The organism is Botrimarina sp., from assembly GCF_040219535.1.
In the GTDB taxonomy this organism is placed as follows: Bacteria; Planctomycetota; Planctomycetia; order Pirellulales; family Lacipirellulaceae; genus Botrimarina.
Genome location: NZ_JAVJSH010000020.1, coordinates 343,000 through 400,670 on the forward strand (window position 1 = coordinate 343,000; position 57,671 = coordinate 400,670).

Here is a 57,671-nt window from a genome sequence, read left to right on the forward strand (position 1 = left end):
AGCTCCGAGCGCGACGCCTTGCCGCTCAAGGCTCCGAGGGCTTATGCCCTCGGCACTGGCGCGATTGCCGGGGCGCGATCGGTGCGGCTTGGTCCGACGGCCATCGGGGTCTCGTCGCGCTTCCATAGCGTCGACGACACTACCCGCGCACGCCGCTCAATAGCCGCCGCACGTGCGCCACCGCATCAGGTCGCCGTGGTACGCGCGGTGCCACTTGGGCGTGTCGGGGTACTGCTCGGCGCCGAACCAGCCCCAGCGGAAGACCGGGGCCGCGTGCGCGTGGTTGTAGTAGCCCGCGTACGGCGCGTCTTGCGCCGGGTGGTAAGCCGGCGCGGCGTGCGGCGGCGGAGCGGCAGAAACTGCCGGGGTGAACGAAAGCAGGGCGGCTGCCGCCCCACCCACGAGGAGTGCGGCGGTCGAGCGTCGTTGGCGTCGCATCGCGTCTCGCATAGTGGGTGGCGCCCCCCTTGGCGGCAAACCCTGCCGGTAACTTCGGCCGATCCGGCCCCGCGACTTTTGCCGACTTTGCCGATTGGACCGACGGCGCCTTGCCCACCGGCGGGCGATCGCCGAAGGTCGAACGGCGATGAACTACCTAGCGCACGCTTTGCCCTTCCTCGAGAAGGCCCGGATCGATCCCTACGAGTTGGCCGGCGCCGCGGTGCCCGACTGGCTCGGCGTCGCGGCGCGGCGAACCAAGTGCCGCTCGCGCGACGCGAGGCCCCACCTCGAGGCCGACGACCCACGCGCGGCCGCGCTCGCCCGGGGCGTGTGCCGGCACCACGCGGACGACGCGTGGTTCCACGACTCGCCGGCCTTCGGGCGCCTGTCGCTGGCGTTCGCCAAAGAGCTCCGAGAGTCGCTCGGCGAGTCGACCAGCCTACGCCCCTGGTTCCTCGGCCACGTGCTCGTCGAGCTGCTTCTGGACGACGCGCTCAGCGCCCGCCAGCCCGACCTCCTCGACCGCTACTATGCGGCGATAGCGCAGGCGGACCCCGCCTGGGTGGCGGCCACGGTCGAGCGGTTCTCGCGCCGCGATGTGGGGCGGCTGGCGGAGTTCGTCGAGCGGTTTGTCGAGGTCCGCTTCCTCGAAGACTACGCCCACGACGAGCGGCTCACCTACCGCCTGAACCAGGTGATGAGTCGGGTGCGGCTCGACCCGCTGCCGGCCGAGTTTCCAGCACTGCTGCCGCCGATGCGGGGCGCCGTCAACGCCAGCGTCGACGAGTTGCTCGCCGAACCGACCGGCATCGACAAAAAAGCGGCCGAACTTGAAACCGACCCGCCGGGTCCCGCGTAGCACCGACGAAGGACGCCTTTTCCCTCGCGACGGAGCGACACGGGATGCTCAGCAATTCACTCTTGCGCGCCCACTCGGGCCTCGCGCCGCTGCTCGCCACGGCGCTCGCTATCACGGCGCCGGCCGGCGCGGTCGAACTGCCGGACCTTTCGCTCGACACGTTCAAGACCCGCACGCCGGAGGTCGGCTTCGACGTGCCGCAGCGGCTGGTCTGCCGCGACGTGACGACCGACGCGTTCCTCGCGGAGCGGCCGGGCGAGCGGCTCGTGGAGATCGTCGCGCCGGTCACCCTGCTGCTGTACCACGGCGAGGCGCGGCGTGTGCAGGACGTGGTCGTGGAGATCGACGGCGCGTCGGCGGGCCTGGCCGTTTACGACTACGCGCCGCGCACCGAGCTGGTCGCGGAGCACGCGCAGCCGATCGAGGTGAAGAAGACCGAGTCGGTCGACAAGACGATCGGTGGGTCACTCGGCGGCAAGATCGCCGGCGACGTGGCCCTCGCGCCGACCATCTCCGGCGGCGCGACCAAGAGCGAGGCCGTGACCACCACCCAGAACCGCCTGCCGCCCAAACGGCCCTTGGTGGTGAGCGGCACGACGGGCCGGCGGACGGGCGTGTACTACAAGCTCCGCAAGTCGAGCCAGTCGACCCTCGAGGGGGAGCAAGAGTTCCGCGTCACGTTCGCCGCGCCGGCCGACTGGTCGGGCGGGTCGATCGAGGTCCGCTGCGTGGCCCGCGGAGAGCAGAAGTGGCTGCTCGTCGAGCAGCGCCGCGTGTGGAACGAGACCGCCAAGCCGGTCGAGCTGCGGCTGGTGAGCCACACGGTCGCGAAGCCGGCGATCGAGGAGGCCGAGGTTGCCGAGTTGGTCGAGTTGGGGAGTGACCCATCAGGCGGTCGCCCTACTCAGTTCGCGCCAGCTTGCGAGAAACTGCCAACACAATCGCCCACGCCATGCAGTGCATTGCGATGCCTAAACCCATGAATATCAGGATGCCGATGCCCGAAATGAAGTAGACGTCGCCCAGCGCGGCGGGCGGCACAACCAAGAGCCGCATGGCCGTCAACCAGGCAGGGGTCGGCGCGTCACCTGTGGCGGGAGTTTGGTAGTGCAGCAAAACAGCCATGACCGCAAAGCTGACGCTCCATGACCCGATGCCGAACAAGAGGCTCTTCAACAAAAGACTACGATTTCGTTTGGCGTCCGCCTTCATAGCCGGGTCTGCGCTGGGATTGTGCGATGCGTTAACGATGCGCTTCACCACGTCAGCTTCCCGTTGGTCCGCTGCAGCATATCCTACATTCTGCCGTCCAGCGCGCCGCGTAGCCACTCGCTCGTCGGCCCAGGGCCGTGCTCGGCCACGTGTTCCGGTGTGCCGGCGGCGATGATCTGGCCGCCGGCCGCCCCGCCGTCGGGGCCGAGGTCGACGAGCCAGTCGGCGGTGCGCATCACGTCGAGGTGGTGCTCGATCACCACCACCGTGCCGCCCGCATCGACCAGTCGGCCCAGCACGCGGAGCAAGCGGCGCACGTCGTCGGTGTGGAGGCCGGTGGTCGGCTCGTCGAGCAAGTAGAGCGTCTGTGCGCGGCGGTCGGGCCCCGAGGCGCCGAGCTCCGCGGCCAGTTTGACGCGCTGCGCCTCGCCGCCGGAGAGCGTGTTAGCGGGCTGGCCGAGCGACAGGTACCCCAGGCCGACGGCGGTCAGCGCTTCCAGCGGGCCGTGGATGGCCGGCGCGTCGGCGAACAGTTCGAGCGCGTCGGCGATCGGCATGCCGAGCACGTCGGCGACCGTGTGGCCGCGGTACCGCACGGCGAGCGTCGCGCGGTTGAACCGTGCTCCGGAGCACGCGTCGCAGTCGACATACAGGTCGGGCAAGAAGTTCATCTCGATCTTCTTCTGCCCCTGCCCCTGGCACTCCTCGCAGCGGCCCCCCTTCACGTTGAAGCTGAAGCGGCTCGGCTTGTAGCCGCGTTGCCGCGCGAGCTTGGTCTTCGCGAGCAGCTTGCGGATCTCGTCGAACACGCCGGTGTACGTGCCCGCGTTGCTGCGGGGCGAGCGGCCGATGGGGGACTGGTCGACCTCGACGAAGCGCCCGATCGCGTCGGCGCCGGAGAGGGTGTCGTACGGACCGGGCTTGGCCGCCGCGCCATTGATCTTCCTTGCCAGCGCCCTGGCGAGCGTGCCGACGACGAGCGATGTCTTGCCGCTGCCGGACACGCCGGTCACGCCCACGAGCTTGCCCAGCGGCAACTCGAAGGCGTCCCCCCGTAGGTTGTGCAGCCGCGCGCCGGTGAGCGACAGCTTTGGCGTGGGGCACTCGGCGACGGGCTTCGTCGATTTTGGCTGTGGGGTCCGGCGCTCGGCTGGGGTGGGGGTTTTTTCGGCGCCCGACAGGTATCGGCCGGTGACCGAATCGGCCCGCGCGCCGATCGCCGAGGGGGGCCCTTCGGCCACCAGCCGCCCACCGCCCCGCCCCGCGCCCGGGCCGATGTCGACGACCCAGTCGGCCGCGCGGATGAGGGCCTCGTCGTGCTCGACGACGATCACCGTGTTGCCTTGGCCGCGGAGTTCCCGGATCGACTCGAGCAGACGCTGGTTGTCGCGGGGGTGCAGGCCGATCGACGGCTCGTCGAGCAGGTACATGACGCCGACCAGCCCGCTGCCGATGCCGGTCGCCAGGCGCACGCGTTGCAGCTCGCCGCCGGAGAGCGTGCTCGCGGAGCGGTCGAGCGTCAGGTATCCCACGCCCGACTTCACAAGGAACGCCAGCCGGCGGCGGATCTCGCGCAGCAGGGGCTGGGCGATGGCGAGCCGCTCGGGCTCGAAGTCGGCGTCGCCGAGCGAGTCGAACCACGCGCTCGCGTCGGCGATCGCCTGCGCCCCTACCTCGTGGATCGGGCGGCCGGCCACGCGGCAGGCGCGGCCCTCGGGGCGCAGGCGTGTGCCGTCGCAGTCGGGGCAGACGACCTCCGCGCGGAATGCGTCGAGGCGGTCGCGGGTCGCTTCGCGCTTGGTCGCCAGCCGCTCCTCCTCGAGCAACAGCAGCAGCCCGCCGAAGCCGCGGCCGTCGCCGGTCAAGAGCTTCTGCACGCCGCCGCGGGGCCAGTCGGCGAGCGGCGTTTCGGCGTCGACTTTCAGCGACGCGAGCAGCGGCTCGAGCGTCGCCAGGCGCTTCTTCTTTCCCGAGGCCGACGCGGTCCGCCACGGCGCCACGGCGCCCCCCTGCAGCGAACGCGACAGGTCGGGCAGCACGAGCTCCGGGTCGAACGCCTCGACGGCGCCCATGCCGTGGCACCCGGGGCAAGCGCCGTAGGGGCTGTTGAAGCTGAAAGTGCGGGGCTCGACCTCCGCGACGCCGACCTTGCAGGTCGGGCACGCGTAGCGCGTGTTGTACACGCGCTGCTCCCATTCGCCGCCGGCGGCCTTGGCTTCGGGCGTCTGGAACACGGCCAGAACGACGCCCTCGCCGTGCTTCAGTGCGAGGCGCACCGACTCGGCGATCCGCGCTTCGAGGCCTTCGCGCAGCACGATGCGGTCGACGACCGCTTCGATGTCGTGCACCTTCTGCGGGGTCAGCTCGGGCGCGTCCTCGATCGGGTAGGTCTCGCCGTCGACCCGCAGCCGCACGAAGCCCGCTTTGCGCGCCGCGTCGACGACGTCCGCGTGCTTGCCCTTGCGTCCGCGCACGAGCGGCGCGAGGAGCATCGCGCGCGACCCCAGCGGCAGCGCGGCCAGCGCGTCCTCGATCTCGCCGGGGGATTGCTGCGTGATCGGTTCGCCGCACTCGGGGCAGGCCATCGCGCCGGCCCGCGCGTAGAGCAGGCGCAGGTAGTCGTGCACCTCGGTGACGGTGCCGACGGTGCTCCGCGGGCTGTGCGAGCCCTGGCTCTGGTCGATCGCCACCGCCGGCTGCAGGCCCTCGATGCGGTCCACGTCGGGCCGCTGGCGTTGCTGGAAGAACTGCCGCGCGTACACGCTCAACGAGTCGATGTACTGCCGCTGCCCTTCGGCGAGGAGCGTGTCGAACGCGAGCGAGCTCTTGCCGCTGCCCGACACGCCGGTGATCACCACCAGCTTGCTGCGGGGGATGTCGACGTCCAGGTCGCGCAGGTTGTGGACCCGCGCGCCGCGGATGCGGATCGCGTCGATCGGCGAGCCCTCTGCGTCCGTGGTCGGTGCGTTCTTGGTCGCGGTATCGGCCACGGCGCCACGGCTGCTAGCGGGCTGCGATCCCCTGCCGGCCCCGTCGGCCGGCGGCGAATCGGTCTAGCCTAGCCGCGGTGAGGGGTTGGGGGAACTCACCGCGGAGTGCGCGGAGAAGGAAGAAGGAAAGCGACCGCCGCTCGTTGGTCCTCGGGCTTGCTCATTGCTCATTCCACCCTCCGCGTGCTCCGCGCCCTCCGCGGTGACCCACGCCCTCATTCGGTCGCCAGATCGACCCGCACGATTTCCTTGTCGTTCCGCGCGAAGACCGCCCCTTCGGCAAAGGCCGGGTGGCTCCACCACACGGGGCGGCCGAACGCGTCGCCGGTCGGCTCGACGATCTTGAAGCGGCTCAGCTCCTGGTACTTGTCGGGCGTGAGGCTGGCGAGGATCAGGTCGCCCGATTCGCTCGCGATCCAGAAGCGGTCGGTGTTGGCTTGGCGGACGAGGAAGCACGTGCCGTGGCGAGCGCGGCGGCCCGCGTCGGCCGCGAGCGTGGGCTCGCGCGTCTGCCAGAGCCGCTCGCCGCTCGCCATATCGACCGCCGCGAGCACGCTGTCGTTCGCGTCGACGCCGTAGATCACGTCGGCCTCCGCGGCGGGGACCGGCGTCGAATTCGCGGCCGAGATCGACCGCTTCGGCCCGCCCGACCAGACGACCTCCGGCTCGCCGCCGCCGGTGGGGAGCTTCAGCAGCACGGACGCGCCGCCGTCGCCGGTGTAGCCAGTCACGAAGAGCAGGTCTTTCACCTGCACCGGCTGCGCGATCGACATGCCGTAGGAAGAATCGATCGGAACGCTCCAGAGGACCTTCCCCTCGTCCCGGGTCAACGCGGTCACGCCTTCGGGGTGAAAGGCCGCGAGCACACGCTCGCCGTCTTGCTCGATCATCGTGGGCGGGCAGTAGCCGCACTCGTTGTTGATCGATGGCGTCGAGAGGGCCTTCCACTTCTCTTCGCCGGTGCGTTTGTCGAACGCCACGACCACGCTCCCCTCGCCGCCGACGAGGCAGTAGAGGAAGTCGCCATCGACCAGCGGGTGGGCCGAGTGGCCCCACTGCGGCGTGGGGGCCGCGTAGGCCTCCTTGAAGTTCTTCTTCCACACGACCGTGCCCTCGGCCGTGTCGAGGCACGTGAGGTCTCCCTCGGCGCCCAGCGCGTAGACCCGGTCGCCGTCGACGGTCGGCGTGCAGCGGGGCCCGCTTGGGTAGGAGATAAAGTAGGGCCGCTCGTACTCGTACCGCCACAGCTCGCGGCCGGTCGCCGAGTCGAGGCAACGAAGCCGCTCCACGCCCTCGAGGTTGTCACGTGCGCCGGGGTTGTCGGTGATCGAGCCCTCGCTCCGCTCGTACTCGAACAGGTAGACCTTGCCGTCGGCGACCGCCGGCCCCGCGTAGCCGAGATTGGCGGGCGTCGACCAAGTCGGCTGCACATCGCCCGAGGGCGCCTCCTTGGGCATGCCGGCCTCGCGCCAGATGGCGTCGCGGTTGGAGCCGCGCCACTCGGGCCAGTCGTCGGCGATCGCCGGGGCGGCGGCGGCTATCAGTACGGCGGCGAAGAGTCGGCGCATCGGGGCGGTCTCCGAAGGGGCGGATCCAGGGGCGGCGCCGCACCGGCGGCGACGCTCCGCGAATCCTACCCGTTTCGGGCGGCGCCGGGCACAGTCTGGCCCAGAGATCGCGTGGTAGCGGTCAGTCCACGCGGCGCGCCAGCCGCGTGTAGCCGATCGCCAAGAAGGCGGCGACCGCCACGTCGGCCGCCAGCCAGTAGCGGACCGGCGTGGCCGCCTCGCTGTCGCCCGCCAGGTGCAGCAGCGACGCCCACGCAAACACGATCAGCCCCGCGTACATCGCCGCGTGGACACGCCGGACGACGCCGGCCACGACCGCCGGGTCGACGCCGTGCGGCTCGCCGACGCTGGCCGCCTGGGCCTCGCGCAGCCGGCGGGCGATGTCCGCGTCAGACCCGATGCCCACCAGGGCGAGGCTCGACAGCAGCGGCGATTCCCCGCCGGCCAGCGTGACCGCCACGCCGGTCAGCCCCAAGCCGATCCACCAAGGGGCGGCGGAGCTGAGGCGGTGGTTCAGGGTCTCGGCGGTGGGCAAGTGCATAAGGCCCCATCGTAATCGAAAGGACGCGCCGCGAGCAAAACTCCCGGCGCAATCCACCCGCTCGGGGGATCCGGTGACACAAGTTATGCCGACCCCCAACGGCGGCGGGCGCCGCGGGTCGTATGGCCGGGGAGTTGGGGAGTTGCTAGCGGAATCGACGCCGACACGCTCCCCGGCATTGCGGCCTGGGCTCCCGCACAAGGGCTAGGAGAACAACCGGGGCGTCACCAAACGAAAAGGGCCCGGCGCTGGCGCGTCGGGCCCGTTCGGGTTGGGTCGTTTGTTCGCCTTCGGGTCAGGCCGCGTTGCCGGCTTCTTTGCGGCGGGCTTCGACGATCTCTTCTTGGATGTTCGAGGGGACGGGCGCGTACTTCTCGAACTCCATGCTGAAGGTGCCTTGGCCCTGGGTCTGGCTCCGCAGGTCGTTGGAGTAGCCGAAGGTCTCGGCGAGCGGGACCTCGGCGATGATCTTCGTGATGCCGTTGTTGGTCTCGGTCTCGACGATCATCCCCCGCTTGCTGCTGACCTGGCCGACCACCGAGCCCTGGAAGTCTTCGGGGCACTCGATCTCCATCTTCATGATCGGCTCGAGCAACACCGGCTTCATGCGGCTGAAGTACTCGCGGAAGCACTCCCGCGCGGTGAGCTTGAACGCCATGTCGGACGAGTCGACGTCGTGGTAGGAGCCGTCGAGCAGCTCGACCGTGAGGCCCACAACCGGGTAACCGGCCACCGGGCCTTTCTCCATCATCTCCTCGAAGCCCTTCTTGACCGCCGGGATGTACTCCTTGGGGATGCGGCCACCGGTGACCTTGTCCTCGAAGTAGAACTCGCCGACCTCGCCGCCGGCCTCCTCGATCGCCGCGCGGTCCGCCTCGGACATCGGACGCATGGTGCCGACGATGTGGCCGTACTGGCCGGAGCCGCCGGTCTGCTTCTTCCGCTTGTGGTCGAAGTCGTACGGCTGCTGGCCGCTCTCGCGGTAGCTGACCTTGGGCGCGCCGACGGTGACCTCGACGCCGTACTCGCGGCGGATCCGCTCGACGTAGACCTCCAGGTGCAGCTCGCCCATGCCGGCGATAATCGTCTCGTTGGTCTCCTCGTCGGTGAACACGTGGAACGTCGGGTCTTCCTTGCGGAACCGCTGCAGGGCCTTGGAGAGCTTGTCCGAATTGTCGCGGCTCTTCGGCTCGATCGACATCTTGATCACCGGGTCAGCGACGTAGATGTTCTCCAGCGTGCAGTAGTTGAGCCCGTCGCAGTAGGTGTCGCCCGACGCGCAGTCGATGCCCATCACCGCGATGATGTCGCCCGCCGACGCCGAGTCGATCTCCTCGCGCTTGTTGGAGTGCATCCGCACCAGGCGGCTGAAGCGTTCCTTCTTGCCGGAGCGTTGGTTGAAGTAGGCGCCGCCCTTCTCGACCTTGCCCTGGTAGATGCGGGTGTAGGTGAGCTGGCCGTACTCGTCGTCGGTGATCTTGAAGCCCATCGCCACGAGCGGCTTCTTGGCGTTCGCCTCGAGCTTCATCCGCTCTTGCGACTCGGGGTTCATGCCGTAGTTGCTGACCTCGGTCGGCGAGGGCAGGTAGTGGATGACCGCGTCGAGCAGCGGCTGCACGGCCTTGTTCTTGAAGGCCGAGCCCATGAAGACCGGCGTGAACGCCTGGTTGATGACCGCGTCGCGGGTGGTCTTGTGGATCTCCTCGTCGGTGATCTCTTCCTCGCCGAGCATCTTCTCCATGAGGCCGTCGTCGTACATCGACAGGGCCTCGAGCATCTGGTGGCGGTAGTCCTCGGCCGGGCCCTTGAGGTCCTCGGGGATCTCGTCGACGCGGACGACCTCGCCCTTCTCGCCGTCGTTGTAGTAGGCCTTCATCGAGACCAGGTCGACAACGCCCTTGAAGTTGTCTTCTTTGCCGATCGGGATCTGGAACAGCACCGCGTCGGCGCCGAGCTTGTCGCGCACCTGCTTGACGACCTTGAACGGGTCGGCGCCGGTGCGGTCCATCTTGTTGACGAACGCCAGCCGCGGCACGTTGTACCGCTTCATCTGGCGGTCGACCGTCATCGACTGCGACTGCACGCCGCCCACGCTGCACAGGACCAGGATCGCGCCGTCGAGCACGCGGAGCGACCGCTCGACCTCGACCGTGAAGTCGACGTGGCCCGGCGTGTCGATCAGGTTGATGTTGTGCTCTTTCCACGACAGGTACGTGGCGGCCGACGTGATCGTGATGCCACGCTCCTTCTCCAGCTCCATGTGGTCCATGGTGGCGCCGTCGCCCCCGCCACGCACGTCCTCGATCTTGTGGATCCGACCGGCATAAAACAGGATCCGCTCGCTGAGGGTCGTCTTGCCCGAGTCGATGTGGGCCGAGATGCCGATGTTGCGAACTTTCGCGAGGTTCATGGTGGGAGGGTCCTGGGGCGAGCGGGCCGCGGCGCCGTCGACCCCCCGTCGACGGGGGGCGGGAGCCGGGACGCGCCCGAGAGCTTGCGGAAAGGGGGCTGGGTGGGCTGGCCGGGGCGGGCGGTTTAGGCGTTCCGCCGGTTCGGCCGGGCAGGGGTTGTTGCTACGGCGTCGTTGCTATGGCGCGGGCAGCGGTTTTACGCGGCCGAGCCATCGGTGCTACGCAGTCGGGCCACGTGCCGCCCGGCGGGATCGGGTCGCCTGCTTCGGCGCACCGGTACCGCTGGGCCGCTGGGGTGGTTAGAAGCCTGCATTTTTACCCACATACGCTCCCGAGAACAGGCCGGTTTTTTACGAAATCCGCTATCCGCCCGCGGCGTGGCGCCCCCCCAGCGGCCGTGTGGGGTACGCTCTGGGGCTCGCCGTCCCGACCGCCCCGACGCCCACGATGACCGAAGACGCCCCTCCGAACGCCGCCCAAGCGTCCGACCGGCCGGCCCCGCTAGGGCTCGACGCCGACAACCCGGTCACCTACCTGCTGCCGATGGCCGTGTACATGGTGCTCGGCACGTTCGAGCCGTCCGCTCCCCGGCCGGGGATCGACCCCGAGCCGGGCCTGTTCGGCCTGACCTACGACCACTACCCGGCGATCTACGCGGTGAAGCTCGCGATCACCGCCGCCGCGCTGTGGTTGTGTCGCGCGGCGTGGGGGCAGTGGCGGCTGCGGGTGTCGCCGCTGGCGGTCGTGGTCGGCATGGTCGGCGTGGTGCTGTGGATCGCTTGCAGCAAAGTGGGGCTCGAGGCCCGCATCGTCGAAGCGGTTGGCGGGCCGGAGAGCCCCGCGATGAGCTTGCTGGGCCTGCTCGGCTTCGGCGCGGAGCGCCCCGCGTTTAACCCGCTAGAGCGGATCGACAGCCCGGCCGTGCGGTACGGTTTCCTGGTGGTCCGCTTCATCGGCCTCGCGCTGATGGTGCCGCTCTTCGAGGAGCTGATGCTCCGCGGCTGGCTGATGCGGACGGTGGTCAGCCCCGACCTGTCGCGTGTGCCCTTCGGCCGGGTGACCACGATGGCGGTCGTGGTCGGCACCGCCTTCCCGATGCTCTACCACCCGGAAAAGCTTGCGTCGCTGGTGTGGTTCAGCCTGGTCACGTGGCTGATGGTCCGCACGAAGAACTTCTGGGACTGCGTGACCGCCCACGCCGTGACGAACTTCCTGCTCGGCGTGTGGGTGCTGTGGCAAGAAGACTGGGCCCTGTGGTGAGCGAAGCGTGCGACGCTCCCGACGCCCCCCGCCCCCCGCCCCTCGTCCCTCGTCCCTCGTCCCTCACGCCATCACGGCGTCGCCTCCTCGTACCACTTCACGAGGTCCTTCCGCAGCTCCTTCAGCGACGGCTCGTACACGTACATCATGTGGCCGCCGAAGTAGTGGCGGATGTCGAAGCGGTCGAGCAGGTCTTGGCGGTCCAGCGCGTGGTCGCGCGTGTGCTCCATCGCGAACGCCGGCGTGGCCAGGTCGTGGTAGCCGCACGCGGCGAAGACCCGCAGCGCCGGGTTCTCGGTCATCGCTCGCCGGAGGTCCTCGGCCGTGGTGACGTAGCTGTTCACGTACGGCTTGTAGTTCCACGGCCGGACCGAGCCGAACACCTCGTAGACCCGCTCGTCCTCGTACTCGAGCCCCTCGCGCAGGTAAGCGTGCATCGCGCCGCTAAAGATGCCGGTGAGCGACACGCCGGACGGGTCGTATTCCATTGAGTCGCCGCCGGGCTGGCGGCCGGGCATCGCGTAGCGGCTGTCGTAGCGGCCGATCATCAGGTTGCGGTCCCGCAGCAGCTCCTTCGAGAACCGCCACATCGGGATGCGCAGGCGGTTGTCCTCGACGTAGCCCTTCGACAGGCCGGTCAGCTCCGCGAAGCGCTCCGCGACCTCTTCGCGTTTCTCCTCGGGCATCGAGGCGCCTTGCAGCAGCGCGTCGGCGTAGTCGCCGTAGGCGAACTCCTCGGCCAACTTGTTGATCTCTTCGATCGACTTGCCGAGCAGCTCGTCGTCGAGCGCCTTCTGTTCCCACGCGGCGACCGCGTAGCCGGGCAGGAAGAGGATGTACGGCAGGTCGTTGTTCGCGGCGAAGTCGAGCGTCGAGAAGTCGAGCACGGCCGACACCAGGACCACGCCGTTGAGGTACATGCGGTAGCGGTCCTGCAACAGGTGCGACAGGCCGCCGGAGCGGATGCCGCCGTAGCTCTCGCCGAGGAGGAACTTGGGCGAACGCCAGCGGCCGAAGCGGGTCGTGTAGTCGTGGATGAACCGGCCGACGCTCTCGATGTCTTCTTCCAGCCCGTGGAACTGGGCCTTCTCTTCTCCCTCGGCGGCGCGGCTATAGCCGGTGCTCACCGGGTCGATAAACACCAGGTCGGTCACGTCGAGCAGCGAGTACGGGTTGTCCGTCACCTCGTACGGCGGCGGCGGGAACGACGCGTCGTCCGGCAGCTTCACCCGCTTCGGGCCGAGCATGCCCAGGTGCAGCCACAGGCTCGCCGAGCCGGGGCCGCCGTTGAAGCAGAAGGTGATCGGGCGCGACGCGTCCGGGCCGCCGTCCTCGGCGTGCTTGTCCGAGTCTTTCGGCGGCTTGCCCTTCGTGTAGGCGACGAAGAACAGCTGCGCCTTCTCGTCGAGCGAGTCGTCCTTCTGCGGCAGCTTGCCGGCCGTCGCGTAGTACTCGACCTCTTCGCCGTCGATCGTGACCGAGCCGGTGGTGATCGACAGCTCGGGCTGCTCGTCGTCGGTGTCTTCGTTCTTGTCGCTCTTGTCTTTGCCCCCGTCGCCCGACTCGTCGCCCTGTTTGGACGCTTTCGCTTTGGAGTCGGAAGCCGCTCGATCGTGGTGGTCGGCGGCGGCCGGCAGGCCTAAACAGGCGAGGGCTAGGAGCAGGAGCAGAGGGCGAGAGAGCGCGGGCATGACGATGGCGTATCCGTGGTGGGCATAAGCTGCGGAAAACAAGCGTACCTCACCCTAGCCGTACCGCTTCCCGCGTGCGACCCGCGGCCAGGGGGCGCTTGGTGGCTCAGGCTGGCGTAGGTGAGCGAGGTCCGATCTTGTTTGAAGAAAGGGGGAAGGGCGGAGGGCGGAAGCTGGCTTGTCAGAAGCCGAGTCGAGGCCGCCCCCACTCCGCTTTCCGCCTTCCGCCTTCGGCAGATCGCCTAGCTCGGCTATTCGCCCGGGCTTGGAGAATCGAACGGCCCTCGACCCGCGGCTCACTTCTTCTTCGCCCACGCCCGCCACCCGGAGGGGGTCGGCATCGGCGCGCCGAGCAGCCAGTTCGACTCGCCCAGCTGGTCGATCGCGTAGAGCAGGTCGGGGTCGATCTCCAGCGCGCTCTCGATGAGGCGCCGCACGCGGCGGCGGCGCGTGGCGATGTACAACAGCGTGAGCGGCTCGCCCCGGTCGCTCCCCTGGAAGGTCAGCACCCTCGGGCCGTGCGTCCTCAACCGCTCGGCCAACGCGCCGGCGTCGCCGCGCGAGACGATCCGCACGATCACGCTCCCGAGCGCCAGGCGGCGGTCGACCCAGATGCCCGCCGCGTTGCCGGCCGAGAAGCCGCCCGCGTAGGCCAGCAGCAACCAGCCGTTGTCCGATGCGCGCTGGATGACGTGCGTCACCGTGGTGACCCAGACCAGCACCTCGAAGAACCCCAACGCGACCGACGTGGCCACCCGCCCACGCACGACGGCGATCGTGCGGAAGGTGCCGATCGACACGTCGACAACACGCAGGGCGAAGATCAATGCCGCCAGGGCGGGCAGCGGGAGGGCGTCGAGAAAATGCATAGAAGGCGCGGCGCACGGGCGGGGCGGTTGAACTCGTGGGCGAGGCAGATTAACCGCTCGTGCCGCCGCCCGGCGCCCCACTTGCGCCGGCGGCGGCTCCCCACATCGGCCGATCGGTCGACCCGCCCGGCGTGGCCGCGTATGCTGCGGGGCTTCGGCAAGACCCCCCGGCCGCGGCCCCTTGGCTGCGTTCGATTGAAGACTCGGACTCGGAGACACCGCAGTTGCATCACGCTGTATTGAAGGGGCTGGCGATCGCCGCGGTGGCGTTCGCCGCGTCGGCGGCTTCGGCCCAGCTGCGGATCGCCACTTACAACACGCTGCACGGGCCCAACCCGGGGACGCCGACCGTCCTCCAGGCGATCGGCCTGGAGCGGGTCAACGGCTTCGCGAAGCCGGTCGACGTGCTCCTCTTGCAAGAGCAAGACGAGCCCTTCACGTCGACGCAAGAAATCGTCAACCAGCTCAACGCGCTCTACGGTGCCGGCACGTACCGCCGCGGCTTGGTCGCGACCGGGCCGAGCTATTCCGACATCCGCCAGACGGTGATCTACCGCGCCGAGTCGGTTCAGCTGATCGACGAACGCGCGATCGGCGCGGCAGGCGGCAACCCGTTGCCGGCCCGGCAGGCGCTCCGCGCACGGTTCCGGCCGGTCGGCTACGGCGAGGAGGCCGACTTCTACGTCTACAACAACCACTACAAGGCCGGCGGCGCGCCGAGCGACTTCGACCGCCGCGCGGCCGCGTCGCGGGTGATCCGCACCGACGCCGACTCCCTCGGCGGCGACGCCCACGTCATCTTCGGCGGCGACTTCAACCTCCGCTCGAGTTTTGACGACGCGTTCGTCGAGCTGACCCGCGCCGGCGACTCGCAGGCCTTCGACCCGGCCGCGTTCCCGGGCCAGTGGAAGAACAATTTCGGCGCCCGCACCGTGCACACGCACGGCAACACCGACGTCGACGACCGCTTCGACTTCTTGCTGCCGACCACCGAGTGGCGCGACGGCGAGGGGCTCGACCTCATCGACGGCTCTTATCACGTGCTGGGCAACAACGGCTCGACCTACAACCTGCCGGTCAACTCGCTCGCAAACACGTACGAGTTCGACTTCGGCGAGGGGGCGTCGCTCACTCGGGCCGACGTGCTCAACGCGCTCTTCACGGCCAGCGACCACCTGCCGGTCGTGGCCGACTTCCAACTGCCCGCCGTGCTGACCGCGTGGCTCGGCGACCACCCGCTCACCGCGCTCGCCGGCCAGCCGCTGGGGGTCGACGTGTTCGTCGAGAATGTCGCCGACGTGCTCACCCCGCTGGGCGCCGACGAGCTCGACTTCGCGATCGAGTGGTCCGGCGCCACGGCTTCCACAGCGGGCCAGCTAACGGGCGTCGACCTGGCCGACGGGCTCCCCGCCATGCGCACCGTGCAGCTCGACACGTCGGTCGTCGGCCAGCAAACCGCGACCCTCTTGGTCACGACCGACAGCCAAGGGGCGGCCGGCGGGCCCTTCCGGTTCGACCTGACCTACGAGGTCTTCGCCGCTCTAGCGGGCGACTACAACACCGATGGCCGTGTCGACGCGGCCGACTACACCCTGTGGCGCGACGGGCTCGGCGCCGCTTACGAGCCGGGCGACTACACCGTGTGGGCCGACGCGTACGGCGCCACAACCCCCACAACCGGCGTGCCGGAGCCGGCCGCCGGGGCGATGCTGGTGGTGGCCGTCAGCCTGCTGTCGACTCGTCGTCTGCCGACTCATCTGTCGACTCATCTGTCGACTCGTCGTCGGGGTGCGCGGCGCTAGGCGGGAAGGCCTCGGCCGGCGGGTCGGGCTTCTCGGCGCCCTGGAACCCCGGCGGGACCTCGCCGTTGGCCTTGCTGAGGATCGGGTCGGTCGCCGCGATGAACGTCTTGGCGAAGTCTAGCGCGACGCTGTCCTCGGGCGGCTTGTTGGCTTCTTCGCCGGAGACCGTGAAGTACAGCTTGTACAGCGCCGGCGCGGCGCCGATCTCGTAGCGGACGTTCTTCGGCGCGAACCAAGTGACCGGCTCGCCGGAGCCCTCGGCCGGCTTGAACCAGGTCCAGAAGACCCGCTGCCGCTCCATTCCGCCGGCGGGGGTCTGCCGCTCGAACAAGTTCGTGAAGAACGAGACCTCGCGTCCGTCGTCGAGCGTCAGGTACTGCCGGTCTTGCGATTCGGCAGGCTTGTAGCCGCTCGCTCGGTAGCACACGTCGGGCGTGTGGCGGGCCGTGTCACGCGCGTGGCCGACGATCAGCCACACGCCGACGCTCTTCCCGCTGGAGGGGTTCGTGTAGCCGCGCGACACGTAGCCATCGGCGCCGGCGGTCTCGAGCGTGTCGTCGTCGACCTCGCTCTCCGTGCCCTCCCACTCGCCGATCTGCTTCGGGACCTTGTTGAGCAACGAAGCGCTGTAAGCCGCGTGCTCGCTCGAGACCCACCGCTCGGTGTAAAACCCTTGTACGACGGTCAGCGTGGCGATCGCGAGGACGGCGAGGACGACAGGCAGGACGCGGAGCATGGTCGGCGGTTTCCGAGCGTGAGCGGCGCCCCGATGGGGCCGCGGAGGCAGACGAGCGGTCGCCCCACGGGCGATCCGACCTCAGCCTGCAACGCTACGGCCGCCGACGGCTACCGTCAAGCAACTCACCTCCGCGGCCGCCGCGTGCGCGACTCAACGCACCGGTTCTGCCGCCGACACCGGTTGCACGGCCGCGTCGTACCGGGGCGCCGCGTCGCGCTTCTGGTCGAACCCGGGCAGCCGTCGGAGCAACGCGCCGGGCAGGACCCGCGTGAAGCCCTCGGGCAGCGGCGGCGGGGCGTCGTCGCTCGGCGTGGTTTTCACGGCGGCGGCGGGCCGCGACGAGAACGGCAACCGCGGGGGCGCCCCGTCGGCGACCGACCCGCGTCGCGGGGCGCCGCCAAACTCGAACGGCGGCAGCGGCGGCGCGTTCGGCTGTGCTCCGGGCGCCGGCTGCGTCGCCCCGGGCCGGGCCGGCTGATCGCGGAAGCCCGGCGCCACCGGACGCGGCGGCTGGAACGGCCCGTTGGCCCCGCCCGGCGCGGCCGGCAGGTCGAACTCGAATCGGCCGCCGGGCTCACCCGGCGCGCCCGGCTCGAACGGGAACTCGCCGCCCCCCGGCCCGACGCCCTCCTCGCCCTCTTCCCCAGGCGCGTTGGCCGTGTCGATCGGCGGCGGCGCTTGGCGGTCTTCTTCGGTCGGAGCGGGTTCGTCGACGTCGTCCAGCAGGCCGCCGTCCTCTTCGAGCTCGGCGGGGCGGGGCTCGCGGCCGTCGTCGTAGACCACGCCCGGCCACTTCCGCCAGCGGGTCGCCGTGTAGCCGAACGAATCGCGGTTCGGCACGCAGGCGCCCTCGGGCATGCACGGCGTCACGCCGATGTGTTTCATGCAGGCGAAGCCGTGGCGGCCGCATTCTACGCAGCCCGGCACGGGGGGCCCGGCCATCGCGGGGTGGCTGGCCGTCGCGGGGTGGCTGGCCGGCGCGGCGTGGCTGGCCGGCTTGACCTTCGGGTCGGCCTTGCGGGCCGTCACGTAGATCGAAGCCCCCACGCCAGACGCCAACGATTGGTCCGCGGATGGCCCGAGCGACACCAGGGCAGCGGCCGCTAGGCGGAACGTGGTAACGCGAAGCATATTCCGATCCCTCGTCTCGAAAGCGCCCCCCTGGTGGGGCGGCCGCTGGGCCGCCGCCCTAGGCCGGGGGCGTGGAATCCTTGGTTGCCGCGGTGGGTGGCCCGGCGTCACTTGCCCGGGGCGGCGGGCCCACGACCCGCCCCCCGGGGGCGACGCCCTAGCTCAGGCGATTACAGCTGTCCGAAGCGTTCGATCCGGTTGAGTGTTCCGGCGCCCAGCGAGGTGAAGCCGAACAGCCGTTCCAGCGGCCGGGTCAGCTTCGACACGACCGAGTCGAGCCGCAGCAGCGGGTCCTCGGCGATGAACACCCGGTCGCCGGGCAGCAGTTGGTAGTTGGTCGCGGTCGATGCGCCGCGGCTGATGTCGTCCCAGTCGACCGGCAAGATCTGCTCGCAGTGGTCGCCGTTGCGGGCCGGGCGAGCGATCCAGATCCGGCGCGAGGAGACCTGGCTGAGGCCGCCGATCGCGGCGACCGCGTCGAGGACCGTCTCGTTGCCGGTGATCGGCACCTGGACCACGTTGTCGCCGAAGCCGGCGCCTTGGGTGATGATGTAGTAGCGTTTGCTGTTGTAGGAGAAGATGTCGACGATCACCTCGGGGTCCTCGAGGGTGTCCGAAAGCTGCTCCTCGATGGCGGCCTTGGCCTCGGCGATCGTCATGCCGGTCACGTAGACCGAGCCGTACGTGCCCAGGTTGACGCGGCCGTCGGGCCCCACCAGGTGCTCGCCGACGATCTGCTGGGCGCCCGAAGACACGGCCAGCGACACGCTCACCTCAGGCTCGGCCAGCAGGTCGCCCAGCTGGCGGCGGATGGCGTCTTTCGCTTCGTCGATCGTGAGGCCGACGACCTTCACCTTCCCGTACGACGGGCCCAGGTCGATCATGCCCTCGGGGTCGACGAAGAACGCGTCGGCGATCGGCTGGTCGGGCAACGCCCCCGCGGCGCGGATCAGCAGGCCGTCGAACGGCTCGATGATGTGCGGCGGCTTGGGCACGACCTTGATCGCGTTGATCAGCAAGATATCCGGCGGCTCGATCCGGTACGGTGGCAGCGACATCATCTCCAGCTCGCGCGGCACCGGCGAATCGGCCGGCGGCGGAGCCGGCGCGGCCGGGATCGGCGACCGCGGCGCGTAGAACGCCGTGCAGCCGCTGCTAGCCACGGCCGCCGCACAGCAAACCAGGCCCAGGCGCCGGCCCCAAAAGGCCCGTGACCCCCGGGATGCCCGTGACCCCCGAGAGGCCGGTGATGTGTCGCAGTGGGTTTCGCCGGTCATCGCTTGTCTCGCCTGTTCGAAGGGCGCAGCAGTTCACTTGGCGGCCCAGGGGGGGCCCGGCGTGCGGGGAGCGCGTAAGGGGCGCCAGCCGCACAGTCGTTATGATCGGACCGGCGCGGGCGGAACTTTGCCCCAGCCCGCAAATTCCCCCCAAAGCGAACGGCGATCGGCCCGCTGGCGCCGGTGGCGCCGGCCCCGCCACGCCGGCTCGCGCCGAGTGTTTGACAGGCGGTGACAGCACGCCTAGCTTCGGGCTAGCCACGCCGCCCGCACCGAAAAGCCGGCGATCCGCGCGGCGCCCCCCTGACGCTCCCCGGGGCGGCGCAGACAGAATGCCCGCCCGCCGTTGGAACTTCTCCCGCCGAGCCTGCGTCTACCTGCTTGCGAGAAAACGGCCGGATCGCCAAGCCGTGGCTGCGCGGCTCGCAAGAGAGCCTACCGACCACGGCGAGCGCGACTTTCCGCTTCTCACCCCCGCTACCCGACTACCCCAGCATGGCTTCGAACTTCGCCAGCCCCGTTTCGCCGATCGGCCTCGCCGGCGCCCGACCCGAGGAGCGCGCGACCTTCTCGTGGTCCGACACCTACCAGCGCTACTCGTACTTCGCGTTGGTCGGGCTCGTGGCCCTGCTGGTCTACTCCTACTGGAACATGCTGGCGCTGACCGCGCCGTTCTGGGACAACGCGCAGTATTCTCACGGCTACCTGGTGCCGTTCATCGCGCTCTACGTGATGTGGGCCATGCGCCCCAACCCGGAGGCCCAGGAGCCGCCCGAGGGGGCCCAGGAAGCGACTTTCCTCGGCCTTATGCCGGCCTTCCAGTTCTGGACGGTGACCGCCGGCGCGTCGCTGGCGGCGTTGGTCGCTGGTTACTTCTTGAAGATCCCGCTGCTGCAGGGGGTGGGTCTGGCCGCGGTTTGCCTGTCCACGATGGCCTACGTGCTGATCGGGCAACCCTTCCAGCGGGTGTCTGCCGCCGAGAGGTGGATCGGCTTGGCGATGCTGCTCGCCGCTTACGGGGCTCGGCTGTGGGCCTCGTCGATCTACATGGACCCGCTCGACCGGTACTCCTTCTTGCTGGCCATGCTCGGCGTGTTTGTGATGGTCGGCGGGTGGGGGCTGCTCAAGTGGGCCGGTCCGGCGGTCGGCTTCCTGTTCTTCATGTACCCGCTGCCGTCGGCGTTCGAGCAGAGCTTCCTGCTCTACCTGCAGAAGCTGGCCGCGGTCGCTAGCGAGGTCGTGCTGACCATCCTCAGCCAGCCGGTCGTGCGGCAGGGGAACAAGATCATCGTCGACGGGATCCCGCTCGAGGTGGCCGAGGCGTGCAGCGGGCTGCGGATGGTCACGATCTTCGGCGGCTTCGCGGTGGCGGTTGCGCTGCTGATCAAGCGGCCCTGGTGGGACCGGGTGATCATCCTGCTCAGCGCGTTGCCGATCGCCCTGATCGTCAACATCACGCGGATCGTAGCGACGGCGCTGCTGTACCGCCTGTTCCCCGAGGGCGAGACCATCCACCAATTGATCCACGACTACGCGGGCCTGGCGATGATGCCCATCGCGATGGGCCTGCTGTACTTGGAGCTGAAGATCTTGTCCTCGTTGACCCAGGAAGAAGGGGGCATCGAGCACGGCCACGGCGGGCTGGCGGGGCAGTTCGGCGCGCCGCCGGTGCGGGGAACGTGAGGGTCGCGCGGCGGGTTCGGAGGGCCTGGCGTGTGGCGTTTCTACACCGTGAGCCGTGGCGGCTTGCCAAATCGCAACATGCAGGCGGCGGCCCTAGCGCGATGGCGGATCGCGTAAGTAACTGCCAGGAAGCAACTTACAAGCAATAACCGCCCAGCGGCCAAGCGTTGGCCCTCGGCTTGCAACCCAGCGACACGCGGAAGAGCGCCCCGGCAGCGGGGCCCACGCCTGCCCCCCCGGCGGGCGCCGCTTGTCTGCTAAATGGTCCGGTCCCGACAGCATCGCTAGAGGGGCCCTCGTCCGAAACGGAGAACAAGGCCCGATGAGTGTGAACGAAAACGGCAACATCGCCTCCCCCGAGTCGGGCGCCTCGTTGGTCCCGACGAATCCCGTCGCGGTGGGCGCGCTGACCGGCGTGCATGGCCCGATCGGCCAGCCGGTCGCCGCCGGCGGCAACGACGTGCTCAAAGGCGGCATGGACCGCAGCGGGCTGATGCACGCGTTGCGACGCCGCTGGCTGTTGGCCTCGACGACCGGCCTGTTGCTGTCGGCCGCCGTGGCCGCCGGCCTGTACTGGCTGTTCCCGCCGACGAACTCGGCGTCGACCCAGTTCCAGGTGGCGAGCAACCCGATGACGCTGCTCGACCGCACGGCCGTGCAGACGACCACCGACTACGACATCTTCAAGGGCACGCAGATCGCTTACCTGAAGAGCCCGTTCGTGCTGAACGCGGCCCTGCGGAACGAGCGGTACAACATCGCGAAGCTCCCCTTCTTCGACGACGCCGACGACAAGGTCGAGTACCTGCAGGACGAGCTGCTCGTGTCGTTCCCGAACAACGGCGAGATCCTCGAGGTCACGCTCTCCGGCCCGTACCCGGAACAAGAGCTGAAGGACATCGTCGAGGCGGTCTGTGCCTCGTACTACGACGAGGTCCTCTTCCGCGACCGCACCTCCCGCGCCCGGCCGCTGCAGATCCTGCAGGGGAGCCTGAAGGACCTGAAGGAGATCGTCTACGACAAGATGACGGAGTACCAGACCCTGGCCGAAGAGGCCGGGTCCAGCGCCGTGTACCAAGGGGGCTTCGACCCCGAGACCAAGCTGATGCTCAGCGAGGTCATGGGCCTGCTCAACCGCCGGTCGAAGATCGAGGAAGAGATCGGCGAGGCGACCATGCAGTTCAAGGTGTTCGAGGCGCAGATCAACGACCCGACCTACCAAGAGCAGCTGGCCCAACAGCAGATGTCGATGGACCCGATGATCAGCCAGATGCAGCAGATGGTGATGTACTACCAGATGCAGATCCGCTCCGAGGCGGCGCTGGTCAAGCGTGGCACGTCGGCCCGCATCCGGCAGCTCGAGAAGCAGGTCCAAGAGCTGCAGCAAGAGATCGCGATGGCCCAGCAGCAGATGCTCGCACAGATCGCCGGCGAGCGGTCCAACGACCCGAACCCGCTGCTGAAGACGCAGACGATGAGCTACACCATCATGCGGCAGATGAAGCAAGCGGAGCTGGCCCAGATCGACCAAGAGTTCGAGAAGCTCAAGCAGGACCTCTACGCGAAGGCGAAGAACAACACCGACCTGATGCTCCGCCTGGCGGAGATCGAGCAGCTCCGCGAGGTCGAGCAAGGGATCGCCACGAAGATCCAAAACCTGACCGTCGAGAGCGAGGCCCCCGCGCGGATCACCGCCGTCAGCGCCGACCCGGCCCAGCGGCCTATCGCCAACACGTTCAACAACCGCAACCAGCTGCAACGCTACGCGATCTCCGGCCTGGGTGGGCTCACCGCGCTGGTGCTGACCTGCCTGGCGATCGGCTACGCAGAGTTCAGCAAGCGGCGCCTGAACGGGCCCGACCAGGTCGACGAGGGCCTCGGCATCCGGGTGATCGGCACGCTGCCGCGGCTGGGCGGCAAGAGCGGCTCGCACTCGGTGTTCGCTCAGCTCAGCGAGTCGATCGACAGCGTGCGGACCGCTCTGATGCACGAGTCGACCAAGAAGAAGCGGCAACTGGTGCTGGTCACCAGCCCCGAGACGGCCGAGGGCCGCACCACGGTCGCCAGCCAGTTGGCCGCGAGCCTCGCCCGCGCCGGCCGGCGGACGCTGCTCATCGACGGCGACATGCGGCGGCCGGCTCTCCACTCGCTGTTCAACCAACCGCTGGAGGACGGGCTCTGCGAGGTCCTTCGGACCGAGGCCGAAGTGACCGACGTCATCCGACCGACCCAGGCCGAAGGCCTCTGGCTGATGACCGCCGGCTACTGCGACTCTGACGCCGTCCGGGCCCTGGCCACCGACCAGGTGCAGCCGATCTTCGACAAGCTGCGGGCGGACTACGACTTCATCATCATCGACGGCGCCCCGGTGATCGGCGTGGCCGACTCGCTGCTCTTCGGCCAGCACTGCGACGGGGCCATCCTGTCGGTGCTCCGCGACCAGTCGAGCGTCACGAGGATCCACCAGTCGGTCGAGATGCTCCGCGGCGTGGGCGTGCGGCTGATCGGGGCGGTCGTCAACGGCGTGTCGTCGAAGGCCGACCGCCGCGTGACCCACCTGCAGCAGGTCACGCCGAAGCGGCAGCAGCCGAAGCTCGAGATGGTCGAGAACTGAGCCCGCCCGGGCCGCAGCCGATCCGCTTTAACCACCACCACCAGAGCCCCGGCCACTCGGCCGGGGCTCTTTTCGTAAAGGCCTTTCGTAAAGGCCTTTCGTTGCCGCCGGCCCGCCCCCGCCGCCGCCCAGATGCGGGTGTCCGCATTTGTTTCGCACGTTTGAAACACGACACACACAAAAAACGTGCGTGTCGCGTTAAACGTGCCGAAATCGACCTCAACCCGTTGCCGGCCAAGCGTTTAGGGAAGCGTTACACCGCGCGAGGTGTCGCGATTGGCTGTGTCCCCGGCGCCGCGAACGGCAGGAGGCGGTGATTGTCCCACGCACAGGCCGCCCGCGCCGTTTATTGGCCAATTCGTTGCCGCGCCGGCCGCGCGTTGCGGGCGCGGGGCGCTTGCGGGACACTCGCTTCATGCCGATCCGCACCGCGCGCGCCGCTGCCCTGACGACTCTCTGGCTGCTGGCGGCGGCCGGTTGCGGGCCGTCGGGCGGGCGGCCGGAGCAGTTCCGCGGCGCCGAGGAGGTGGTGTTCTGGCACTTCTGGGGCGGTCGCGACCTGCCGGTCGTCGAGGACGTGATCGCCCGCTTCAACGCCAGCCAGTCGCGCTACTGGGTGCGCGGCGTGGCGATGCCCGGGGCGAACCTCGACCTCAAGCTCTTCCTCGCCATCGCCGGCGGCCAGCCGCCCGACGTGATGAACCACGACGAGCCGGTCGTGGCCGACTGGGCCCACCGTGGGGCGCTCACGCCGCTCTCGGAATTGGCCACCCCCGAAGAGCTCGAGCGGCTCGGGGCTTGGCTCTACCCGGCCGCCACGCGGCTGGCGACCTACGACGGCCGGCTCTATGCCCTCGTGAACGGCCTCGACGTGCGCGCCCTGTACTACAACAAGACCCTCCTGCGCGAAGCGGGCCTGGCCCCGATCGCCGAGCGGGGGCCGCACACGCTCGCCGAGCTGGACCTCATCGCCGAGACGATCACCCCGCCCGGCTCGGAGGATTTCGACCGCGTCGGCTACCTGCCCGACCCGCGCCGGCTCTGGGCGTGGGGCGTGGTGTTCGGCGGGCGGTTCGCCGACCCCGACGCCCGAGACGCCGCCGCCCGGGTCACTTGCGACTCTCCGGAGGTCGTCGACGCGCTGCTGTGGATGGCCGGCTACAGCCAGCGCTACGGCGCCGACCGCGTGGCCGCGTTCCGCAGCGGCGACCAGGCGCTGACCGGCGCGGCCTTCCCGTTGCTGGCCGGGCGCCGCTACGCGGCGATCATGGACGGCCAGTGGCGCGTGCGCGACCTGGCCGAAGCCCAGGCGGCGGCCGCGGCCCGCGGCGAGGGGATCGACGAGGTCGGCGTGTGCCCGCTCCCCCCTCCGCCCGGCGGCGTGGAGCGCGCCGGCTGGGTCAACGGCAACTACTTCCTCGTGCCGCGCGGCGCCGACTGCCCGGCGGGGGCGTGGGAGTTCATGAAGTTCTGGGCCGGGCTGGGCCACGAGGACCAGGCGGCCCGCACGGCCGCCGCCGGCGGGTGGATCCCGGCCAGCCCGGAGGTGGTCGAGCGGCCGGCGTTCCAAGACTTCCTGAAGCAGCGGCCGCTCTTCGCGACGTTCGTCGAGCTAGCGGCGAGCGACAACCAGCTCCCCACGCCGCCGCTGCCGGTCGCGTCGACCTACTACCGCGAAGTCACCGCCGCCGCGCAGGACGCGATGTACCGCGGCGCCGAGCCGCGTGCCCGGCTGGAGCAAGCGGCCGAGCGCACGCGCGCGCGGCTGCGGGCGGCGCTCGCGGAGTGAACCGTCGCTGGGGGGGCGTCGTCGGCCGCAGTTGGACCGGGCGACTCGCGATCTGGGAAGGCGCCTCGCAGGGAGCCGCTACAATCCGCGTCGATGGGCCGCCAAAAGCAGCGATCGAACCGCCCTCTCGCCCCGCTTGCGCGGCACGCTCCGCTGCTGGCCGTGACCGTCGTGCTCGCCACGCCGCTGGTGTGGATGGTCGGCGGTTCGCTGAAGAGCGGGGCCGAGATGGCCGCCCGCCCGGTGGCCCTGTGGCCCGCCGACCCGCGACCGGAGAACTACGCGGACGCGCTCTCGGCGATGCCCTTCTGGCGCTACCTGGGCAACACGCTGGTGCTGTGTGTGGGCTCGGTCGTGGGCACGCTCGTGTCGTGCTCGATGGCGGCCTACGCGTTCGCGATCCTCCGCTGGCCGGGGCGCGACGTGGTGTTCGGCCTGGTGATCGCCACGATGCTGCTCCCGTGGCAAGCGACGATGATCCCCCGGTTCTTGCTGATCCGCGAGCTGGGCCTGTACGACTCGCTCGGCGCGATCGTGTGGCCGACGTTCCTCGGCGACGCGTTCAGCATCTTCCTGCTGCGGCAGTTCTTCCGCGCCGTGCCGGGCGAGCTGGTCGAGGCCGCGCGGCTCGACGGGTGCGGCGACTGGGGCGTGCTGTGGCGCGTCGTGCTGCCGCTCAGCCGGCCGGCGCTGGTGACCGTCGGGCTGCTGCGGTTCGTCGACGCGTGGAACGACTACGGCGGCCCGCTGTTGTACCTGAGCGACCCGGCCAAGTTCCCGCTCGCCTACGGGCTGGAGCGGTTCGTCAGCTCGCGCTCGAGCGAGACCCACCTGTTGCTCGCCGCGGCGGTGCTCTTCACGGCGCCGATCGTCGGGCTGTTCTTCGTCGCCCAACGCGCGTTCATCCGCGGGGCGACCACCAGCGGGCTCAAGGAGTGACCGGGCGCCGAGCAGGGCGCCCTCGAGTAGCTTTCGCGGAACGCTCTATTGCTGTGGGGAAAGCTTCCGAGGTAAGCCCGCGGCCCCAACACCAAAGCCGCGACGGCGCGCTACTTCTTCCGGTGGCGGATCTTCGCCCGCATCCGACGCTTCTTGCGGCCCTGCTTGCGGCGGCCTTTGCCTGACTTCTTGGTTCCCAAGTTCTGGTCGCTCCGGTGTGTCGTGGCGCTTCGGGTGCGATGCGCCGCCTGTGTCGTGGGACGGGGGCCGCCGGCCGGCGGATCGGGCCGACCGCGAGCCCCGCAGGTTAGCCGACCGCGGGCGGGTCGCTCAAGGGCTCACCCGCCGCTAGGGGGCCGAAAAATCGCCCCCCGCCGGCGCCGGGCGGGCTACGAGCCGCTCATCTGGGCGGTAATCCACGCGTCGAGCTCTTCCAGGTCGACCTGCGGGATTTTCTCCAGGTCCGGCCTCAGCCGCTCGGCGCCGCGGGCGTACACGTGGTGGATCTCGGCCGGCGGCTTGTCGGTGTTCCAGTGCACGAGCACCCGGATACACAGCGGCAGCGAGCCGGGCACGTCGATCTCGTAGCCGCACAGCAGCGGCACGCCGGCCCAGCCGAGCTGCCGAGCCGCCAGGGCCGGGAACTCGGCGTCGAGGTCCTTGGTGACGGTGAAGATCACGCTAGCGATGTCGTCGCGCTGGATGCCGTTGCGGCGGATCACCAGCGCGAGCAACTGGCGGGTGGCGGTGAGGATGGCCTCCCGCTCGTTCGCATCGACCGTGGTGGCGCCACGCACCCCTCGGCAAGGCATCGCTAGGCTCCGGCGTCGGTGGCTGGGAGAGGGGCGCCAACGGTTGCGCCCACTCGGTTGGAGACTAACCCAATCGCGCCCCGTTCGGTAGCGACACGCAAACGCCCGCCCACGCCGCGTTGCGGCGGTAGCGGCGCCATCCCCAGCGAATTTTTTCCGGCGCCCCAACAGGGGGTGAGGGGTTGGTTGCTAGGAACTGTGGCTCTCCTCGGTCTCGACGCGTCCCGCAACGTTCGGGAGCGGCCGGTGGAGGCTCGTCTGTCTCACTTCGGAGGCTCCCGTGAAGAGCAAGAAACAGGGTGCCGCTGCGCGCCTGCGGATCGAGGCGCTCGAGGCCAAACAGATGATGGCCGGCGACGTGGTCGTCGGCGTGGTGAACGGTTCGCTCGAGATCCGCGGCGATGATCAAGACAACCAGATCGCGGTAACCGCGGGCCCCACGCCCGGCAGTTTCTTAGTCCGCGGGCTCGACGGCACCACCGTCCGCGAGCGGGGCGCCGATCCCTCCGGCGAAGCCGATGCGCCCGAATCTGGAGTGTTGGTCGAGGGCGTGTGGCGCGGCGTGCGGGCGGGGATGGCCGGCGGCGACGACACGGTCGTCTTGTCCGACGCGGCCCTCCGCGGCTCGGTGCTGATCCAGACCGGCGCCGGCGACGACCGCGTGCTCGTCGGCGTCGGCCGCGACGGCCGGGCGCCGGACGGCGAGGCGCCCAGCGACGAAGCCACCGCCGAAACGGCCGACCGCGCGGTCGCGATTGGCGGCTCGCTGCGGGTGGCTACCGGCGGCGGCGACGACACCGTGGTTGTGGGCGCCGGGCGGATCGGCGGCAGCCTGCTGGTAGACACCGGCCGGGGCGAAGACACGGTCCGCCTCGGCGCGCCGACGCCCGGTGGCGAGAGCGACGACGCGTCGGTCGCCGTCGCGCCCGACCGCGCGGGGCTGCGAGTGGCGGGCAACGCCTGGGTGCGGCTCGGCGAGGGGGGCGACACGCTGGCGGCCAACGGGGTAAGCACCGGCGGACGGTTTGCAGCCGACGGCCAGCAGGGCGCCGACACCATGCGGCTGAGCCAAACCTCGGCCCGGATGCTCGCGCTCTCGGGTGGCCGCGGCGACTCGGCCGACGAGGTGGCGGTGACCGGCTCGCGGGCCAACGTGGCCGCGATCCACACCGGCGCGGGGGACGACCTGGTGCGTGTCGTCGACTCGGCGTTCGGACTGCTTGCCGTGGAGCTGGGCGCGGGCGACGACCGCCTTGCCGCGGACGGCGTGCGGGCGCGGGCGGCGCTGCTGGCCGGCGGGCCGGGCGGGAACGATTTTTTCCGCGAGGGTGAGAACCGGATCGGGCGGCAGATCGTAGTGGGATTCGAGTCGCCGAACGCGACGCCGGTTGCTTGATAACGAGCGTCCGGCGGCGGGGTCGAACGGGCCGACGCGGCCATCGCTAGGATGGGCAGTTTGCGTTGAGCTAGCGGCTCTTGGCGGTTGGGTATCGAGCGTGCGTCGAGCGGCTTGCGATTTTCCGTTCGAGTCGTTGACACCTGTCAGCCGAAGGTTAAGATTCCGCTCCCGCTTGCGATTGAAGGGGAGCCGAGTGCGGCCTCAAGCCGTCTGGCTCGAGCGTTCTTGGACGCCCTCCAATGCTGGCCCCTGTCCTGCGTCCCTTTGTGGGGCGGGAGAGGTTTTGGTCGGTGGCAAGCGGCCGCGGCTTCGCCGTCGGGCTTCCTTACTGAGCCATGCTTCCTTGCTGGGCCACGAGGCTCTAGCTGGTTAGTCCGGCTCTTGCTGGGCCATCGGGGCTTTGGCAATGAGGGAGCAGCGAGGCGAGTCGGCGGAAAAATCTCCATCAGGCCCTTGACGGTTTCGGCCGGAACGGGAATGATGGGGGGCTCGCGATGATCTTTGACAATTTGGTGAGTGACCTCCTTTTTTCTTTTCAGTCAAGACCGAAACTAAACGGTCGGCTGGAACGGGGGGCGGGTCCTGTTTTCTCCTCGGCGTCGGCTTCGGCTGTCGTCGGCGGGGCGGCGGGGTGCGTCTCCCACAAAGCCAAAATCAAGTAAGTAGCCAACCAAGCTGCTTCAACAAATGGCTCTTATCCGCTGGGGTTGTCGTTCGCGGCGGCCGCGGTGGTAAGCATACATTAATTGAAGGGTTTGATCCTGGCTCAGAATGAACGTTGGCGGCATGGATTAGGCATGCAAGTCGAGCGAGAAGCTCTGATTTGATTCTTCGGATGAGGATCAGGGTGGAAAGCGGCGTAAGGGTGAGTAACGCGTAGTTACCTGCCCCCGGGTCCGGAATAGCCACGGGAAACTGTGGGTAATGCCGGATGATCTCTCAGGAGCAAAGGTGAGATTCCGCCCGGGGAGGGGACTGCGTCCTACTAGCTTGTTGGTGGGGTAATGGCCTACCAAGGCAGCGATGGGTAGCGGGCGTGAGAGCGTGGCCCGCCACACTGGGACTGAGACACTGCCCAGACACCTACGGGTGGCTGCAGTCGAGAATCTTCGGCAATGGGCGAAAGCCTGACCGAGCAATGCCGCGTGCGGGATGAAGGCCTTCGGGTTGTAAACCGTAAAAGTGAGGAGGAAGGGCCCGTGCAGAGCGGGTCTTGACCGATCCACAGTAAGGACGGGCTAAGTTCGTGCCAGCAGCCGCGGTAACACGAACCGTCCAAACGTTATTCGGAATCATTGGGCTTAAAGGGTGCGTAGGCGGCGCTCTAAGTCGGGTGTGAAATCCTTCGGCTCAACCGAAGAATAGCGCCCGATACTGGAGTGCTCGAGGGAGACAGGGGTGAGCGGAACTGATGGTGGAGCGGTGAAATGCGTTGATATCATCAGGAACACCGGTGGCGAAAGCGGCTCACTGGGTCTCTTCTGACGCTGAGGCACGAAAGCCAGGGTAGCGAACGGGATTAGATACCCCGGTAGTCCTGGCTGTAAACGTTGAGCACTGGGTCGGGGACTCCCCCATAGGTTCCCGGCCGTAGCGAAAGTGTTAAGTGCTCCGCCTGGGGAGTATGGTCGCAAGGCTGAAACTCAAAGGAATTGACGGGGGCTCACACAAGCGGTGGAGGATGTGGCTTAATTCGAGGCTACGCGAAGAACCTTATCCAAGCCTTGACATGCACGGATTAACCCTGTGAAAGCAGGGCCACGCCTTCGGGTGGAACGTGCACAGGTGCTGCATGGCTGTCGTCAGCTCGTGTCGTGAGATGTCGGGTTAAGTCCCTTAACGAGCGAAACCCTTGTCTCTAGTTGCCAGCGAGTAATGTCGGGGACTCTAGAGAGACCGCCGGTGTTAAACCGGAGGAAGGTGGGGATGACGTCAAGTCCTCATGGCCTTTATGGCTTGGGCTGCACACGTCCTACAATGGCATGTACAGAGGGAAGCAAACTCGCGAGAGCAAGCAAATCCCACAAAGCATGCCCCAGTTCGGATTGCAGGCTGCAACTCGCCTGCATGAAGCCGGAATCGCTAGTAATCGTGGGTCAGCATACCACGGTGAATATGTTCCTGAGCCTTGTACACACCGCCCGTCAAGCCACGAAAGTGGGGGGGGCCTAAAGTCGCTGAGCCAACTTCGGAGGCAGGCGCCTAGGGTCAACTCCGCGATTGGGACTAAGTCGTAACAAGGTAGCCGTAGGGGAACCTGCGGCTGGATCACCTCCTTTTCTAAGGATACTTAGAACTGCCGTCTGGTGACAGACGTCAGAATAAGAATGGGGCGGCCTTGACCGTAAGAAAAAGGACGCCGGCGTGCTCGCACGCCGGCTAAGCTCACCAAATTGCAACGATAGACCCGGCGTCAGGGATAGCCACCTGACGTCGGGTTTTTTTATGCGCCACGCTCGCCTCGGGCCACGCGCTGGCCCGCCGGCGCAGCGGGCCATCGCCGGGGAACGATCGCCCGCTCGCGGCCGGTCAATCAAACCCCGTATCGCTGCGCCGCCACGCCCGCCGACGGGGCCCCTTGCGGCGCGGGCGCCGCTCCCGTCGGGGGGGGCCGCAGGGCCGTTTGCCGATCGTCGGAGACGCTTGCCGCGTAGTAGAAGGGCGGCTGACCGCTTCGGTCGGGCGGGTCTCGTTGACCCAAACCGTTATCCGGATTCAGCTTGCGCGGTTGGAAAACGCGCGGGGTTTTGCGCCGGATGCTCTTGATTCGGCATTCCGCGAAGCGTCAAAATGGGGGCCTGCGAGGGATCGCCAATTAAGCGCCGCCGGTCGCGCGCGGCGCCGTTTCCCATCATGGATGTTGCAAAGAGCGAGAGGGACGCACATGCACGCGACAGTCGCTAGACTCACGAGGTCTGGTTTTATTCCCCGTTGGCCGCTACTCGTGGCGGCCTCGGTGTTGGTGGTTGCGTCGGTCGCCGGCCGCAGCGCCCTGTATCGCTTTGCGCTGCAGCCCCCCTCGCCGCAGGTCCTGGGCGAGACGACCGTCATCACCGAAGAGACCTCCGGCGTCGCCTTCACGGCCCGTGTCGACACCGGCGCGGCGGTGAGTTCGGTGCACGTGGGCCCGGAAGACATGGAGATCGTCGACGCGTCAGCCGAGCCGGCTGAGAACGTCGCGAAGACGGTCCGCTTGCGCCTCGACAATGGGCAGGGCACGGAGGCGTGGGTCGAGACCCGCATCGAGGACTACGTCGAGGTCCGCAGCGCCAACGGCGCCGAGCACCGCTACCGCGTGCGGCTGCCGCTGAAGTGCGGCGACATCGTCAAGGAGTCGGTCGTGAACCTGAAGGACCGGTCCAACATGACGTACAAGTTCTTGCTGGGCCGCGACTTCATCGAAGACGACTTCCTGGTCGACGTGTCGCACTCCGGTCCCGAGCCCTTCAGCGCCGACGAGTCGTACTGGGGCGGCTGATCGAAATGGGGCGGCTGATCGTACTGGGGCGGTTGAGCCGCTCTGCCGCTCTGCCGTTCTGCCGCCGGCCCCGCCACAACACTGCCTGAGAACACTGCCGGAGAACACCGTCTCTGGCGGGAGCCGAGAGCGTGGTCCGCTCTTGGCGAGAAGCAGCAGTGCCGACGAGCCCGCTACGAGCCCGCGCTCGGCCGGACGGCGAGCCGGACGTCGCCGATGGGACGGAGCAGGGGGTCGACGGTCGTGTCTGCCCCCTCGGTGAGCCAGCGCCGCCGCTCGTCGGGCGTGGTGAGCAGGCAGGGCATCCGGTGGTGACCGACGGACCGCACGTCGGAATTGGGCTCGGTCGTCAGCAGGGTGACGCTGTGCACGTCGCCGTCGGCGGCGCCCGTCCACCGCTCCCAGAGGCCGGCAAACGCCATCGGCGGGCGCGTGTCGTCGAGGGCGAAGTAGTGGCCGCGCTCGAAGAATTCTTCGAGCGGCAGCAGGCACCGCCGCCGGCGCCACGCGTCGCGGAAGGTTGGCTTCGACGCGGCCGTTTCTGACCTGGCGTTGATCGTCTTGCGTTGGAAGGTGGACCGCTTTGGCGTCTTGTCCGACGGCTTCCACCAGCCCGGCAGCAGCCCCCATTCGGCGGCGAAGACCTCGAGCTCGCCGCTAGGGTCGATCCGCAGCGCCGGGACCGTCTTGAGCGGCCACGCGCCGCGGTCCTTCAGGTCGGCCGCCAAGTCTTCGAACAAGCGCCGCTGGCTTTCTCGGATCGAGAACTCGTCAACGAAGTGGGCGGGCAGCGTGGCGGCGGCGCGGTAGTGGTGGCACACAGGGAAGAGGCGAGGGGAAGGCGAAGGGGGTTGGCGAAAGGGGCGCGGCCGTCGCTTTTGTTGTTCTGCCTTTTGCTTCTCATTTGGCGCCGAGCACGAAGGCTACCAGGCCCTGGCCGTAGTCGTCCCACAGTTGCTCGGCGCCGCGGGCCTCTACTCCCTTGGGCAGTTCGAGCGTGATGATCGGCTTTCCCAGGTCCACGCCGACGTACGAGCCCAACGACCCCGGGCGGCCGCCGAGCCGCTTCACGGGCAGGCGGCCGTCGATCGCTGCGGAGATCGCCGCGGCCAGCTCTTCGCCCGGGCCGTCGTAGTCGACGCACTCCAGCGGCTGGTGCAGGCTGAGCACGCGGTCCGGCGCGTACGCGCGGAGCGCACGCATCAGCGCCCGGCTCTCCGGCTCGGACAAAGCCGCCGGTCCGTGCAGCGAGCGTTCGACGCGGTTGCCGGCGGGGAAGTTGCGGTTGAGGTCGACGCCGCGGGCGTTGGTCCGTTTCCGCTGGGCGTAGCCGTCGGGGTTCGCGACCGGGATGACGACCACGCGTCGGCCACGCCAGCGGTCGGGGTGGGCGGCGAGCCAGGCCTCGAAGCGCTCGACCAGCGGCGTGCCGGCGGGCTCGCTGCCGTGGATGCTGGCGATCAGCAGCACGGTCTGCGGCGAGTCGGCCTCGCCGTGGCTGCGGGCGACGATCGGCCGCCCCTCGACGCTCTTCCCGAGCTCTTCCTTCTCGGCCGCCGGGGCCGCGTGTGCGAGCAGCGACAGGCAAACCATCGACCAGGCTGCAGAGCGAAACGGTCTCATTATGAAGCATCCAACGAGGGGGGTGGGGACCGCCCGCCACCTTCGAGGCGGCGCACGGCCGGGTCAATGCCTCATGTCCGTCGTCGCGGCCGTTTGAACCGGGGAGATCGCGCCGCCGGAGGGGCACGGCGCGTGGGTCTGGCCGACGCGGTCGACCGCACGCGGCGCGGAAACCCGTTAGCCCCGGGTCACTGACCGGGGGCTAACGGGGATGGCCCGCGAACGGGTCGACAAGCAGCGACCACGGCCTTGGGTCGAGGCCACGGCGTTCGTTGTGCCGCTCGACAGACTCGATTCGCGTTATGACGGTCGATTCGTCGAAGCACCAACGCTTGTCGTAGCCGGCGGTCCATATCGGACGCGCGGCACGCAGCCGATACCGACCGGCGTCCTTGACGCACTTGACCAGCCGGCCGATCGGCTCACGTGTTGCCCCGAGCACGATGTGGGCGTGCCAGTCATCGACCGACAGCGCGTAGGTCGTCACAGCCAGCCGGTCCGCAAGAGCCTGAACGATCGCTTCGGCGACCTGGCGCGACCGATCGTCCGTGAAGCGGTACGCCGGGTGCTTCATCCTCTTGCGGTCGGCAAGTTCGAGCTCCGGGGCGGCGCTGCGAAGGCCGTGCTTGCGATCGATCCAGCCGCGGCGGTCGATCCAGCCGCGGCGGTCGCCGCGAATCCACGATCCGTAGGTCGTGACCGTAACCAGCGTGGCGAGCGCATCGGGAGAGTGATCGACGGCCATACGCAGGACAGTACACCGATGGTGTACATGCGTCAACATCCTTGCGGCCAAGATTAGCCCCGGGTCACTGACCCGGGGCTAACGGCTGTGTTCGCGATCGGGCCCCACTGCTCACGGCTTCGCGTCGAGGGGCTCGACCGCGCCGTTTCCTTCGGCTTTCTTCGAGGGCGTTTCGGCCGTGTCGGCGCCGCCCATGAAGCGGGCGAGGTTCTCCGGCACGTCGATGCCGCCCACGTCGCGGAGGACCTGCATCATCGGCGGGAGGGTGCCGGTCATTCCGTGGAGGAAGTCGGCCGTGTTGCTGCGGCCGTCCTTGCCGCCGTTCTCCCACACGACGACCTTGTCGAACTTGATGTTGCTGATCGCTTTGGCGGAGGTCTCCGCCAGGTTGTCGAGGTGCTCGAGCATCATCAGCTGGAACGCCTCGCGGGCGCCGCCGCACGCGGCGACGATCTGCTTGAGGCCCTCGCCCTTCTTGGCGAGGATCTCGTATTGGCCGCGGGCCTCGGCCTCGAGTTTCGCGTAGATCGCGGCCGCCTCGCCTTCGGCTTCTAGGCGGCGCTTCTGGGCTTCGGCCTCGGCCTCGACGATGATCTTGGCCTTTTCGGCCTTGGCGACCGCTTCGAGTTCGGCGCGTTTCTCGGCTTCGACGCGTTCGGCGTCGGCCAGCGCGGCCCTGGCCATCGCGCGGTTTTGGATCTCGATGACGGCGGCCTCGGCCTCGCGTTTACGAGACTCGCCCCGTTCGTAGGCCTCCGCACGCTGGACCAGCAACTCCGCCTGCGACGCGGCGACCCTGGCCTCGGCGATGTTCTCGCCGTCGACGGCCTCGGCGTTGGCGTTCGCCACGGCGATGCGTTTCTCTCGTTCGGCGTCGTTGACCTGCACCTCGCGTTGGAACTCGGCGGTCCGCTCGCCGACGGTCTGCTCCTTGAGCAGCTCGGCCAGGCGGACCATCTGCTCGCGTTCGGCCTCGCGGGTGCCGATCTCGCGGAGCTTGGTGGCGTCGGCCACCTCGACGGCTTGTTCGCGTTCGGCGTTGGCGACTCGGATCGCGCCCTTCTTTTCTTCGTCGGCGACGTCGCCGCGGGCCTGCTGGATGGCCTCGCTGGCGGCCTTCTGGCCGATCGCGTCGATGTAGCCCGACTCGTCGGTCACGTCGGTGATGTTGACGTTGATCAGCACGAGGCCGATCTTCTTCAGCTCCGGCTCGACCGAGTTCTGGATGTGCTGCAGGAACGCGTCGCGGTCGCGGTTGATGTCCTCGATCCGCATCGACGCGATCACCTGCCGCAACTGGCCGAAGATGATCTCTTCGGCCTGCTTGCGGATCTCTTGGGTCGACAGCTCGAGCAAGCGGATCGCCGCGTTGTTCATCACCTCCGGCTGGGTGCCGACGGCGACCGTGAACACGCTCGGCACGTTCACGCGGATGTTCTCCATCGACAACGCGCCGCGGAGAGGGATCTCGATCTGGATCGGCTCGAGGCTCAGGTACTGGTAGCCCTGCACGAACGGGATCACGTACGTGGCGCCGCCGTGGATCGTCTTGGCGGTCTGGCCGCTGCCGACGAACATGCCGTACTTGACCAGCACTTGGTTCGAGCTGCAGCGCTTCACCAGCGACTTGATGAACGCGTAGAGGATCCCCAGCAGCAGCACCAGGGCGATGGCGCCGGCCGCGACCCACGCCACGGGCGGGATCGCTTGAGCGAGCGGGACGAGAGCGACGGGCCACACGAGTTCGGGCGCCATGTTGGTGGGCTCCATAGGAAGGGCGGGGGTCGGATCGGTCGCTCTGTCAGCTTTGCAACGCTTCGGTCGGTGCGCGGCCGGCGCCGCCGTCGGCCGGTCGGTCGGCGCTGGCGACGCGCACCGTGTCGCTGTTGACCACGCCGGTCACCAGGACCTTCGCGCCGGTCGGCAGCGGCTGGTCGGTGTCGTTGACGGCTTGGCACTCGACGGTGCGTCCCTGCAGCGTGAGGTGCACCTTGCCGGCTGCGCCGCCGGCGGGGGCGATCGGCACGTAGACCTCCGCCGGCAGGCCGACGGCGCCGCGGATGTCTTCGTTGCCGGAGGTCTCTAGCTGGAGCAAGCGGCGGAAGGCCCAAAACACGACGTACATCGCCGCGTAGCCGGCGACGGCCGCCACGGTGAGCGACACGCCGGGCGGCCAGCCGATCGAGTTCGCCGCTCCGCCGGCGAGGCCGAAGAAGGTGGCCGCGGCCGCGAGCGTGCGCAGCGAGATCATCTCGAAGAACCAGAAGCCGTGGGAGTCGGTCGAGCCGTCGCTGTCGATCGCGTCGGCGTCGACGCCGGCGGCGTCCCCCTGGCCCAGCCCGCCGTCGTCGGCGCCCAGCAGCATTAGGCCCAGCTGCGTGAGCAGCACGACCCCGCCGCCGATGGCGGTGTAGAGGTAGACCGATTCGAGTGAGGTCATGGCTCCGACTCGTAAGGGGGCTCGGGAACGGGTGAACGAGGAGGGCCGCCGCCGGCGCCGGGCGCCGCGTTGGCAGTAGTTCGCCGCGCGGCGGGGGATCTTGCCGCCTTACCGCGGGAGGGGCCTCGCGACGCGCGGATTGTCCTCGTTCTCCGGTCGGGAGTCAAAAAACGTACGTCGCCGGTTGGGGTGAAGGCCTCCCCCGACGCTCCGCGCGGCGATACGCTCCACCACGCCCCACCACGCACAACCCGCTCAAACCGCCCCCTCCCGGCCCTGTGACCAGCCCCCGCAAGAAGAAACGCGCACGCCGCCACACAGCAGCGAAGCCGAAGTCGACCTGGCGCGTGAAAGCGGCGTCTGGCGGGCCGGGCGAGCTGGTGGGCCCGCCGTGTGTCGCGGAGCGCGCCGAGGACATCGAGGAAGTCCGCTCGATGATCGAGGAGGGCGAGACCGAGATCGCGACCGACGAGTTGCGGTACCTGCTCGCCGATTGCCACGACCTGCTCGAGGCCCACTTGCTGTTGGGGCAACTCGCCGTTGGCGAGAACGACCGCCCCTCGGACATCGAACTGGCCCGCGGCCACTTCGGCTACGCGTTCACCCTCGGCGAGAAGGCGCTCGCCGCGGCCGGCGCCGGCGTGAGCCTGCCGGGCGACCGCCCGGCCAACGCGCCCTGGCACGAGGCGGCCCGCGGCCTTGCGTGGTGCCTGGAGAAGCAGGGGCACTCGCCCATGGCCGATCGGGTCGCCCAAACGGTCCGCCGCGCCGACCCGACGGACCCGGCCGAGGTGACCGCTATGCTGGACGAGATGCGCTCCGGCGGGCTGCCGATCGTCGAGCTCGGTTGAGCTGCTTCGACGCGTCCGATTCGATTCGGTTCGGAACCGCTACGGAAGATCGATCGGGACCAGCTCCCAAGTGATCGGCACGGTATGCACGCCGGTCGCGGTCTCGTAGACCCAGGTGAGTTCCTTGGGATCGACCGGCTCGTCGGCTTCTGCGTCGGCTTCGCCCTCCGGGTCGGCGTTCGCATCGGGTTCATCGAAGCCGAAGCCGACCACCGCGGCGCCCGACAGGTCGAACAAGTAGGCGAGGCCGATCTCGCTCGAGGTCTGCATGGTGGTCTCGAAGCCCGCGTGCTCGTAGCGCTTGCCGTTCGCGTCGATCAGGTACGACGCGTTCTGGAACACCCAGCCGCGGTGCGACGCGAGCGAATCGCCCGCCCCCTCCAGCCGCACCCGCATGTGCAGCTCCCACACGGCGCCCGGCTTCTCGAACCGCTCGAGCACGACGGTGGCGTCGCCGAACCGCTGCGTGAGCGGCGTCCGGGCTTGGCCGACCTTCGCTACGCGGAACGTGTGCGGCGTGGCCGGGATCATCGCGACCATCCGCCCGCGGGTCGACGCGATCCGGTCGGTCTCGCGCGGCGGGCGCTCGAAGGAGAGGGTCACCTGCATGGCTTGCTCGCCGGGGGTGGCCTCGAGGTCGAGCGATTGATCGGGCGTGCGGGGCGCGAGCAGCGCGCCGCTCGGCACGGCGGCTTGGACCTCGTCCATCGGGATCGACAACGCGATCGGCCGCAGCCGCGGCTCCCACGCGACCTCGATCTGCACATCCAGGCGGCTCGTGTCGGCGTCGCGTAGGCCGCGGAAGGCGGACACCGTGAGCGGCTCGATGCGGAAGGGGCCGGCGTACTCGGCCGCTCCTACCCGTGGCGCGGCGCCGGACGCGCGGTCCACGAGCGTGAGCGCGTCGGCCTCGCCGTAGGGGTAGACCGACAGGTCGGCCGCGTCGAGCACGGTGTCGACGGCAGACCAGAAGGGCTCTTCGTCGAGTGACACGCTGATCGGCCGCGGGTCGGCTTCGCCGCCGAAGGCTTGCCGGTTGTCACGGAACCGCGCGCCGGTCTGCCGCTCGATCTCCGCCAGGACCTCGGCGACCGGCTTCTGGTCGGCGTGGAGCGTCACCCTCGAGGGCCCCGTGGCGAGCCGCGCGATCGCCCGCTGCGCACGCAGCCGCACGCGCACCAACGCGCCACGCACGCCGGCCGGCATGGTCGCGTCGGGCTCGGGCAGCAGGCGGAGCGCTTCGGCGGCCGAGGTGGCGTCGGCGGTCGCGAGCTCGTTCAGGCGGGCCTCGGCCGCGGAGCGCTCGGCGGCGGTGGGGGCGTCGAGCTGCTCGAGCAGCGGCGCCACCTCGGCCTCGAGCTGCTGTTGGGCCGACGCGTCGGCCGGAACGAGGGCCGCCGCGGCGAGCAGCGCCGCGGCGAGGGCCAGCAACTTTGTTGCTTCCAGGAGCATAGGCCGGGCTTCCATCGGAACGGATGAGCGGTTTGTGCCGATTCTAAGCGGCGCCAGGCCGCGGGTCTGCCTCACCCGGCGCCGGCCCGGCCGGTTTTGCGCCAATAGGCTTCCACACGGAGGCGGCCGCCGCGGCCGCGGATCCTCGTCTTGGCGGTGGCTCGCGATGCGAATGCTCTCTCGATTGGTCCTCGCGCTGGCGGCCGCACCGATCGCCGCGCCGGCGCCCGCAGCGGACTTCATGTTCAGTGCGGTCGTCGACGGCCAGACGCTCGAGGGGCGTCCGCTCACGTGGACCGACGCGACGATGACGCTCCTGGCGCGCGACGGCCAGCTGCACTACTTCGCGCCCGGCCGGGCGCGGCAGGCGAAGCGCACGTCGCCGACGTTCCGGGGCTACGACACCGAGCAGATGCGCGAGCGGCTCTACGAAGAGTTCGGTAGCCGCTTCGATTTCACCTCGACCGGTCACTACCTGGTCGCCCACCCGCGCAGCGAACGGGGCGTGTGGGCGGAGCGGTTCGAGTCGATGTACCGCGCGTTCGTGAGGTACTTCCGCGTCCGTGGCTTCGACCCCGTCGAGCCCCCCTACCCGCTTGTGGCGGTCGTGTTCGGCAACCGGTCGGAGTACCAGCGGTACGTCGAGGGGAGCAATTCCGGCGCGCCGACCGGGGCGCTGGGCCACTACGAACCGCGGTCCAACCGCGTGTACCTCTACGACCAAAGCTCCGCCGGCGGCGACGACCGCTGGGACGAGACGGCCTCCACGGTCGTCCACGAGGCGACCCACCAGACGGCTTACAACGTGGGCGTGCACACCCGGTTCGCCGAGGGGCCGCGGTGGGTGAGCGAGGGGCTCGCCACGATGTTCGAGGCCCGCGGCGTGCACGACTCGCTCAGCTATGACCGCGGCGAGAGCCGGATCAACCGTGGCCGGCTGGCCGACTACCTGCACGACGTCGCGCCGAACCAGCCGCTGGGGACGGTCGCCACGTTCATCTCCAGCGACCAAGCGTTCGAGCGGACGCCGATCCCGGCGTACGCCAATGCGTGGGCGTTGACCTTCTTCCTCAGCGAGACCCGCCCGCAGCAGTACGCGGAGTACCTGGCGCTGACCGCCCAACGCCCGCTGTTTTCGGAGTACCCGCCGGAGGAGCGGGTGGCCGACTTCCGGAGCGTGTTCGGGCAGGACCTCGAGCTGCTCGACGCGCAGTTCGTCCGCTACACGCAAGAACTCCGCTAAACCGCCTGGCTCCCCCCTCGGAGAACGGGGTCGGGCCGTTCGGGCGGTGCGGGTCGTGGGTGTAGGTGCGGTGGGGGCGGCGCGCGGCCGCGGGAGATCGCCCCGGTTAGCCGGATCGGCTCGGCGGCCTGGGCGGACCTCGCCGATAGCTAGCACCAGGCAAGGAACGGACCCTGTGCCGGTTGGCGAGAGAAGGCCGACCACAACCGACCGCATGGCTCAGATAGGAGATCGAGCAGTGTCTAGCGACGCCGCCCACGCCGCCGGCCCCCAAGCCGCGCCGCCAGTCGCCCCGGCCCCGCACGGCGGAGGCGCCTGGGCGCCCCTGCTGGTGGCGATCGTCGCGCCGTTGTTGTTGATGCAGGTCGCGGTCGTGAGGCCCAACGCGACTCAGCTGGCGCGGATGCGAGGCCAGGTGGCCCGCCTCGAAGCGACCGTGCAAGAGCTGCAGGCCGCCGGACCGGCCGCCGGGCGGGTGAGCGGTCTGTTGGCCGTGCTCGGCGAGCAGCAGCAGCGGATCGCCGAGGCCGAGGCCTCCCTGGACCGGTTCGCCGCCCTGCAGGCCCGGCTCGACCGGGGCGTGGCCGCGGCCGAGCAGGCGGCGCGGTCGCTGGACGAGCTCGAGTTGTTAGTCGAGCGGGTCGACCGCCAGGGCGAGCTGCTAGAGACCTCGCGCGCCGCCCTAGCGACCCTGGCCGCCGTGCCCAGCGAGTTGAACGCGGCGATCGATCAGGCCGGACGCAGCGCCCCGACCGTCGCCCGGGTGCGCCACCTGGCCGAGCAGCTCCGGGCGGCGAGCGCCCTCGCCGACGCGTCGGTCGCGCGGGTGGACGAGCTCGTGGCCACGCAGCAAGAGCTGGCCGCGCAGCAAGACCGGATCGCGGCGGCGAACGAGTCGCTCGACGGCCTGACGCGGCTGGAGTCTCGGCTCAACGCGCCGTTGCTGGAGGTCGCCGCGGCCCACGAGCGGCTCAACGACCTGCTGCGGCTGAAGGAAGCCGTCGTCAACCAGACCGACGACCTGCCGGCCGCGTTCGAGACCTTCGAGCTGATCGTGAACTTGCAATCGGATTACCGCCGCGCGAGCGGCGTGCTCCGCACGGTCCAGCGGCTGATGGCCGACTTGGTGCTGCTGGAGCCTTCGATCGCGCGGGTCGCGATGCTGGTCGAGCCGATCGTCGAGCGTTCGGCGATCACCACCCTCGGCGGCGACGAGCTGCGGCTGGTGCTCCGTGAGTTGTCCCAGCGGCACGCGGCGGCGATGGCGAAGCTCCAGGCCGAATCGCCCTCGGCCGAGGCGGACGTCGCGGCTCGCCCCGCCGAGTCGGTCGTCGAGTGACGCGCGCGGCGCCGGCGGCTACGCACCCGATCCCGGCCGCTCACGAGCCAGCGCGCGTCTCGCTCGGCCTGCCCTCGCAAAAGTCGCGCGGGGAGCACCCCTCGCCGCGGCGCCCCCGAGCGGGATAATGTGATGCGGCCACTGACTCGCCGGTTAAGGGACCATGCCGACCGCCACGACCCCCCGCGAACAACGAACTACCCGCCCGCGGCTCCCGCCGTGGCTCCGCGCCGAGATCCCCTCGGGTGAGGCGTTGCGGGTCTTCAACCGCACGCAGGGGGCGGTCGACGCGGGGGCGTTGCACACGGTTTGCGAGGAGGCCCGCTGCCCGAACATCCACGACTGCTGGGGCCGCGGCACGGCGACCTTCATGGTCGCCGGGAAGGAGTGCACGCGGGGGTGCCGATTCTGCAGCGTGCAGACGCTCAAGGCGCCCGCCCTCCCGGAGAGCGAAGAGCCGCAGCGGCTCGCCGAAGCGGCCGAGCGGATGGGGCTGAAGTACGTCGTGGTGACGGTCGTCAACCGCGACGACCTCCCGGACGGCGGCGCGGGGCACTACCGCGCGTGCGTCGAAGCGCTCGACCGGCGGATCCCCGGCGTGGGCGTCGAGCTGCTGGGGAGCGACCTGGGCGGCGACTTCGACGCGCTCCGCCAGCTCCTCGGCGAGGCCGGTTCGAACACGCCGAGCCGGCTTCCCCTGCGGGTGTTCGCGCACAACGTCGAGTGCGTCGCGCGGCTCGACAAGCAGGTGCGCGACCCGAGGGCCTCGTTCGATCTCTCCCTGGCGGTGCTCACCGAGGCCAAGCGGCTGCGGCCCGACCTGGCGACCAAGAGCAGCCTGATGGTCGGCCTCGGCGAAACCGACGACGAGGTCGTCCAGGCGATGCGCGGGCTCCGCGGCGCCGGCGTCGACATCGTCACGCTCGGCCAGTACCTGACCCCGGGCCGGCCCGGGGAGCGGTTCTTGCCCGTGGACCGATACGTGTCGCCCGAGCAGTTCGACCGCTACCGCGACGCCGCTTACGACATCGGCTTCGCCGGCGTGGCCTCGGGGCCGATGGTCCGCAGCTCGTTCCGGGCGGGCGTGTTGTACGAAGCGACCCGCAGCGGCCGCCGCGTGGAACAGCTGCTCGCCGAGGACGAGCCGGAGGTCGTCGGCCTGACGGGCGGGGCCTCGTAGGCTGCCGGAATCCCGGAAGCGTCACGGCGAAACGGCGTCCTCCGTCTCCTCCGTGTCCCAATCGCCAATGCGCCTGTTCTTGTACGAGTGGGTCACCGGCGGCGGGATGCTCGGCGCCGAGGGGCGGCCGCCGGAGTCGCTGCTGCGTGAGGGGCTGGCGATGGTGAGCGCGGCCGCGGACGACGCGCGTGCGGCTGGCCACACGCCGGTCGTGCTGCGCGACCTGCGGGCGCCGATGCTCTGGGCCGCCGGGGGCGAGTATTCCGAGGTCGCCAGCCGCGCCGAGCACGACGAAGCGTTCGACACGCTCGCCGCCGGGTGCGACGCCACGCTGCTCGTCGCGCCGGAGACCGACGGCGTGTTGCTCCGCGCCGCGCGGCGGGCCGAGCGGCGAGGCGCGCGGCTGATCTCGCCGGCGTCTGGTTTCGTCGACGTCGCGTCGGACAAGCACCGCACGGGGCAAGCGCTGGCGGCCGCCGGCGTGCCGACGCCCCGGGCGGTTGTGCTCGAGCCGGGGGCGATGCTCCCGAACGACTTTCCTTACCCGGCGGTGGTCAAGCCGCTGGACGGCGCGGGGTCGCAGGACACGTATGTCGTAAAGGCGCCGCACGACCGGCCGCCGGCGTACGCGTGGCCGTTGCGGTTGGAAGCTTACGCGGTCGGCGTGCCGGCGAGCGTCGCGGTGCTGGGCGTGGCCGGCGGGGGGGCGGCTGTCGCGCTGCCCGCGTGCCGCCAGCGGCTGTCGATCGACGGCCGGCTGAGCTACCTGGGGGGCTCGACCCCGTTGCCACAGGGGCTAGCGCGTCGCGCCGAGCGTTTGGCCCTCGACGCGGTATCCGCCGCCGGGCCGCTGGTCGGTTGGGCGGGAGTCGATTTGGTGCTCGGCGATGACCCGGACGGGGCCCTCGACCAGGTGATCGAGATCAACCCGAGGTTGACGACCTCGTTCGTCGGTCTCCGACGCGTCGTCCGCGGGGGACTGATCGACGCGATGATCGCGGCCGCAGCAGGCCGGGCGCCTGAGATCGAGGTCGACCCACGGCCGATCGCGTTCGACGCCGACGGCGCGGTCTACTGGGACTGACGCCGCCGTCCCTCACCGACGGACGCTCCGACTCCCCGCCGCAGGCACGCCGCCGTGAACCGCTCCGCACGACCCGCCCAGCGATCGCCGTCGCCGCGGTGGATCGGCTTGGACGTGGGGGGCGCCAACCTCAAGGCGGCCTTGTCGACCGGCGCGGCGTGGTCCGAGGCCTTCGAGCTGTGGAGGCGCCCCCTCCAGTTGGCCGACGCGATCGGCCGGCTGCTCACCGGGCCGGTCGCCGAGCCGGCCGCGGGGATCGCGCTGACGATGACGGGCGAGCTGGCCGATTGCTACCGAACGAAGGCCGACGGCGTGCGAGCGATTGTCGACGCCACGCGCTCCGCCGCGGCTGGCCGCCCGGTGCGTGTCGCGGCGGTCGACGACCGGTGGCTCTCGCCGGCCGAAGCCGCCGACACGCCCCACTTGGTCGCCGCGGCGAACTGGCGACTAGCCGCGCGGTGGTGCGCCGCCCGGTGGATCGATGGCGTGTGGGTCGACGTCGGCTCGACCACGGCGGACCTGATCGCCTTCGGCGGCGGCCGGGTCGAATCCCAGGGAGCGACCGACCCGGAGCGCCTGACGACGCGGGAGCTCGTCTACCAGGGGGTGGGGCGGACGCCCGTCTGCGCGGTGGTCCGCGAGCTGCCGCTACACGGACGCCCTTGCCCGGTCGCCGCGGAGCTCTTCGCCACGACCGCCGACGCGTGGGTGCTCCTCGGCGAGGCGCCCGAGGACCCCTCGACCGATCGGACCGCGGACGGCCGTCCCCTGACGAGGGCCTTCGCGCGGGAGCGACTGGCGCGGGTGGTCTGCGCCGACGGATCGTCGTTCACCGACGCCGACGCCCGCCACGCGGCCGCGGCGGTAGCGGAGGCTCAAGAGCGCGCCCTGTGCGAAGCGCTCGCCCTCCGCCCGCGGCGGGGGACGCTCGTCGTGTCGGGGGCCGGCGAGTTCTTGGCGTTGCGGGCCGCTGCGCGTGGCTGGGGTCAAGGCGTCCGGCGTATCTCGCATACGCTGGGAGAACCGGCCAGCCGCTGTTTCCCTGCCTACGCGGCGGCGGCACTCGCCGAACGCGAATCGGACTGAACCGAGATAGATGATCCCGAGATGGATGATCCTGAAGAACAGCAGGCCACTGTGGTCGTGAAAGTCGGCGGCAGCCTGCTCGCTACGCCGGGCGGGATCGCGGCAGTTGGCGTGTGGCTCGAAGAATCGGCCGCGCCGGGCGTGAGGCGGTTGCTGGTCGCCGGCGGCGGGCCGGTGGTCGACGGACTCCGGCGGGTCGATCAAGCGAACCCCTTGCCGGCTGAGCAGAGCCACTGGGCGGCGATCCGGTTGATGGACGCGAACACCCGTTTGCTCGCGGCTTGGCTGCCGGTGCTTCAAACATTCGACTGGCCAATCCAACCGGGCGACGGCGTAGGCGACGCGGCGGTCGGCGTGGTAGCGTGGCTCCGCGCTGACGAGCCGCGCCAGCCGGGCGAGCGGCTGCGGATCGGTTGGGAGACCACGAGCGACGCCATAGCGGCCCGCTTGGCGAGCGTTTGTTGCGCCGGGCTGGTGATCCTAAAGTTCGGCTGCACAACACGTTATGACTCGCTAGCAGCGGCGGCCGCGGCGGGCGTGGTCGACGGCCAGACGCCGCGCGTTGCGGGCGGGCTGCGGCGAATCGAAATCCTCTCGCTCAAGGCCCGCCCGCCCCACGAATCGCAAGCCGGGCAGGGCGCCAGCACGTTTTGCGTTTTTTCCCAAGGCAAAGCTTGACTAGGGGCGGGCCCTAGCGTTTACTGGTGGTGCGTCCGGCAGATCTGCGACCCGATCCCGAGTAAGACCTAACGAAGAGCGGCAATCTCACAGTCTCCCGCGGCCCCTAGTGGGCCCGCGATGAGGCTTGAGGTTGCCGCTCTTTTTTTGTGCCTGCTCGGCAAAAGCGGCGCAGCCTCGCGGGAGGCAACCGAACGGGGCCCGTCGGTGGGCGCCGCTCGCAACGACCGATCACCGAACTAAACAGCGCTAACGAACAAAGCGGCCATAAGACTTCCCTCCCCCGTGCACCCCCCAGGCGGCGCGCGGATGGTGGTTGTCTTGTGGCCGCTTTTTTTGTCGCTCCGCTCCTACCCCAGTTTGTTCCTCCTCCGCGACCACCTTCAGGCGCTGCCCGCAGCGTTGTCCCCGAAACAGAGAAACACCATGAAGCTGAAGACTTTGACACTCGCTCTGGCGGCTGTGCTCGTCGCCGCGACAGGCCAGGCGGCTACGATCAATGCGATCATCGGAAACTTCGACGTTGCGTTTGACGGTCAGAGCGGTGAGATCACCGACTTCAACCGCCCCAACGGCGGGAACCTCGACCCCGCCGAGTCGCGCACCTTCAGCTCGTTCGAGGTCGTGGTCGACGGCGTGAGCGAAGTGATGTTCATGAACCCGCCCGACGCGCTGTTCGGCGACCTTCTCGTGGACGGGCTCGGCCCAGCGCTGCAAATCAACAGCTTGGTCCAAAACGTCGGCGGAGACGGCGCCGATGGCTTCGGCTTCGACTTCTTCACGCCCGGCGGCGACGAACTGCGTATCGCGTTCGACGACATCAGCTACTCGCTGGTGACGACTCCGATCCCGAGCTTGAACTTCTTCACGTTCTTCGCGGACGCCAATGTCGTTTCGCAGAATCTGCCGAAGGAAATCCAGTTCGACGGGCCTGCCCTGCTGAGCTTCACCGCGACCAGGGTGATGGTCATGTCCGACGATGACGGCGCCAGCTCCGTGATCGCATCGGGTGTGATGACGGTCACCGGCGAAGGGACGATTATCCCCGAGCCGACCTCGGCCGCCCTCGCGCTGCTCGGCCTTGCCGGCGCGGTGCGGCGCCGCGTCTGACACGAGCGTGCGAGAGAGTCGCGATAGGAACAAACCAGCCCCGGCGAGCCGTCACGGCTCGTCGGGGTTTTTTTCTGCGCCGATCTCCAGCTCCGGGACCGGCGGCTGTTCTCGCGCGGGCCGATCGCCGAGCACCGCGTCGACCGGGCGCCGCTCGCCGTCGCGTTGGTAGTCGACTTGAACGGTCGCGCCCGCGTCGAGGCCGCTGAGCACCGCACGCAGGGCCCAGCAGGTCGGCACATCGTGACCATCAAGGGCCAGCAACACATCGCCCTCGGCCAAGCCGGCCTCTGCCGCCGGGCCCCCTTCGGCGAGGGACTCGATCCGGGCCGGGCTGCGGAGCGGGTCTTCGCGGGGGAAGCTCGCCCCCAGCCAGCCTTGGCGGACCGTTTCGCCGGCTGCCATCGCCGCCAGCCGCGCGTTGATCTGGGCCGTGGTCACCGCGAATCCGATCCCCGAGTCGTAGAGGTCCACGCCCCGCATGCCCGGCCCGGCTAGCGGCGTGAGAAGCCCGACCACGCGCCCATCGAGCGCGACAAGCGGGCCGCCGTAGTTGGTGGGCGACACGAGCGCGTCGGTCTGCACCGCGCGTCCGCCCAACCGACCGGTTGCGCTGACGATGCCGACGGTCGTCGTGGTCGACTGCCTGTCGTAGACACGACCGAACGCGACAACCGTTTCCCCGAGCCGCGCGTCGCGGCCGTCGATCCGCGGCGGCGCGTCGGATCCGGCGCCCGCCAGCCGCAGCAGCGCCAGCCGGCGGCTCTCGTCGCGTCCGACGACTTGGGCCGTTTGCTGCGCGCCGTCGGGCGTGAGGCAGAGGACCCCTTCGACCCCGTCGCCGAGGCCGTAAAGGCTGGTCAGCACCCAACCATCGCCCAGGTCGTACCCGGTCACCGGCGCGCCGGCCGCTCCGAGCGACTCGCCGCCGGCGCCGAAGTAGCGCAGTTGCACGACGCTCGGTTCGGTCGCTTCGACGACGCCCGCCACCGCTTCGGCGAGCGGGTCGGCCTGAGCGGCTGTCGTGCAGAAGAGGAGGGCCGCGACGCGGCTCGCCCGGAGGACGTTCATTAGCGTGGCTGGGTAAGCACAATCTCGACGATCTCCCCTTCGCGGAGCACCAGTAGTTCGATGGCGCCGGTCTGCCGCAGCGACTCGGCCGCCAGCCGGCGGGCCGCTTGGAGGGCGCCGGTCGACGCGCCGCCGACGGCCACGATCAGGTCGTCCGGCCGCAGGCCCGCGGTCTCCGCCGCGCTGCCGGGGGCGACCCCTTCGACGTAGGCGGGCGTCCGGGCCATGATCTCGGGGATCAAGAACACGCCGAACTCCTCGAACGGGCGCCGCGAGCTGTTGGCAACTTCGGCGCCGGTTTCCGCCGACGCCCCCGACGCGAGGCGCTCGAGCGCCCCGGCCACGGCGGCGGTGGGCAACGCGTAGTTGACCCACGCGCCGGTCGACTCGGCACGGCACTCGGCGCCGACCAGGCCGACCGCTTCGCCGGACTCGTCGAGCACCAGACCGCCCCCAGCGCCGGGGTTGCTCGTGACCGCGTCCAACAGCAGCACCGGCGTGCCCGGGGCGGGCGCGCCGATCGGGGGTCGGTTGGGGCCGCCCAGGGGGCCCCCGGCGAGCGGCATCGCGACGACGCCCGCCGATCTGGCCCGCTGCACGGTGACCGGCTCGGCGCCGGCCGCGATCTTGAACGCGTTGCTCAGCACCCAGAGCCTCTCGCCCCGCCGGGGCGCGTCGCGGGGTTGCAGATCGATCCAGGCAGGCGGCGGCTCGGTCGACTCCGAGCGCACCAGGGCCAGGCCGGTCAGTCGGTCGACCCCCTCGACTCTCCCCTCGTAACGGTCCCCCAGGGCGTCGACCAGCGCGACGGCGCCGCCGTCGAGCACCGGGCTGTCGATCGTAAGCAGAGCGCCCGTGTCGTCGATGAACACGCCGGTCTGGTAGCCCTCCAGGCCCGCGACCCCGCCTGCGCCGAAGAGCTTGACGACCGCGTCCTGGGCGTTGCTCACGACCGAGGCGGCCGGCGCGCCGCCGGCGTCGGTCGCTCTGGCCGGCGGCGACAGGCCGAGCACCGCTAACGCGGCGAGCGGCAGCAAGTGGTTCGCTCTCACGGGTTGGCCTCGGCCGGTGAGAGTTCCGCGAAGGTCCGATCGCCGACGGTGATCGCCATCGACGACAGCGGCGCGCCGGGCTGGGACGCGGCGCCGAGGTCGACACGCGTCGCGTCGAGCGCGGCGTCGCGCGATCCTTCGATCCCGCGGAGGCGGCCCGTCTGCGGCTCGAAGTACAGTTCGACCCGCAGCCCGTGGTGGGTGACTGCCAGCACGTCGTGGGGTTCGCCGAGCGCTTCCCACGGCAAGGCGCCGAGGGCCTCGACTTGGTCGAGCACGGCCGCTTCGCCGGCGGCCAACGTGCGCCAAACCCAGAGCGAGCCGAGCAACTCGGGCGCCGCCAACGGCGTGGCTTGCGTGGCCAGGTCGCGCGACGGATCGCAAGAGTACTCGCCGCGCGGAGAGAGCCACTCGGCGGACGATTCGGTCAGGCGGAGCTGGACGCCGACGCCCTGCGCGGCGTCGGCGTACCGACGGTCCACGGCGCCGACGACCGAGTCGACTCGGCAAGCGTCGACGAGTCGCTCGGTGGCGTCGCGGTTGGCCGCGTAGTTCGCGTAGCCGTCGCGCTGGCTGTAGAGGGCTTCGGGGGGCGCCTCGGGGGGGGGATCGCCCTCGGGGGTCATTTCGGCGACCGCGGCGATCAGCTCGCCGGGGGCGTGCAGCTCGCGGAGCCGCACCTCCGCTTCGTAAAGGCGGCCGTCGCGGCGGTACTCGATGCGTGTGCGCCAGCCCGCGGGCAGCACGCCGACGGCGTTGAGCAACGCGTTGGCGGTCGGGGTGTCGCGTCCCTCGACCGACACGACCTCGTCGCCGGCGCGTAGGCCCCGGCGGTACGCGTCGGACGCGGTCTCGATCGCGGTGACGATCGTCTGGGGCCCGCTGCGTGTCGCGACCGTCGCGCCGAGCGCGGCGTGGTCGGCGATCCTCCCGGCGCGGAGGCCCGGCACGAAGCGCATCACCTGGTTGATCGACACCGCGTAGCCCACGCCGACGTTGACACGGCCCCGCTTCTCGAACGACCCCCGCCCGTTGATCCCGATCAGCCGGCCGCTGCCGTCGAAGAGGGGGCCGCCTGAGTTGCCCGGGTTGATCGCGGCGTCGGTCTGCAGGCAGTCGGCGTACTCGAGCAGCGTGCCCGATGGGTACTGGTAGCGGTGCACCCCGGAGATGACGCCGGCGGTCACGGTCGGGCGGAAGTCTTCGGCGAGCAAGAAGGGGTTCCCGACGACCAGCGCCGGCTGGCCGACGGCGACCGTGTCGCTGTCGCCGATCTCGGCGGCGGGGAAGGGGCCCTCTCCGATGAGTTGCACCAGCGCGATGTCGCCGGTCGGGTCGAGGCCGAGCAGGACCGCGTCGTGCACGCGGCCGTCGCTCGTGGCGCACAGCATGAGCGCGCCGCAGGGGGCGGTCACGTGGAAGTTCGTCACGACGAGGCCGTCGTCGCTGATGATCACTCCGGAGCCGCCGTTGCCCGCGCTGCGCTCGAAGATCGCTACGGTCGAGCGGCAGACCCGCTCGATCACCTCCTGACGCTGCGATTCGATCGCCCGCACCTCCGGCGACAACCGCAGCGGGGGCGCAGCGCCGGCCGCCGTCGCGGCGAGCAGCGCCGCCATCATCATGCCAGCCACTGGCGAGCCGCTCATCGGATCACCCGGAGGTCGGCGAAGTGGACCCGGTCGCCGGTGTCCAGGTTCTCGCCGTAGCCGACACGGAGCGTCAGCTGGCGGGCCCCGTTCAGCGGCTCGTTGATCTCGATCGGGCGCGTCACGCCGCGGACTCTGGCGGCGACCAACTCACGGTCGTCGGCCCCGACCGTGACCTGCGCATCGCCGGCGCGGTAAGCCGCGGGATCGAGGCCGACGTAGCCCTTTAGGCGCTGGGCGCCGTCGGGCAGGGCGAAGCGGAGCGTCGTGCCGCTCTGCACGGCGACCCCGCTGCGATACGGCCGGACGACCCGGACGCCGGGCCACGCGCCGGGGAGCCGCGGGTCGGGGAAGTTCAGATGAAGAGGGCCGCCGTCGATCGCCGCGTTGAGCCGGAAGGCGTCTCCGCGGAACGGATCGGGCTGACCCGGGAAGTACGGGTTGTGCTGTTGGTCCAGCAGGCCGAGCTGCGACACCGGGGCGACCCGACCGGCCGACGCGTCGAGCGACACGACCGAGTCGATCGCCGCGGCGCCGTGGGACCCGTCCGATTCCCAGCGGAGTTCGTCGAGCCGATCGCACTCGATCTGGGCAGCGGCGATGTGGGAGCCGCCGGCGGTGTCGATCCAGTAGCCGGGCTGGGGCTCGGCCCGGTCGGCGGGGCGATAGAAGCGTAAGCCGGCGACGCGCTCCCACGGCACGTCGATCGCTTGGTCGGCGGCTTCGGCGTCCAGCGCGAAGCGGACTACGTCGGCGCTCAGTTCGAGGATGACCCCGTCGACCGCCTTGGGCGTGGGGCTGCGGCGACTGCGGACCCAGATGGTGTCGGCCGTCGATTCCGAGTCGCTCGCCGAGACCGCCTCGTCGAGGCGCCATGCCGCGATCGCCCCGAGGCGGACGACGGCTTCGTAGCTGTCGCCCGGTCCGGTCAGCCGGAGCTGTTCGCCGTCAATCTCGTAGCGCTCGTAGGCGAAAACCGCCCCATCGACCAGCGTCAGACTCCCCCGCGCGGCGCCGTTCGGCCCCTTTGGGTTTTGGAACTCGATCCGCAGAACCGACTCGGCCGGGGTGGAGATATGGGTGTCGCCGCGTAGTTGCACGTGGCGCTCGCCCAGCGCGACCAACTCGCCCACGTGCTGCTGGTCGATGGTCTCGACCGTGACGCGCGGCCCCTCCGCCGAGAAGGCCGCGCACCCCCAGCAGGCCGCGGTCAACGCGGCGACAATCGTCGGCAGTCGGCTGATAAGCGAGCGACGCATCGAACCGCCGGGCTTCAGGGGCGAGACTCGCGCGGCGCCTCGTCGGGGGGCGCCGCGAGCGTGCGGAAGTAGTCCTCTACTAGCGAACGGTAGTGCGGCGGGAAGTCCTTGGTAATCTCTTGGGTCAGTCTCTCTCGCTCGGCCGGCGGCAGCGCGCCCCAGGCGTCGCCGCTGACGAGCCGTTTGCGGTCAACCTCGCCGGGGCCTTTCAAATCGGAGGGGCGGCTCTCTTCGGCGGGATCGATCGATCCGCCTGGCCCGCCCTGTTGGGCGGCCGCTTGCTGCTGCTGCTGCTGGCGCTGTTGCTCTTCGAGGTCCTTGATGAGCTTGTCGAGCTCATCGAGGATTGTCCGCTGTTGCTCCTGCGTCGCTTCGCCGGCGCCGAGCTGGGCTAGCCGCCGCTCGACGTCGTGCATCCGCCGCGCGATATTAGGTATCGGCTTGGGCTGCTCTCGCAGTTCGGCCCGGATGGCGTCGAGCACCCAGGCCCGCGCGCGGCCGAGCGAGTCGGGCGGCGAAGGCTCTGCCAGCGTTTGGATCCGGGCGACGCATTGTCTCGCTTGCTCGTCGGCGACCGTCTGTCGGTAGGCGACCAATCGGAGGAACTCGCATAGCAGCGGCGAAAACGTCGCGCTCGGGTCGACGCCGTTGAGCCAGCGGATGCAATCGTCGTGCCGACGCTGCAGCGACAGCAGTTCTGCCGCCGCCAACCGCAGCGACGCGTGGCCCGCCTCGTCCGCGGTGAGCCAGCCCGGCGGCGAGCCGCCGAGCTCCTCCAAAGCGACCGCGTACCGCTGATCGGCCACACTCGCGAGGCGACGCAGCGGCTCGCCGAGCCGCGAAGCGGAGGGCGCCGAGTCGATCGCTTGTCGCCACTGGGTGGTGAGGGATGTCGAATCGGCGTCGCCTGAGGCGGTGAGCAACTGCTCGATTTCGCGGCTGGCCTGCTGGAATTCGGGCAGTTCCCGCCACGGCTCGGCGGCCCTCAACGGAGCGACGAGCAGCAGCGCCACCGCAAGCGTCAGGCGCCAGAAGCCTTGCGGCCGAGCAGCGGGCGGCGTGCTGGCCGAGAGACAGCCGGGGTTGCGGGGGAATGGCATCCCCGCACTATCCCTCGCACTGTGAAATCTCGCAACGTCACGGTCCGCGCTGGGCGACAGCAGCAGCGGCTTCGGCCAAGGCATCCTGCTGTCGCGCGAGCTCGGCGAGTTGCTCCCGAACGACCTCCTCGGAGGCCGATTTGGCCTGACCTGCGGCGAACCACAGCTCGGTTTGTCTCAACAGCCGAGCTTGCATCGCTCGGATGAGCCGCAGCTCGGCGAGCTGCGACGCCAGGCCTCGGTCGCCCGGCTGGCCGCCTTGCGGCGGGCCCTGGTTGCCGGCGTCTCGCTTTTGTTCCAGCTCGTCGAGCGACTGGTCGACCGCTTTGATGAGCTCGGCCAAAGCGTCGACGATCGTCTGCGTGAGGGCCTGGGTGGTCGCGTCGAATCGCGCTTGCCGCAGCCGCTTCTCCGTGACCTGCATGTCGCCGAGAGTCTGGGTCAGCGCCTGGTCGAAGATCAGCGACTTCCCGTCGGCCCGCACCACGCGGAGCGCCTGCTCCGCCGACGAGGCGACCGCCGCTTGGCGATCGGCGATCTTGGCCGCGGCGAGCTGCGCGGCGCGGCCGGCGTCGCCGGCTGGGTTGGCCACGCGCTGGAGGGTCTCGTTCAGCACGCCGGTCTCGGCTTCGTGCATGCGGCGGAACCTCTCGGCGAGCGACGCCAGGCGCCGTTGCTGCTCTTCCTCGCGGAGCTGCCGCAGGCGCTCCTCGGCCTCGCGTCCGGCGGCTTCGAGGTCGCGTTGCGCTTGGCGCTGGTCTTGTTGGGCGGTGTCGTCGTCGTTGGCGAACTTCTCGCCCGCTTGCCGCATCGACTGGGAGCTGGACTCGAGACGCCCCGAGATCGACGGCGCCTTTTCCGATGGCTCTCCCTCGCCTGGCGCGGCGCCCTGCTGGCCCGGCGGCTTGTCACCCGGCGGCTCGTCACCCGGCTTGCCCTCGCCGGGCGGCGCCTCGCCGTTCGGCTGGTCCTGGCCCGGTTGCCCCCGACCGTGTTGCGGCGCGCCGGCGAGGCGGTCGGCCTCGGCCGCGGGCTCGACCAGCCGCTCGACCTTCTCGGCTAGGCGCTCTTGCCGTTCGGCGATCGAAGGTCCTTCGCCGCGGGCGGCTCTCGCGCGTAGCGCGCGTTGCTCGCGCAGGGCGGCTCGGATGTCGCGTTGCAGGGCTTCCAGTCGCTGGCGCTCTTCTTCGCGGCGCGCCTCGCCGGGGTCGGCCATGACCAGCCGGAGCAGCTCTTCGAGTTGAGTGGCGAGCTCGGTCTGGTCGCGGCGGGCGGCCGCGTACCGTTCTCGCTCCAGCAGCCGGACGACCGCGTCGAAGCGGCCGCCCAGCCCCGCGGACCGGGCCTCGGCGATCGCGGCCCGCATCTGCTCCGCCCGAGCGGGGTCGGACGCCTCGACCGCGTCGGCGATCCGCAGGGCGAGGGTTTCTAGGCGTTGGTAGCCGACCGCCACCTGCTGCTGGTCCGCGGCGACCTCGCCGCGAGCGGTGGACGCCGCCACCAGCATCAAGATTGCGGCGGCCGCCGTGCGGCGTCGGGTTGCCAAGTGCATGTCGCGCCGGGTTGGGGGTGGGAGGGCGGAGGTCAATCGAGCAGCAAGCTGCGCGCCTGCTGAGACTGTGCCTGCGTGGTGCGTTGGTTGACGCGTCGTTGGTCGCGGATGAGGTCGCGCAGGAGGGCGACGACCTCGTTGTAAGTTTGCTGGGAGTCGAGCGCGGAGGCGACGCGGCGGATCGTCTCGGCGGCTCGCTGGGCCGAGTCCACGACCGCCGCCAGCGACGCGACCGACGTCGCGTCGGCGGCGATCCGCTCGGCTTCGGGCAAGTCGTCCTCGGCGACGCGTCGCAGCGGCGCCACGATCTCCGACGAGAGCCGGTCCACGAGCGCCGCTTGGTCGAGGCGGTTGTTGACCACCTGGCGCCGCAACCCGTCGGCGCGGCCGGCCGCCGCGGCCACGCTGGCCGCCGCCTTGCGGAGGTCGAGCTGCCGCTGGCTCGCCCAGCGGCCGGCGTCTTCTAGGGCGGGCGCGTCGTCTGCTTCTTCGGGCGTGGCCAGCCGGCGGCGGCGGAGGTCGGCCTCGTAGGCGACGCGCTCCACGTCCGCCAGCACCGCGCCGAGCGAAGTGCGTAGCTCCCGTTGGCTGTCGCCGATGCGGGCCAAGAGTTCCGACTCGGTAACCACCTCGAGCGTGATCGGCGCGCTGCGCGACGGGTCACGGGGACCGAGGTCGTAGCGGTCGGCGGCGAGCGCTTCGACCCGCAGGCGGTCGCCCGGGGCTAGCGAGAGTCGCCGCTCGGGATCGGCGGATCGCAGCGACAGCAGGTCGATCTCGACAGGCTGCTTGGCGGCGGCGGTGGCCGGTGTGGCGGCGTCGACGCGGAGCGTCTGTTCGCCACTCGTCAGCTCCACGGCTAGCCAGTCGAGTCCGTGGTCGTCGTCGACCGTGGCGACCAGCCCCACGAGCGCGTCGCGCGTTATTGCGCCTCCCACGCCGTCGAGCGTCAACGACACGCCCGGCGGCTCGTCCTTCGCGACCTCCAGCTCTAGCCTCACCGGCGAGAGGGCGATCCCGTCGGCGCCGACGCCTTCGATCACCAGTTCGGCCCGCTCAGTGAGCTCGCCGGCCTCGACCCGCAACGCCACGCCGCCGTCCGCCAGCTCGACCGCCGCAGCCGACGGTGGCCGGCCCTCGGAAGCGAGCTGCGCGTGAGCCGAAGCGAGCGGCTTGCTCGCGCCGGCTGCCAGCCGCACGCGCGAGCCCTCGGGGAGCGCGCCGAGGGTCGCCGACGTGGCCCTGACGGGAGGGCCGCCCAGATAGGCGGGCGGCTCGGCGATCAGTTGCAGGTCGGTCAGCTGGGGCCGGTCGGCCGCGACCAGGCGGAGCCGCAGGCGCGCGTCGCCGCCGCTGATGGCGTAGACCTGGTCTTGATCGACACGCTCCAGCCGCTGCCGGAAGCGGGACCGGTGGGTGTCGCCCGAGGGGCCGGTGGGGACCCGGGTCAGCGAGAACAGGCTTCCCCGCCGAGCTAACCGCTTCGCCCACAGCAACGCGGGCGGATCCTCCCCTTCGTCGACCGACGCGGTGACGAAGAACTCGGCTGGCTCGCCGCGGGGGGTGTGCCGGCGCCACTCGCCCGAGGGGGCGTGCCGCTCGAACCCCTCGGCGACGAGCCTCACGCGGCGCGGCCAAGGCTCGTCCGACAACGCGACGCGCCGGGCGAAGCATCCCGCCAGGTCGGGCCGCACCGCGACCAGCCCGGCGGCTGACAGGACGGTCACCAGCGCGAAGCCGACGAACAAGCTCTGACCCGCGGGTCGCACAAGGCGGACCTCTGCCAGCCGATCGGCCGCGGCTTCGGCCGACCGGATCGTCGCCGCCTGGAGCTTCGGCGCCGCCCGTTGGCTCGGCGATTCCAGCAGGTCCAAGCCGGTCGCGACGAGGTCCGCGTCGCGCGGGCGGTGGCGGTGCGCCAGGGTGAGCAGCTGGCGGTCGGTGAGCCGCCCGAACAGACGGTAAGCAGCGACGGCGCCCAGCCAGGCCAGGGCCCATCCCACCAGCAGCGCAAGCGCGCCCGCACGCAACGCAGGGCCCGGCTCGAGCAGGCGGTCCAGGATCAGCCAGGCCCAGCCCGCGAGGCCGACCGCGGCTGCCGCCTGCCAAGCGAGCCGTTTGGCGATCGCGGCACGGACCTGCCGGCGCAAGCGCGCCAAGCTGTGTCGGATGGCGGCGGCTGGCGCGGGTCCGGTCAACGCAGGGGCTGCTGTTGTTTTTGGCTGTGGGATCAGGCCAACCGCCACAGTCGGCGGAGCGACCACTCTATCAGCAACGCGCCGGCCATCACTCCCAACGACCATTGGGCGACCCGGCGGGCGAACCGCTCGTCGGGTGGCCCTAGCTCGACGGAAGTTTCGGCGGCCGAAGGAGTCGCGGCGGCGAGCCGGTCGAGGCGCTGCGGCGCGTCGACGTCGGCCAAGTCGATGTAGACCCCGCCGGTCGATTCGGCGAGCTCACGCAGCAGGGCGGCGTTCTGCACGGTGGTCTCGCTTTCGAGCGAGGGCAGGGTCACCTCGGCGGTGGCGGAGAGCACGTCGCCGAGCGGCGTACGCAGGGCCGCCGTGTAGCGTCCGGTCTTCTCGGGCCGGAGCGTAGCCGCGTACGCGCCCGGCTCGTCCGCTACAGGGTCGAGCGGCGTTTCGGTTGGGGGCGAATCGTCGACCGACAGCCGGGCGACGAGGCTCGGCGGCGCCTCGCCCGGTGTGCGGTCGATGAACCGCAAGCGGAGCGGCTCGCCGAGGCTGTAGCGTTGGCGGTCGAACAGCAGAACGCCGGCGGCCGCTGCGCCCCGCAGCCGCCCCTGCGAGATGTGCCGCAACAGGCCGGTGTGCAGCTCGGTGAACCAGGCCGGGTCGACCGTGCGTAAACGCCAGGTCTCCGGCGCGCCCAGATAGACGACGCGGCCCGCTCCGTAGAAGCCTTCCACGAGCAGCGGCGGCGCGTTGTCTTGCTCGCCCAGGCGAGCGAGCACCGTCGCGCCGGGCTTCGGCTCCGCCGGCGGGAGCGAGGCGTAGAAGCCGGGGAACTCCTCCCACAGGGAGTCGCTGTCGGAGGACGCGCCCCGGCCGGCGAGCCAGCCGAGCTGCTCGCCGGGCCGCGTGAGGGCGACCGGCTCGGGGTCGCGGTTTGGGGTGATCGCGTCGTTCAGCGCGAGCGGGTCGTCGCGCAGGGCGACCGGCACGAGCGTGCGCAACGGAGCGGCCAACCCACTCCGCAAGCTGGGCATCAGCCCGACCCTCCCGGCGACGACCACCAGGCCCCCGCCGCCGCGTGAAACCCATTGCGACAGGGCGCCGAGCGACCCGTCGTCGACGCGACGCCAGTCGACGTCGATCGCGACCACGGCGTCGTACGGGTCGAGCTCGTCGGCCGTTGTGGGAAAGGCATCGAGCACCCGGTTGGCGTCCTGAGTGATCGCGCCGGCGGCCGACTGCAGCAGCACATCGGCCTCGAACTGGTCGTCGCGGAAGAGCTGATCGCGGAGGAAGCGGTAGTCGCGGCTTGGCCCGCTCGCGGCGAGCAGCACGCGCGTCGGTTGGTCGATCAGCTCGACCACCGCACGCATCGTTTGGCCGGCCGCGTCGGCGCCGGACGGGTCGACGAGCTCGGCGACGATAACGTGCCGGCCCGGACTCGCGCCCTGCAGCTC

General features: G+C 70.1%; 44 protein-coding genes and 1 rRNA gene (1 of these 45 running past the window's edge). 19 read left to right on the forward strand and 26 right to left on the reverse strand.

Annotated elements, in window-relative coordinates; all coding sequences use genetic code 11:
• Nucleotides 1–156 precede the first annotated feature (156 nt).
• Nucleotides 157–438: a hypothetical protein gene (locus RIC11_RS11680; RefSeq protein ID WP_350211421.1), complete on the reverse strand. Its 282-nt coding sequence runs from the start codon at nucleotides 436–438 to the stop codon at nucleotides 157–159.
• Between the two features lie 148 nt (nucleotides 439–586).
• Here RIC11_RS11680 and RIC11_RS11685 point away from each other — a divergent pair, with 148 nt between their 5' ends.
• Nucleotides 587–1,300 (forward strand): hypothetical protein, encoded by a 714-nt coding sequence (locus tag RIC11_RS11685; RefSeq protein WP_350211422.1) that lies wholly within the window; start codon nucleotides 587–589, stop codon nucleotides 1,298–1,300.
• A gap of 44 nt (nucleotides 1,301–1,344) precedes the next feature.
• Nucleotides 1,345–2,283, forward strand: coding sequence for a hypothetical protein (locus RIC11_RS11690; RefSeq protein WP_350211424.1), 939 nt, complete (start codon nucleotides 1,345–1,347; stop codon nucleotides 2,281–2,283).
• Here RIC11_RS11690 and RIC11_RS11695 read toward each other — a convergent pair.
• From RIC11_RS11695 to fusA, 5 genes are all read right to left on the reverse strand, one after another.
• The gene (locus RIC11_RS11695; protein ID WP_350211425.1) at nucleotides 2,201–2,560 is read right to left on the reverse strand and encodes a hypothetical protein; all 360 of its coding nucleotides are present in this window, start codon (nucleotides 2,558–2,560) and stop codon (nucleotides 2,201–2,203) included. The two genes, RIC11_RS11690 and RIC11_RS11695, sit on opposite strands and share 83 nt — an antisense overlap.
• Nucleotides 2,561–2,595: 35 nt before the next feature.
• A complete protein-coding gene (gene uvrA / locus RIC11_RS11700) occupies nucleotides 2,596–5,502 on the reverse strand; it encodes an excinuclease ABC subunit UvrA (protein ID WP_502879391.1) in 2,907 nt (968 codons plus the stop codon).
• A gap of 215 nt (nucleotides 5,503–5,717) precedes the next feature.
• A complete protein-coding gene (locus RIC11_RS11705) occupies nucleotides 5,718–7,070 on the reverse strand; it encodes a PQQ-binding-like beta-propeller repeat protein (protein WP_350211427.1) in 1,353 nt (450 codons plus the stop codon).
• A gap of 121 nt (nucleotides 7,071–7,191) precedes the next feature.
• The gene (locus RIC11_RS11710) at nucleotides 7,192–7,611 is read right to left on the reverse strand and encodes a hypothetical protein (protein WP_350211428.1); all 420 of its coding nucleotides are present in this window, start codon (nucleotides 7,609–7,611) and stop codon (nucleotides 7,192–7,194) included.
• Between the two features lie 295 nt (nucleotides 7,612–7,906).
• Nucleotides 7,907–10,021 carry an elongation factor G gene (gene fusA, locus RIC11_RS11715; RefSeq protein WP_350211430.1) on the reverse strand — a complete coding sequence of 705 codons (2,115 nt, stop codon included), beginning with the start codon at nucleotides 10,019–10,021 and terminating at the stop codon, nucleotides 7,907–7,909.
• 448 nt (nucleotides 10,022–10,469) lie between these two features.
• Between fusA and RIC11_RS11720 the strand changes: the two genes are divergently transcribed.
• Nucleotides 10,470–11,282: a CAAX prenyl protease-related protein gene (locus RIC11_RS11720; protein WP_350211432.1), complete on the forward strand. Its 813-nt coding sequence runs from the start codon at nucleotides 10,470–10,472 to the stop codon at nucleotides 11,280–11,282.
• A gap of 71 nt (nucleotides 11,283–11,353) precedes the next feature.
• Here RIC11_RS11720 and RIC11_RS11725 read toward each other — a convergent pair whose 3' ends face one another.
• The gene (locus tag RIC11_RS11725; protein WP_350211434.1) at nucleotides 11,354–12,973 is read right to left on the reverse strand and encodes a S10 family peptidase; all 1,620 of its coding nucleotides are present in this window, start codon (nucleotides 12,971–12,973) and stop codon (nucleotides 11,354–11,356) included.
• Between the two features lie 296 nt (nucleotides 12,974–13,269).
• Nucleotides 13,270–13,842 carry a DUF5698 domain-containing protein gene (locus RIC11_RS11730; protein WP_350211436.1) on the reverse strand — a complete coding sequence of 191 codons (573 nt, stop codon included), beginning with the start codon at nucleotides 13,840–13,842 and terminating at the stop codon, nucleotides 13,270–13,272.
• 224 nt (nucleotides 13,843–14,066) lie between these two features.
• On the opposite strand from RIC11_RS11730, the gene RIC11_RS11735 reads away from it, so the two are divergent.
• Nucleotides 14,067–15,644: an endonuclease/exonuclease/phosphatase family protein gene (locus RIC11_RS11735; RefSeq protein ID WP_350211437.1), complete on the forward strand. Its 1,578-nt coding sequence runs from the start codon at nucleotides 14,067–14,069 to the stop codon at nucleotides 15,642–15,644.
• On the opposite strand, the gene RIC11_RS11740 is transcribed toward RIC11_RS11735, so the two are convergent.
• The 3 genes from RIC11_RS11740 to RIC11_RS11750 form a co-directional block, all read right to left on the reverse strand.
• A complete protein-coding gene (locus tag RIC11_RS11740) occupies nucleotides 15,565–16,380 on the reverse strand; it encodes an exosortase-associated EpsI family protein (RefSeq protein ID WP_350211439.1) in 816 nt (271 codons plus the stop codon). The genes RIC11_RS11735 and RIC11_RS11740 overlap by 80 nt on opposite strands.
• 153 nt (nucleotides 16,381–16,533) lie before the next feature.
• Nucleotides 16,534–17,514 carry a hypothetical protein gene (locus RIC11_RS11745; RefSeq protein ID WP_350211441.1) on the reverse strand — a complete coding sequence of 327 codons (981 nt, stop codon included), beginning with the start codon at nucleotides 17,512–17,514 and terminating at the stop codon, nucleotides 16,534–16,536.
• A 170-nt stretch (nucleotides 17,515–17,684) separates the two neighbouring features.
• The gene (locus tag RIC11_RS11750; protein ID WP_350211443.1) at nucleotides 17,685–18,677 is read right to left on the reverse strand and encodes a polysaccharide biosynthesis/export family protein; all 993 of its coding nucleotides are present in this window, start codon (nucleotides 18,675–18,677) and stop codon (nucleotides 17,685–17,687) included.
• A 609-nt stretch (nucleotides 18,678–19,286) separates the two neighbouring features.
• Here RIC11_RS11750 and RIC11_RS11755 point away from each other — a divergent pair.
• From RIC11_RS11755 to RIC11_RS11770, 4 genes are all read left to right on the forward strand, one after another.
• Entirely contained in the window at nucleotides 19,287–20,474 is a 1,188-nt protein-coding gene (locus RIC11_RS11755) for an exosortase/archaeosortase family protein (protein WP_350211445.1), read from the forward strand.
• Nucleotides 20,475–20,796: 322 nt separating this feature from the next.
• Nucleotides 20,797–23,088, forward strand: a complete 2,292-nt coding sequence (locus tag RIC11_RS11760; RefSeq protein ID WP_350211447.1) for a polysaccharide biosynthesis tyrosine autokinase — start codon at nucleotides 20,797–20,799, stop codon at nucleotides 23,086–23,088.
• A 415-nt stretch (nucleotides 23,089–23,503) separates the two neighbouring features.
• Nucleotides 23,504–24,877: an extracellular solute-binding protein gene (locus tag RIC11_RS11765; RefSeq protein ID WP_350211448.1), complete on the forward strand. Its 1,374-nt coding sequence runs from the start codon at nucleotides 23,504–23,506 to the stop codon at nucleotides 24,875–24,877.
• A gap of 93 nt (nucleotides 24,878–24,970) precedes the next feature.
• Entirely contained in the window at nucleotides 24,971–25,816 is an 846-nt protein-coding gene (locus RIC11_RS11770; RefSeq protein ID WP_350211450.1) for a carbohydrate ABC transporter permease, read from the forward strand.
• 389 nt (nucleotides 25,817–26,205) lie between these two features.
• On the opposite strand, the gene aroH is transcribed toward RIC11_RS11770, so the two are convergent.
• Complete coding sequence (aroH, locus tag RIC11_RS11775; RefSeq protein ID WP_350211452.1) at nucleotides 26,206–26,628, reverse strand: chorismate mutase; 423 nt, start codon at nucleotides 26,626–26,628, stop codon at nucleotides 26,206–26,208.
• A gap of 280 nt (nucleotides 26,629–26,908) precedes the next feature.
• On the opposite strand from aroH, the gene RIC11_RS11780 reads away from it, so the two are divergent.
• From RIC11_RS11780 to RIC11_RS11790, 3 genes are all read left to right on the forward strand, one after another.
• The gene (locus RIC11_RS11780; RefSeq protein WP_350211454.1) at nucleotides 26,909–28,024 is read left to right on the forward strand and encodes a hypothetical protein; all 1,116 of its coding nucleotides are present in this window, start codon (nucleotides 26,909–26,911) and stop codon (nucleotides 28,022–28,024) included.
• 746 nt (nucleotides 28,025–28,770) lie between these two features.
• A 16S ribosomal RNA gene (locus tag RIC11_RS11785) occupies nucleotides 28,771–30,306 on the forward strand.
• 665 nt (nucleotides 30,307–30,971) lie between these two features.
• The gene (locus RIC11_RS11790) at nucleotides 30,972–31,505 is read left to right on the forward strand and encodes an ATP-dependent zinc protease family protein (protein ID WP_350211456.1); all 534 of its coding nucleotides are present in this window, start codon (nucleotides 30,972–30,974) and stop codon (nucleotides 31,503–31,505) included.
• Nucleotides 31,506–31,678: 173 nt separating this feature from the next.
• Here the strand turns inward: RIC11_RS11790 and RIC11_RS11795 are convergent, their stop codons facing one another.
• The 5 genes from RIC11_RS11795 to RIC11_RS11815 all read right to left on the reverse strand — a co-directional run bounded on the left by RIC11_RS11795 (nucleotide 31,679) and on the right by RIC11_RS11815 (nucleotide 36,313).
• The gene (locus RIC11_RS11795; protein ID WP_350211457.1) at nucleotides 31,679–32,326 is read right to left on the reverse strand and encodes an SOS response-associated peptidase; all 648 of its coding nucleotides are present in this window, start codon (nucleotides 32,324–32,326) and stop codon (nucleotides 31,679–31,681) included.
• A gap of 79 nt (nucleotides 32,327–32,405) precedes the next feature.
• Nucleotides 32,406–33,128 carry a DUF2817 domain-containing protein gene (locus RIC11_RS11800; protein ID WP_350211459.1) on the reverse strand — a complete coding sequence of 241 codons (723 nt, stop codon included), beginning with the start codon at nucleotides 33,126–33,128 and terminating at the stop codon, nucleotides 32,406–32,408.
• A gap of 202 nt (nucleotides 33,129–33,330) precedes the next feature.
• Nucleotides 33,331–33,873 (reverse strand): hypothetical protein, encoded by a 543-nt coding sequence (locus tag RIC11_RS11805; protein ID WP_350211461.1) that lies wholly within the window; start codon nucleotides 33,871–33,873, stop codon nucleotides 33,331–33,333.
• A 111-nt stretch (nucleotides 33,874–33,984) separates the two neighbouring features.
• A complete protein-coding gene (locus RIC11_RS11810) occupies nucleotides 33,985–35,643 on the reverse strand; it encodes a flotillin family protein (protein WP_350211462.1) in 1,659 nt (552 codons plus the stop codon).
• A 31-nt stretch (nucleotides 35,644–35,674) separates the two neighbouring features.
• Nucleotides 35,675–36,313, reverse strand: a complete 639-nt coding sequence (locus RIC11_RS11815; RefSeq protein WP_350211464.1) for an NfeD C-terminal domain-containing protein — start codon at nucleotides 36,311–36,313, stop codon at nucleotides 35,675–35,677.
• Between the two features lie 278 nt (nucleotides 36,314–36,591).
• On the opposite strand from RIC11_RS11815, the gene RIC11_RS11820 reads away from it, so the two are divergent.
• Nucleotides 36,592–37,164 carry a hypothetical protein gene (locus RIC11_RS11820; protein ID WP_350211466.1) on the forward strand — a complete coding sequence of 191 codons (573 nt, stop codon included), beginning with the start codon at nucleotides 36,592–36,594 and terminating at the stop codon, nucleotides 37,162–37,164.
• A 39-nt stretch (nucleotides 37,165–37,203) separates the two neighbouring features.
• On the opposite strand, the gene RIC11_RS11825 is transcribed toward RIC11_RS11820, so the two are convergent.
• Entirely contained in the window at nucleotides 37,204–38,616 is a 1,413-nt protein-coding gene (locus RIC11_RS11825; RefSeq protein ID WP_350211468.1) for a hypothetical protein, read from the reverse strand.
• Between the two features lie 172 nt (nucleotides 38,617–38,788).
• Here RIC11_RS11825 and RIC11_RS11830 point away from each other — a divergent pair, with 172 nt between their 5' ends.
• From RIC11_RS11830 to RIC11_RS11860, 7 genes are all read left to right on the forward strand, one after another.
• Nucleotides 38,789–39,859, forward strand: coding sequence for a DUF1570 domain-containing protein (locus tag RIC11_RS11830; protein WP_350211470.1), 1,071 nt, complete (start codon nucleotides 38,789–38,791; stop codon nucleotides 39,857–39,859).
• 238 nt (nucleotides 39,860–40,097) lie between these two features.
• Entirely contained in the window at nucleotides 40,098–41,198 is a 1,101-nt protein-coding gene (locus tag RIC11_RS11835) for a coiled-coil domain-containing protein (protein ID WP_350211471.1), read from the forward strand.
• A gap of 163 nt (nucleotides 41,199–41,361) precedes the next feature.
• Entirely contained in the window at nucleotides 41,362–42,378 is a 1,017-nt protein-coding gene (gene lipA, locus RIC11_RS11840) for a lipoyl synthase (protein WP_350211473.1), read from the forward strand.
• Between the two features lie 67 nt (nucleotides 42,379–42,445).
• Nucleotides 42,446–43,462 carry an ATP-grasp domain-containing protein gene (locus tag RIC11_RS11845; protein WP_350211475.1) on the forward strand — a complete coding sequence of 339 codons (1,017 nt, stop codon included), beginning with the start codon at nucleotides 42,446–42,448 and terminating at the stop codon, nucleotides 43,460–43,462.
• Between the two features lie 54 nt (nucleotides 43,463–43,516).
• A complete protein-coding gene (locus RIC11_RS11850; RefSeq protein ID WP_350211476.1) occupies nucleotides 43,517–44,548 on the forward strand; it encodes a hydantoinase/oxoprolinase family protein in 1,032 nt (343 codons plus the stop codon).
• A gap of 21 nt (nucleotides 44,549–44,569) precedes the next feature.
• Nucleotides 44,570–45,226: an amino acid kinase family protein gene (locus RIC11_RS11855; protein ID WP_350211477.1), complete on the forward strand. Its 657-nt coding sequence runs from the start codon at nucleotides 44,570–44,572 to the stop codon at nucleotides 45,224–45,226.
• A gap of 426 nt (nucleotides 45,227–45,652) precedes the next feature.
• Nucleotides 45,653–46,336 carry a hypothetical protein gene (locus RIC11_RS11860; protein WP_350211478.1) on the forward strand — a complete coding sequence of 228 codons (684 nt, stop codon included), beginning with the start codon at nucleotides 45,653–45,655 and terminating at the stop codon, nucleotides 46,334–46,336.
• A gap of 51 nt (nucleotides 46,337–46,387) precedes the next feature.
• Here RIC11_RS11860 and RIC11_RS11865 read toward each other — a convergent pair whose 3' ends face one another.
• From RIC11_RS11865 to RIC11_RS11900, 8 genes are all read right to left on the reverse strand, one after another.
• Nucleotides 46,388–47,407, reverse strand: a complete 1,020-nt coding sequence (locus RIC11_RS11865) for a S1C family serine protease (protein WP_350211480.1) — start codon at nucleotides 47,405–47,407, stop codon at nucleotides 46,388–46,390.
• Nucleotides 47,407–48,459, reverse strand: coding sequence for a trypsin-like peptidase domain-containing protein (locus tag RIC11_RS11870; protein WP_350211482.1), 1,053 nt, complete (start codon nucleotides 48,457–48,459; stop codon nucleotides 47,407–47,409). Before RIC11_RS11870 ends, RIC11_RS11865 begins: the two co-directional genes overlap by 1 nt.
• The gene (locus RIC11_RS11875; RefSeq protein WP_350211484.1) at nucleotides 48,456–50,108 is read right to left on the reverse strand and encodes a S1C family serine protease; all 1,653 of its coding nucleotides are present in this window, start codon (nucleotides 50,106–50,108) and stop codon (nucleotides 48,456–48,458) included. The genes RIC11_RS11870 and RIC11_RS11875 overlap by 4 nt, the downstream gene beginning before the upstream one ends.
• Nucleotides 50,105–51,367 carry an NPCBM/NEW2 domain-containing protein gene (locus RIC11_RS11880; RefSeq protein ID WP_350211486.1) on the reverse strand — a complete coding sequence of 421 codons (1,263 nt, stop codon included), beginning with the start codon at nucleotides 51,365–51,367 and terminating at the stop codon, nucleotides 50,105–50,107. The genes RIC11_RS11875 and RIC11_RS11880 overlap by 4 nt, the downstream gene beginning before the upstream one ends.
• A gap of 14 nt (nucleotides 51,368–51,381) precedes the next feature.
• Nucleotides 51,382–52,467 carry a hypothetical protein gene (locus RIC11_RS11885; RefSeq protein WP_350211488.1) on the reverse strand — a complete coding sequence of 362 codons (1,086 nt, stop codon included), beginning with the start codon at nucleotides 52,465–52,467 and terminating at the stop codon, nucleotides 51,382–51,384.
• A 37-nt stretch (nucleotides 52,468–52,504) separates the two neighbouring features.
• The gene (locus tag RIC11_RS11890; protein WP_350211490.1) at nucleotides 52,505–54,019 is read right to left on the reverse strand and encodes a collagen-like protein; all 1,515 of its coding nucleotides are present in this window, start codon (nucleotides 54,017–54,019) and stop codon (nucleotides 52,505–52,507) included.
• Nucleotides 54,020–54,051: 32 nt separating this feature from the next.
• A complete protein-coding gene (locus RIC11_RS11895; RefSeq protein ID WP_350211491.1) occupies nucleotides 54,052–56,178 on the reverse strand; it encodes a hypothetical protein in 2,127 nt (708 codons plus the stop codon).
• A gap of 71 nt (nucleotides 56,179–56,249) precedes the next feature.
• Nucleotides 56,250–57,671, reverse strand: the 3' portion of a protein-coding gene (locus RIC11_RS11900; RefSeq protein ID WP_350211493.1) for a vWA domain-containing protein. 882 nt of this gene lie beyond the right edge of the window; 1,422 of the gene's 2,304 nt are visible here — the last part of the coding sequence; its start codon lies off the right edge, out of view; it ends in the stop codon at nucleotides 56,250–56,252.

Coding starts and splice junctions, on each gene's coding strand:
- RIC11_RS11755 (WP_350211445.1), top strand. CDS start 19,287: ATGGCTTCGAACTTCGCCAGCCCCGTTTCGCCGATCGGCCTCGCCGGC.
- RIC11_RS11770 (WP_350211450.1), top strand. CDS start 24,971: ATGGGCCGCCAAAAGCAGCGATCGAACCGCCCTCTCGCCCCGCTTGCG.
- aroH (WP_350211452.1), bottom strand. CDS start 26,628: ATGCCTTGCCGAGGGGTGCGTGGCGCCACCACGGTCGATGCGAACGAG.
- RIC11_RS11765 (WP_350211448.1), top strand. CDS start 23,504: ATGCCGATCCGCACCGCGCGCGCCGCTGCCCTGACGACTCTCTGGCTG.
- RIC11_RS11705 (WP_350211427.1), bottom strand. CDS start 7,070: ATGCGCCGACTCTTCGCCGCCGTACTGATAGCCGCCGCCGCCCCGGCG.
- RIC11_RS11890 (WP_350211490.1), bottom strand. CDS start 54,019: ATGCACTTGGCAACCCGACGCCGCACGGCGGCCGCCGCAATCTTGATG.
- RIC11_RS11865 (WP_350211480.1), bottom strand. CDS start 47,407: ATGAACGTCCTCCGGGCGAGCCGCGTCGCGGCCCTCCTCTTCTGCACG.
- RIC11_RS11885 (WP_350211488.1), bottom strand. CDS start 52,467: ATGCCATTCCCCCGCAACCCCGGCTGTCTCTCGGCCAGCACGCCGCCC.
- RIC11_RS11760 (WP_350211447.1), top strand. CDS start 20,797: ATGAGTGTGAACGAAAACGGCAACATCGCCTCCCCCGAGTCGGGCGCC.
- RIC11_RS11875 (WP_350211484.1), bottom strand. CDS start 50,108: ATGAGCGGCTCGCCAGTGGCTGGCATGATGATGGCGGCGCTGCTCGCC.
- RIC11_RS11845 (WP_350211475.1), top strand. CDS start 42,446: ATGCGCCTGTTCTTGTACGAGTGGGTCACCGGCGGCGGGATGCTCGGC.
- RIC11_RS11810 (WP_350211462.1), bottom strand. CDS start 35,643: ATGGAGCCCACCAACATGGCGCCCGAACTCGTGTGGCCCGTCGCTCTC.
- RIC11_RS11805 (WP_350211461.1), bottom strand. CDS start 33,873: ATGGCCGTCGATCACTCTCCCGATGCGCTCGCCACGCTGGTTACGGTC.
- RIC11_RS11855 (WP_350211477.1), top strand. CDS start 44,570: ATGGATGATCCTGAAGAACAGCAGGCCACTGTGGTCGTGAAAGTCGGC.
- RIC11_RS11730 (WP_350211436.1), bottom strand. CDS start 13,842: ATGCATTTTCTCGACGCCCTCCCGCTGCCCGCCCTGGCGGCATTGATC.
- RIC11_RS11740 (WP_350211439.1), bottom strand. CDS start 16,380: ATGCTCCGCGTCCTGCCTGTCGTCCTCGCCGTCCTCGCGATCGCCACG.
- fusA (WP_350211430.1), bottom strand. CDS start 10,021: ATGAACCTCGCGAAAGTTCGCAACATCGGCATCTCGGCCCACATCGAC.
- RIC11_RS11680 (WP_350211421.1), bottom strand. CDS start 438: ATGCGACGCCAACGACGCTCGACCGCCGCACTCCTCGTGGGTGGGGCG.
- RIC11_RS11800 (WP_350211459.1), bottom strand. CDS start 33,128: ATGAGACCGTTTCGCTCTGCAGCCTGGTCGATGGTTTGCCTGTCGCTG.
- RIC11_RS11720 (WP_350211432.1), top strand. CDS start 10,470: ATGACCGAAGACGCCCCTCCGAACGCCGCCCAAGCGTCCGACCGGCCG.
- RIC11_RS11860 (WP_350211478.1), top strand. CDS start 45,653: ATGAAGCTGAAGACTTTGACACTCGCTCTGGCGGCTGTGCTCGTCGCC.
- RIC11_RS11710 (WP_350211428.1), bottom strand. CDS start 7,611: ATGCACTTGCCCACCGCCGAGACCCTGAACCACCGCCTCAGCTCCGCC.
- RIC11_RS11685 (WP_350211422.1), top strand. CDS start 587: ATGAACTACCTAGCGCACGCTTTGCCCTTCCTCGAGAAGGCCCGGATC.
- RIC11_RS11880 (WP_350211486.1), bottom strand. CDS start 51,367: ATGCGTCGCTCGCTTATCAGCCGACTGCCGACGATTGTCGCCGCGTTG.
- RIC11_RS11725 (WP_350211434.1), bottom strand. CDS start 12,973: ATGCCCGCGCTCTCTCGCCCTCTGCTCCTGCTCCTAGCCCTCGCCTGT.
- RIC11_RS11830 (WP_350211470.1), top strand. CDS start 38,789: ATGCTCTCTCGATTGGTCCTCGCGCTGGCGGCCGCACCGATCGCCGCG.
- RIC11_RS11690 (WP_350211424.1), top strand. CDS start 1,345: ATGCTCAGCAATTCACTCTTGCGCGCCCACTCGGGCCTCGCGCCGCTG.
- RIC11_RS11745 (WP_350211441.1), bottom strand. CDS start 17,514: ATGCTTCGCGTTACCACGTTCCGCCTAGCGGCCGCTGCCCTGGTGTCG.
- lipA (WP_350211473.1), top strand. CDS start 41,362: ATGCCGACCGCCACGACCCCCCGCGAACAACGAACTACCCGCCCGCGG.
- RIC11_RS11825 (WP_350211468.1), bottom strand. CDS start 38,616: ATGCTCCTGGAAGCAACAAAGTTGCTGGCCCTCGCCGCGGCGCTGCTC.
- RIC11_RS11815 (WP_350211464.1), bottom strand. CDS start 36,313: ATGACCTCACTCGAATCGGTCTACCTCTACACCGCCATCGGCGGCGGG.